This window comes from Bradyrhizobium sp. Ec3.3 (genome assembly GCF_000472925.1).
GTDB lineage: Bacteria > Pseudomonadota > Alphaproteobacteria > Rhizobiales > Xanthobacteraceae > Bradyrhizobium.
In genome coordinates this window covers 1-54,796 of record NZ_AXAS01000051.1, presented here as the reverse complement: position 1 = coordinate 54,796, position 54,796 = coordinate 1, and the positions used below count along the sequence as shown (strand labels likewise).

At 63.9% G+C, this 54,796-nt stretch carries 54 protein-coding genes and 1 tRNA gene; 26 read left to right on the top strand and 29 right to left on the bottom strand.

Features of this window, described 5'->3' with window-relative positions:
* Positions 1-115 precede the first annotated feature (115 nt).
* The 4 genes from YUU_RS0134880 (at position 116) to YUU_RS0134865 (ending at position 3,987) form a co-directional block, all read left to right on the top strand.
* Positions 116-1,372 (top strand): GTP cyclohydrolase II, encoded by a 1,257-nt coding sequence (locus YUU_RS0134880; protein WP_027526514.1) that lies wholly within the window; start codon positions 116-118, stop codon positions 1,370-1,372.
* 8 nt (positions 1,373-1,380) lie between these two features.
* Entirely contained in the window at positions 1,381-2,619 is a 1,239-nt protein-coding gene (locus YUU_RS0134875; protein WP_027526513.1) for a URC4/urg3 family protein, read from the top strand.
* A 128-nt stretch (positions 2,620-2,747) separates the two neighbouring features.
* Positions 2,748-3,377: a uracil phosphoribosyltransferase gene (gene upp / locus YUU_RS0134870; protein WP_027526512.1), complete on the top strand. Its 630-nt coding sequence runs from the start codon at positions 2,748-2,750 to the stop codon at positions 3,375-3,377.
* Positions 3,378-3,504: 127 nt separating this feature from the next.
* Positions 3,505-3,987 (top strand): cytochrome c family protein, encoded by a 483-nt coding sequence (locus YUU_RS0134865; RefSeq protein WP_371260534.1) that lies wholly within the window; start codon positions 3,505-3,507, stop codon positions 3,985-3,987.
* Positions 3,988-4,029: 42 nt separating this feature from the next.
* Here YUU_RS0134865 and YUU_RS0134860 read toward each other — a convergent pair whose 3' ends face one another.
* Positions 4,030-4,869, bottom strand: a complete 840-nt coding sequence (locus YUU_RS0134860) for a DUF1194 domain-containing protein (protein WP_027526510.1) — start codon at positions 4,867-4,869, stop codon at positions 4,030-4,032.
* 234 nt (positions 4,870-5,103) lie between these two features.
* Positions 5,104-5,391 carry a hypothetical protein gene (locus tag YUU_RS0134855; RefSeq protein WP_035664194.1) on the bottom strand — a complete coding sequence of 96 codons (288 nt, stop codon included), beginning with the start codon at positions 5,389-5,391 and terminating at the stop codon, positions 5,104-5,106.
* Positions 5,392-5,778: 387 nt separating this feature from the next.
* On the opposite strand from YUU_RS0134855, the gene YUU_RS0134850 reads away from it, so the two are divergent.
* Positions 5,779-6,777 (top strand): AraC family transcriptional regulator, encoded by a 999-nt coding sequence (locus YUU_RS0134850; protein ID WP_051390037.1) that lies wholly within the window; start codon positions 5,779-5,781, stop codon positions 6,775-6,777.
* Between the two features lie 24 nt (positions 6,778-6,801).
* Here YUU_RS0134850 and YUU_RS52640 read toward each other — a convergent pair whose 3' ends face one another.
* Positions 6,802-8,202 carry an adenylate/guanylate cyclase domain-containing protein gene (locus tag YUU_RS52640; RefSeq protein ID WP_084801677.1) on the bottom strand — a complete coding sequence of 467 codons (1,401 nt, stop codon included), beginning with the start codon at positions 8,200-8,202 and terminating at the stop codon, positions 6,802-6,804.
* 325 nt (positions 8,203-8,527) lie between these two features.
* On the opposite strand from YUU_RS52640, the gene YUU_RS0134840 reads away from it, so the two are divergent.
* The gene (locus YUU_RS0134840) at positions 8,528-9,349 is read left to right on the top strand and encodes an outer membrane protein (protein ID WP_027526507.1); all 822 of its coding nucleotides are present in this window, start codon (positions 8,528-8,530) and stop codon (positions 9,347-9,349) included.
* 121 nt (positions 9,350-9,470) lie between these two features.
* Here YUU_RS0134840 and YUU_RS0134835 read toward each other — a convergent pair whose 3' ends face one another.
* The 7 genes from YUU_RS0134835 to cyoA are packed head-to-tail and all read right to left on the bottom strand — an operon-like array spanning position 9,471 to position 16,380.
* Positions 9,471-10,004 carry a response regulator transcription factor gene (locus YUU_RS0134835; RefSeq protein ID WP_027526506.1) on the bottom strand — a complete coding sequence of 178 codons (534 nt, stop codon included), beginning with the start codon at positions 10,002-10,004 and terminating at the stop codon, positions 9,471-9,473.
* Positions 9,994-11,391 (bottom strand): ATP-binding protein, encoded by a 1,398-nt coding sequence (locus YUU_RS0134830; RefSeq protein ID WP_027526505.1) that lies wholly within the window; start codon positions 11,389-11,391, stop codon positions 9,994-9,996. Before YUU_RS0134830 ends, YUU_RS0134835 begins: the two co-directional genes overlap by 11 nt.
* Positions 11,363-12,196 (bottom strand): SURF1 family protein, encoded by an 834-nt coding sequence (locus YUU_RS0134825; protein ID WP_027526504.1) that lies wholly within the window; start codon positions 12,194-12,196, stop codon positions 11,363-11,365. The genes YUU_RS0134830 and YUU_RS0134825 overlap by 29 nt, the downstream gene beginning before the upstream one ends.
* A gap of 8 nt (positions 12,197-12,204) precedes the next feature.
* Positions 12,205-12,582 carry a cytochrome o ubiquinol oxidase subunit IV gene (cyoD, locus tag YUU_RS0134820; protein ID WP_027526503.1) on the bottom strand — a complete coding sequence of 126 codons (378 nt, stop codon included), beginning with the start codon at positions 12,580-12,582 and terminating at the stop codon, positions 12,205-12,207.
* Entirely contained in the window at positions 12,579-13,208 is a 630-nt protein-coding gene (cyoC, locus tag YUU_RS0134815) for a cytochrome o ubiquinol oxidase subunit III (protein WP_027526502.1), read from the bottom strand. Before cyoC ends, cyoD begins: the two co-directional genes overlap by 4 nt.
* Positions 13,209-15,212: a cytochrome o ubiquinol oxidase subunit I gene (gene cyoB / locus YUU_RS0134810; protein ID WP_027526501.1), complete on the bottom strand. Its 2,004-nt coding sequence runs from the start codon at positions 15,210-15,212 to the stop codon at positions 13,209-13,211.
* 7 nt (positions 15,213-15,219) lie between these two features.
* Positions 15,220-16,380, bottom strand: a complete 1,161-nt coding sequence (gene cyoA / locus YUU_RS0134805; protein ID WP_027526500.1) for a ubiquinol oxidase subunit II — start codon at positions 16,378-16,380, stop codon at positions 15,220-15,222.
* Between the two features lie 179 nt (positions 16,381-16,559).
* Between cyoA and YUU_RS0134800 the strand changes: the two genes are divergently transcribed.
* Positions 16,560-17,888, top strand: coding sequence for an MFS transporter (locus YUU_RS0134800; RefSeq protein WP_027526499.1), 1,329 nt, complete (start codon positions 16,560-16,562; stop codon positions 17,886-17,888).
* Positions 17,889-18,025: 137 nt separating this feature from the next.
* On the opposite strand, the gene YUU_RS0134795 is transcribed toward YUU_RS0134800, so the two are convergent.
* Positions 18,026-19,414 carry a M48 family metalloprotease gene (locus YUU_RS0134795; RefSeq protein WP_027526498.1) on the bottom strand — a complete coding sequence of 463 codons (1,389 nt, stop codon included), beginning with the start codon at positions 19,412-19,414 and terminating at the stop codon, positions 18,026-18,028.
* Positions 19,415-19,570: 156 nt separating this feature from the next.
* Entirely contained in the window at positions 19,571-20,380 is an 810-nt protein-coding gene (locus tag YUU_RS0134790) for a thermonuclease family protein (protein WP_027526497.1), read from the bottom strand.
* A gap of 296 nt (positions 20,381-20,676) precedes the next feature.
* Between YUU_RS0134790 and YUU_RS0134780 the strand changes: the two genes are divergently transcribed.
* From YUU_RS0134780 to YUU_RS0134765, 4 genes are all read left to right on the top strand, one after another.
* Positions 20,677-21,876: an ABC transporter substrate-binding protein gene (locus YUU_RS0134780; RefSeq protein ID WP_027526496.1), complete on the top strand. Its 1,200-nt coding sequence runs from the start codon at positions 20,677-20,679 to the stop codon at positions 21,874-21,876.
* 174 nt (positions 21,877-22,050) lie between these two features.
* Positions 22,051-22,842: an enoyl-CoA hydratase gene (locus YUU_RS0134775; protein WP_027526495.1), complete on the top strand. Its 792-nt coding sequence runs from the start codon at positions 22,051-22,053 to the stop codon at positions 22,840-22,842.
* Positions 22,843-22,844: 2 nt separating this feature from the next.
* Entirely contained in the window at positions 22,845-23,609 is a 765-nt protein-coding gene (locus tag YUU_RS0134770) for a hypothetical protein (protein WP_027526494.1), read from the top strand.
* A 203-nt stretch (positions 23,610-23,812) separates the two neighbouring features.
* On the top strand, positions 23,813-25,927 hold the full coding sequence (locus YUU_RS0134765) for an acetate--CoA ligase family protein (protein WP_027526493.1): 2,115 nt from the start codon (positions 23,813-23,815) through the stop codon (positions 25,925-25,927).
* Between the two features lie 222 nt (positions 25,928-26,149).
* On the opposite strand, the gene YUU_RS0134760 is transcribed toward YUU_RS0134765, so the two are convergent.
* From YUU_RS0134760 to YUU_RS0134750, 3 genes are read right to left on the bottom strand one after another with little or no spacing between them, the layout of a single operon-like run.
* Positions 26,150-26,956, bottom strand: a complete 807-nt coding sequence (locus tag YUU_RS0134760) for an enoyl-CoA hydratase/isomerase family protein (protein ID WP_027526492.1) — start codon at positions 26,954-26,956, stop codon at positions 26,150-26,152.
* Positions 26,957-26,967: 11 nt separating this feature from the next.
* Positions 26,968-28,128, bottom strand: coding sequence for an acyl-CoA dehydrogenase family protein (locus YUU_RS0134755; RefSeq protein WP_027526491.1), 1,161 nt, complete (start codon positions 28,126-28,128; stop codon positions 26,968-26,970).
* An 18-nt stretch (positions 28,129-28,146) separates the two neighbouring features.
* A complete protein-coding gene (locus tag YUU_RS0134750) occupies positions 28,147-29,211 on the bottom strand; it encodes an acyl-CoA dehydrogenase family protein (RefSeq protein ID WP_027526490.1) in 1,065 nt (354 codons plus the stop codon).
* Positions 29,212-29,449: 238 nt separating this feature from the next.
* Between YUU_RS0134750 and YUU_RS0134745 the strand changes: the two genes are divergently transcribed.
* Positions 29,450-30,235, top strand: a complete 786-nt coding sequence (locus YUU_RS0134745) for an SDR family NAD(P)-dependent oxidoreductase (RefSeq protein WP_027526489.1) — start codon at positions 29,450-29,452, stop codon at positions 30,233-30,235.
* Positions 30,236-30,331: 96 nt separating this feature from the next.
* Here the strand turns inward: YUU_RS0134745 and YUU_RS0134740 are convergent, their stop codons facing one another.
* Positions 30,332-30,598: a GlsB/YeaQ/YmgE family stress response membrane protein gene (locus YUU_RS0134740; RefSeq protein ID WP_027526488.1), complete on the bottom strand. Its 267-nt coding sequence runs from the start codon at positions 30,596-30,598 to the stop codon at positions 30,332-30,334.
* 48 nt (positions 30,599-30,646) lie between these two features.
* Positions 30,647-31,249 (bottom strand): YidB family protein, encoded by a 603-nt coding sequence (locus YUU_RS0134735; RefSeq protein ID WP_027526487.1) that lies wholly within the window; start codon positions 31,247-31,249, stop codon positions 30,647-30,649.
* 188 nt (positions 31,250-31,437) lie between these two features.
* Here YUU_RS0134735 and YUU_RS0134730 point away from each other — a divergent pair, with 188 nt between their 5' ends.
* Together YUU_RS0134730 and YUU_RS0134725 are read left to right on the top strand one after the other, a co-directional pair.
* On the top strand, positions 31,438-32,445 hold the full coding sequence (locus YUU_RS0134730) for a 2-dehydropantoate 2-reductase (RefSeq protein ID WP_027526486.1): 1,008 nt from the start codon (positions 31,438-31,440) through the stop codon (positions 32,443-32,445).
* A gap of 26 nt (positions 32,446-32,471) precedes the next feature.
* Positions 32,472-32,684, top strand: a complete 213-nt coding sequence (locus YUU_RS0134725) for a hypothetical protein (RefSeq protein ID WP_027526485.1) — start codon at positions 32,472-32,474, stop codon at positions 32,682-32,684.
* A gap of 221 nt (positions 32,685-32,905) precedes the next feature.
* Here the strand turns inward: YUU_RS0134725 and YUU_RS0134720 are convergent, their stop codons facing one another.
* Positions 32,906-33,502 carry a hypothetical protein gene (locus YUU_RS0134720; RefSeq protein WP_027526484.1) on the bottom strand — a complete coding sequence of 199 codons (597 nt, stop codon included), beginning with the start codon at positions 33,500-33,502 and terminating at the stop codon, positions 32,906-32,908.
* 231 nt (positions 33,503-33,733) lie between these two features.
* On the opposite strand from YUU_RS0134720, the gene YUU_RS0134715 reads away from it, so the two are divergent.
* Positions 33,734-34,762, top strand: coding sequence for a hypothetical protein (locus tag YUU_RS0134715; RefSeq protein ID WP_027526483.1), 1,029 nt, complete (start codon positions 33,734-33,736; stop codon positions 34,760-34,762).
* Between the two features lie 605 nt (positions 34,763-35,367).
* Positions 35,368-35,880, top strand: a complete 513-nt coding sequence (locus YUU_RS0134710; RefSeq protein WP_156944669.1) for a hypothetical protein — start codon at positions 35,368-35,370, stop codon at positions 35,878-35,880.
* 120 nt (positions 35,881-36,000) lie between these two features.
* On the opposite strand, the gene YUU_RS0134705 is transcribed toward YUU_RS0134710, so the two are convergent.
* Positions 36,001-36,294, bottom strand: coding sequence for a GYD domain-containing protein (locus YUU_RS0134705; RefSeq protein WP_027526481.1), 294 nt, complete (start codon positions 36,292-36,294; stop codon positions 36,001-36,003).
* 123 nt (positions 36,295-36,417) lie between these two features.
* A complete protein-coding gene (locus YUU_RS0134700) occupies positions 36,418-36,771 on the bottom strand; it encodes a VOC family protein (RefSeq protein WP_027526480.1) in 354 nt (117 codons plus the stop codon).
* 111 nt (positions 36,772-36,882) lie between these two features.
* On the opposite strand from YUU_RS0134700, the gene YUU_RS0134695 reads away from it, so the two are divergent.
* From YUU_RS0134695 to YUU_RS0134680, 4 genes are all read left to right on the top strand, one after another.
* A complete protein-coding gene (locus YUU_RS0134695) occupies positions 36,883-37,077 on the top strand; it encodes a hypothetical protein (protein WP_156944667.1) in 195 nt (64 codons plus the stop codon).
* Between the two features lie 101 nt (positions 37,078-37,178).
* Positions 37,179-37,255, top strand: a tRNA-Arg gene (locus tag YUU_RS0134690).
* 200 nt (positions 37,256-37,455) lie between these two features.
* Positions 37,456-39,462: an SPFH domain-containing protein gene (locus YUU_RS0134685; protein ID WP_035664186.1), complete on the top strand. Its 2,007-nt coding sequence runs from the start codon at positions 37,456-37,458 to the stop codon at positions 39,460-39,462.
* Positions 39,463-39,597: 135 nt separating this feature from the next.
* Positions 39,598-40,737: an amidohydrolase/deacetylase family metallohydrolase gene (locus YUU_RS0134680; RefSeq protein ID WP_027526477.1), complete on the top strand. Its 1,140-nt coding sequence runs from the start codon at positions 39,598-39,600 to the stop codon at positions 40,735-40,737.
* 235 nt (positions 40,738-40,972) lie between these two features.
* Here the strand turns inward: YUU_RS0134680 and YUU_RS0134675 are convergent, their stop codons facing one another.
* Both YUU_RS0134675 and YUU_RS0134670 read right to left on the bottom strand, forming a co-directional pair.
* Entirely contained in the window at positions 40,973-42,583 is a 1,611-nt protein-coding gene (locus tag YUU_RS0134675; RefSeq protein WP_027526476.1) for an ABC transporter substrate-binding protein, read from the bottom strand.
* Between the two features lie 375 nt (positions 42,584-42,958).
* A complete protein-coding gene (locus YUU_RS0134670) occupies positions 42,959-43,684 on the bottom strand; it encodes an alpha/beta hydrolase (RefSeq protein ID WP_027526475.1) in 726 nt (241 codons plus the stop codon).
* 161 nt (positions 43,685-43,845) lie between these two features.
* On the opposite strand from YUU_RS0134670, the gene YUU_RS0134665 reads away from it, so the two are divergent.
* Positions 43,846-44,826: a helix-turn-helix domain-containing protein gene (locus YUU_RS0134665; RefSeq protein WP_027526474.1), complete on the top strand. Its 981-nt coding sequence runs from the start codon at positions 43,846-43,848 to the stop codon at positions 44,824-44,826.
* 96 nt (positions 44,827-44,922) lie between these two features.
* On the opposite strand, the gene YUU_RS55340 is transcribed toward YUU_RS0134665, so the two are convergent.
* The 4 genes from YUU_RS55340 to YUU_RS0134645 form a co-directional block, all read right to left on the bottom strand.
* Positions 44,923-45,450: a hypothetical protein gene (locus YUU_RS55340; protein WP_051390034.1), complete on the bottom strand. Its 528-nt coding sequence runs from the start codon at positions 45,448-45,450 to the stop codon at positions 44,923-44,925.
* 259 nt (positions 45,451-45,709) lie between these two features.
* On the bottom strand, positions 45,710-46,273 hold the full coding sequence (locus YUU_RS0134655) for a TlpA disulfide reductase family protein (RefSeq protein WP_245288179.1): 564 nt from the start codon (positions 46,271-46,273) through the stop codon (positions 45,710-45,712).
* A 43-nt stretch (positions 46,274-46,316) separates the two neighbouring features.
* Positions 46,317-46,781 (bottom strand): hypothetical protein, encoded by a 465-nt coding sequence (locus YUU_RS0134650; RefSeq protein ID WP_027526471.1) that lies wholly within the window; start codon positions 46,779-46,781, stop codon positions 46,317-46,319.
* Positions 46,782-46,803: 22 nt separating this feature from the next.
* Positions 46,804-47,232, bottom strand: coding sequence for a DoxX family protein (locus tag YUU_RS0134645; RefSeq protein WP_027526470.1), 429 nt, complete (start codon positions 47,230-47,232; stop codon positions 46,804-46,806).
* 101 nt (positions 47,233-47,333) lie between these two features.
* On the opposite strand from YUU_RS0134645, the gene YUU_RS0134640 reads away from it, so the two are divergent.
* Positions 47,334-48,218, top strand: a complete 885-nt coding sequence (locus tag YUU_RS0134640; RefSeq protein WP_027526469.1) for a LysR family transcriptional regulator — start codon at positions 47,334-47,336, stop codon at positions 48,216-48,218.
* 4 nt (positions 48,219-48,222) lie between these two features.
* Here YUU_RS0134640 and YUU_RS0134635 read toward each other — a convergent pair whose 3' ends face one another.
* A complete protein-coding gene (locus YUU_RS0134635) occupies positions 48,223-49,368 on the bottom strand; it encodes an acyl-CoA dehydrogenase family protein (RefSeq protein ID WP_027526468.1) in 1,146 nt (381 codons plus the stop codon).
* 125 nt (positions 49,369-49,493) lie between these two features.
* Here YUU_RS0134635 and YUU_RS0134630 point away from each other — a divergent pair, with 125 nt between their 5' ends.
* Positions 49,494-50,171, top strand: coding sequence for an alpha/beta family hydrolase (locus YUU_RS0134630; protein WP_027526467.1), 678 nt, complete (start codon positions 49,494-49,496; stop codon positions 50,169-50,171).
* A gap of 12 nt (positions 50,172-50,183) precedes the next feature.
* Here the strand turns inward: YUU_RS0134630 and YUU_RS0134625 are convergent, their stop codons facing one another.
* Positions 50,184-51,158 carry a ketopantoate reductase family protein gene (locus YUU_RS0134625; RefSeq protein ID WP_027526466.1) on the bottom strand — a complete coding sequence of 325 codons (975 nt, stop codon included), beginning with the start codon at positions 51,156-51,158 and terminating at the stop codon, positions 50,184-50,186.
* Between the two features lie 171 nt (positions 51,159-51,329).
* On the opposite strand from YUU_RS0134625, the gene YUU_RS0134620 reads away from it, so the two are divergent.
* Complete coding sequence (locus tag YUU_RS0134620; RefSeq protein WP_027526465.1) at positions 51,330-52,130, top strand: enoyl-CoA hydratase-related protein; 801 nt, start codon at positions 51,330-51,332, stop codon at positions 52,128-52,130.
* Between the two features lie 16 nt (positions 52,131-52,146).
* Here YUU_RS0134620 and YUU_RS0134615 read toward each other — a convergent pair whose 3' ends face one another.
* Positions 52,147-52,407 carry a hypothetical protein gene (locus YUU_RS0134615; protein WP_035664182.1) on the bottom strand — a complete coding sequence of 87 codons (261 nt, stop codon included), beginning with the start codon at positions 52,405-52,407 and terminating at the stop codon, positions 52,147-52,149.
* 244 nt (positions 52,408-52,651) lie between these two features.
* Here YUU_RS0134615 and YUU_RS0134610 point away from each other — a divergent pair, with 244 nt between their 5' ends.
* Positions 52,652-54,016: an FAD-dependent oxidoreductase gene (locus tag YUU_RS0134610; protein WP_027526463.1), complete on the top strand. Its 1,365-nt coding sequence runs from the start codon at positions 52,652-52,654 to the stop codon at positions 54,014-54,016.
* A 21-nt stretch (positions 54,017-54,037) separates the two neighbouring features.
* Positions 54,038-54,796, top strand: a 759-nt coding sequence (locus YUU_RS0134605; RefSeq protein WP_027526462.1) for an ABC transporter substrate-binding protein, incomplete at its 3' end; no start/stop codon positions are given.

The window sequence follows — 54,796 nt, the reverse complement described above, 5'->3', positions numbered from 1 at the left end:
CTGGCGATTAAGAGATGAACTGCTATGTTATTGAGATCGGTCATGAATGGCTTTGCCCCGTGACCGCGCTAGGCCCGTCCGACAGGCGGGCCGTTGGCTTTATAGGAGCCTGGTTATGAGCCGCTCAAACCGTACCGAACATATTCGCCTCACCTCCCATCCGGAGCCGGGCGGAAAGGCGGCCTTTCCGATTCAATGGGGCGCCGCGGACGCGCGCGCGCGGGGGCCGATCGTCGGCACGGTGTCGCGCGCCCAGGACCGCAACGTCATCGGCAGCCATGGCGGTTCCTATGCCGTCTATCGTGCGCTCGCGGTCTCCGCCGGCGCGCTCGATCCGATCCGGCGTCCCGATCTCACCAACACGTTTCCGGCCGCGACCATCGGGCCGTTCCCGCAATGGAGCGATCCGGAAAAGATCGTCGCGCTCGACCCCTGGGGGCATCTCGTCGCCGAGAATTTCCGTAAAGAAATCGCCGAAGGCGCCGACATCCGGCCGAGCATCGCGGTGACGCGCGCGCGGCTGGACCTGCCGGAAATCCGCGGCGCGCTGGTCGCCAAGCGGCTGAAGCCGGACGGCGAGGTCGTGCACGCCAATGGCAGCGTGTCGGTGGTGAAGATCGCGATCGATCCGGTCTGGTATCTGCCCGGCCTTGCCAAGCGCTTCGGCGCCAGTGAGACCGAGCTGCGGCGCACCTTGTTCGAGCAGACCGCGGGAATGTTCCCCGAGCTCGTGACGCGGCCCGACATGAAGGTATTCCTGCCACCGATCGGCGGCACCACGGTCTATCTGTTCGGCGACGTGGCGAAGCTGCCCGATCATCGTACCAGGATCACCTGCCGCGTGCACGACGAATGCAACGGCTCGGACGTGTTCGGCTCCGACATCTGCACCTGCCGCCCCTACCTCATTCACGGCATCGAGGAATCCGCGCGCGGCGCGCAGGAGGGTGGGCTTGGGCTCGTCGTCTACAACCGCAAGGAAGGACGGGCGCTCGGCGAGGTCACGAAATTCCTGGTCTACAATGCCCGCAAGCGCCAGGAGGACGGCGACGCAGCCGCCGCCTATTTCGAGCGGACCGAATGCGTTGCCGGCGTGCAAGATGCACGCTTCCAGCAACTGATGCCGGACACGATCCACTGGCTCGGCCTGAAGCGCATCGATCGCTTCCTGTCGATGAGCGACATGAAATATGACGCGCTTACGGGGCAGGGCATCGATATCGTCGAGCGCGTGCCGATCCCGCTGGAGCTCATTCCGGCCGATGCGCATGTCGAGATCGCCGCCAAGAAGGCGGCCGGATACTACGCCGAAGAGATTCCGACAGCGAAGGACTTGACCGACACGGTCGGACGCTCGCTGGAGAAATATTGAGTCACGTGATGGCGGCGGCCACAGAACGAGAGGCCCGATCGCTGCTCTCGGCGGAAGCGGTCCGCGCGCGCGCCGCGCAGATGCTCGACATCGGCCTCGACGGCGGACTGACGCATTTCACGGTTCATCTCGATCGCATGGACGCTGTCGTGGATGCCGTGCTCGCGGTCACGCGGCGGTCCTATCCTGCGCTGGATATTCCCTTTCACGCACGTTGGCGGCACTTCGTCCTCGGCGGCGCCGACCGTTGGTCGCGCCTCGCGGACACCGTGTCCTGGCCGGATCGCGCCGCGCGGGCGCGCGCCGAGTTCGATCTCGCCATCGTCAGCGTGCTGCTGGATGCAGGCGCCGGCGCTGCCTGGCGCTACCGCGATGCCATGACGGGGCAGGACATCGGCCGCTCCGAGGGGCTTGCCCTGGCAAGCCTCGACATGTACGCAAGGGGCGCGTTTTCCGGTGACCCGCGCTCTCCCTTCCGCGTCGATGCGGATGTGATCGCACAACTCCCGCTCGCGCGGCTCGAGTCCGGCTTTCAGGTCACGGACAGCAATCCGCTGCTGGGCCTTGAGGGACGCACGGATTTGTTGCGGCGCCTGGGGCAGCTGGTGGCGTCTCGTCTGCAGGTCTTCGGTACGCATGATCGGCCGCGTCCGGGTGGGTTGTTCGATCACCTCGCGGCAAGAGCCGTGAGCGGCGCGATCGCCGCACCAGTCATTCTCGCCGAAGTGCTGAGCCAGCTCGGACCGATCTGGCCGTCGCGACTCGAGCTTGCCGGCATTGCGCTCGGCGATTGCTGGCGCCACCCCGCGATCAAGACCGATGACGCGACCACAGGCCTCGTGCCCCTGCACAAGCTGTCGCAATGGCTGAGCTATTCGCTGATCGAGCCCTTGCAGCGCGCCGGCTTTGACGTGACCGACATCGACGGCCTCACCGGGCTCGCGGAATACCGCAACGGCGGCTTGTTCGTCGATCTCGATGTGCTTGTTCTGCGCGATGCTCTGGATTCGGAGCGCTCTCACGGAGTGGATTCCCTCCTCGTCGTGGAGTGGCGGGCACTGACGGTCGCCTTGTTGGACCGGCTCGCCGAGCATGTCCGCGCGCGGCTCGGTCGCGATCGCACCTCGTTGCCGCTTGCAAGCATTTTGGAAGGCGGCACCTGGGCTGCGGGCCGCGCCGCTGCCTTTGCGCGGCGCCCCGACGGCGCGCCGCCGATCAAGGTCATCAGCGATGGGACGGTTTTCTAAGCCATGAGATTTGGTTCGACCGATTGCGGACCCGCGTGCACGCTGTGCCCCTCTCCGACAAGGGGAGAAGGAAAAGATCTCGGCTGATCGCGATTCAATCAAAGCTCATTTTTTGGGAGCATCACGTCATGGAAGGCGTCACGATCGTCGATCATCCCCTGGTCCAGCACAAGCTGACGCTGGTGCGGGACAAGTCCATCTCGACAAAATCCTTCCGTGAGCTCGTCAAGGAGATCGGCATGCTCCTGTGCTACGAGGTCACGCGCGATCTTCCGCTCGCCGAGGTCGTCGTCGACACGCCGCTTGCGCGCATGCAGTCGGCCAAGATCGCCGGCAAGAAGCTGGTGTTCGTTCCGGTGCTGCGTGCCGGCACGACGTTCGTCGACGGCATGATGGATCTGGTCCCCACCGCGCGCGTCGCCCATATCGGGCTCTATCGCGAACCGCACAGCTTCGCGGCCGTCGAATATTTCTTCAAGTCGCCGTCCGACCTCGGCGAACGGCTCGCGATCGTGGTGACGCCGGTGCTTGCAACGGCCAACACGGCAGTGGCTGCGGTCGACCGGCTGAAGGAGCGCGGCGCGAAGGATATCCGGCTCGCCTGCCTGATCGCCGCGCCCGAAGGCCTCGAGCGGATCCGCGGCCTGCATCCGGACGTCCCGATCTGGACGGCAGCCATCGATGAAGGGCTCGACGAGCACGGCTACATCCTGCCGGGCCTCGGCGATGCCGGCGACCGCGCGTACGGAACGCGGTAGCGCAGCGCCCTGGCAGACAATTTCATTTGAATTCCAGCGCCGATCCGCCAATTGCAAGATGCTGGTGAGATACGGGACTTCGACACCGCCTTGAGTCGCATAGTCGCTGCGCCAGCGAGGTGATCAAATGAAGCAGCCGCAGTTCCTGGCGCGCCTTGCCTTGCCGAAGTTCGGCCGGTTGCGAGACGCGCATGTGCAGCACATCGGTTGGGTGAGCGCACTCGTGGCCCTCGGCGGGGTGGCGTGCATGCTGTATTCGCCTTCCCATGGACAGCAGCCGGGGCAACAAAGTCTCGATGCCGCCTCAGGACAACGAGCGTTCAACAATGCATGTCGGACCTGCCACACGATCAAGGACGGCGACAATCGCTTGGGCCCGCATCTGTACAGGATCGTCGGAAGGAAGGCCGGCTCGCTGCCGGATTATAACTACTCGAGCGCGATGAAGGGGGCGGACCTCGTCTGGGACGAAGATAAGCTCGAGCGCTTCATCGCCAATCCGGACGAGTTGATACCGGGCAACAGCATGAAACCATACAGCGGACTGGCATCTGCCGACGACAGAGCAAGAATAGTTTCCTTCCTGCGATCGGACGCGTCGAGCCAATAGCTCACCTTTTCACTCGCCCGTTCGCCAGCCGCTTGCCGATGCTCACCACCGGCTTCGTCTCTCCCATATTTCCTCGCCGATGCCACAGGACACCCTCGGCCCGCTTTCGGCCGCCGGGACGATCCGGTACGCCGGTGTTCGGCCGGCGACCTCCAGCGTGAGCTTGGTCTTGATTGCCTCCTTGAACTTCTCGCGCTCCCTGATTGCCAGCATAAACGAGCCCGGGCCTCCGATCACGCAATCCTCGTAGTAAAAATCAAGGTCATCGATATCCATCATCGAAACGGTCGCGCCTTTCACCATGATCGGCAGGCCGTTAATCGTGATGCCCTTCTCCAGCGCCGCATTCCGCGCCTTGGTAACCGGGGGCCCTTCGTTGTTCGCACCATCGCCGGAAATATCGATCACGCGTCGCAGCCCGTGGTACGGGTTTTGGTCGAACAGCGGAATTGCAAAATGGATCGCGCCGGAAATCGACGTGCGGGAGCCCCGGCGAACCGGCGTTTTCATGATCTCGGCGGCCAGCGCATCTGCGGACTCCGGACCGTCGATGAGCCTCCAGGGCACGATGATCCTCTGATCATCCGATGCAGACCATTCGAAATAGGTCACGGCCAGCCTCTTGCTTGGCCCGGCCTTGAGCGCCTGGAGAAATTCATCGGAGATGACGGCCTGCGCGTAGCCTTCGCGCTGGACGACAAGCTCGTCCTCGTCCATCGAATAGGAGACATCGACGGCAATGACGAGTTCGGCATCGACGGAGGGCAGGGCGTCCTTGTCGACCAATTGATGCCCGAAATTGCCGACGGCGGTGCTGGCGAAGTTGCCTCCAGCGATAGTGCCCGCGATCAGCAATCTCAGGAGCCAGACATACTTGCGCATGCAGGTCCTCGTTCGGGTTGTACTCACATGCACGCGCTCAGACGACGTGCGCGTGTCCAACTTGATCGTGCAGACGGAGGTAACCAGTCACTGTGTGGCGAAACGGCGCACCGGACCCGGTTGCCGCCGCCCCGGATAAGGAATGTCCGAGGCGGCTCCTGAAATCATGCTTGCGTCAAAATGGCATCTGCAAAGCTGTTAGCGGGATGCATGGTAATATCACAGGCCGCTCTACTACCGCGAAGAGAACCCGACGGTCGTCAGTTTCGGCGCCTTCTGCTGCGCGATCATGCTCTGACGCGGAGTCAGGACGGCGATCTGGTGGGGAGAAGCAGGCATACCAGCAGCCTCCAGCATCGGGGTGGGCGACTGCTCCTGAACTCCGGATGCCCCCATCACCGCAACCTGGTGCCACGTGATCGGAAAGCCCGTCAGTTCAAAGCTTGGAAGTTCTGCTGCCCCTGCGGAGAAGCCGACTACCATCGCCGGCCCAATTACAACCATCAAGAACATCTTCTTCATGGCAATCTCCTTCCGTCGGATATGCGCGAAAAGTGAACCAGCTCACATCCCGCCACGACAAATTGAAATATGCTATTTTCCTGCGCACCTTAACTTGCCAGACTAGCAAACGAACGGCAGTTCTTCTTGGTCAATTGCGAACGGCAGCACCGAACCTGGGTACGCGAATTGTCAACACGCTCGGATTGTGGTTCGGCTGAATAAGTTGCCGGCAAGATGCTGATCGAAGGAGTCAACCACGTGACTCTGCGAATCGAGTCAAGCAGCAGATGCCCCCATGCTCCACCGGAGTGGTGTACCACCCGGTGCGCGCGACAACAGAGCATCTCACGCCTCGATTCCGCTCCTGCTTAGCGGGGTTTTGAGGCGCGTCTGAGGTCGAAGCTCATGAGTGAAACAGGAAAGCGCCAGACGTCGGAATGCTTGCCTGAACTCGCAACATTTCGACTTTCGACCGACAAGTTTCCCCAGCGAAAGCGCCTGTCCATGTGGCGCGAGGAATTCGGCGACAAGATCCTTCGCGTCGATATCGAGCCGTTGTCGGATATTCCATTCCACGCCAGGTCGACGTTGCGTATCCTGCCGGGGCTGAATGCGTTCTCTTCCACCTCATCGCCGCTTCGATTTCGCCGCACGAGCGATGGGCCCGATGCTGATGGATCAATTGCGCTCATCATCAACATGACGAAGGACTGTGTCGTATCTCAGCGGGGCCGGGAGGTGACGCTCCGCGCGGGCGATGCAGTCGCAGTGCATCACAGGAGCAGGGGGAGCGCGAGCTTTGCAGAAGGAAGCTACTTCGCTCTGGTGATCCCGCGCGCTGAGCTTGCGTCGCGCCTGAGCAATCTCGATGAGCCGACGATGCAGCCTATCCCGCGCGAGCAGACCACCCTGCGGCTCATTAGAAGCTATATGCGTCCGCTATGGGACGAGCTTCGCCTGGCCACGTCCGATCTACGTAGCCTGGTGGCGACGCACGTTCATGATCTTGCGGCAATGATGCTGAGCCGTGAGCATTTGTCAGGTGAGAGCAACGCCAGCGCGGTGGTGGCGACCCGATTGGCCGCCGTATTGGACTATATCGGTGCCCACTTCGACGATCCGGAACTCAATCTGGATACGGTCGCGCATAGCCAAGGCGTTTCTCCTCGCTACCTGCAGCGGCTGCTCGAAACCTCGGGATCATCCTTTACCGCCCAGGTGAACGAGCTGCGCCTGCAACGGGCGTTCGCGCTTCTGACGGAGCCGGCCGCGAGCCCGAGACTGATTTCCGACATTGCATTGGAGGTCGGCTTTTCCGACATCTCCTATTTCAATCGATCGTTTCACTCGCGCTTTGGCGAGTCGCCGAGTGGCATACGAACCCAGTCAAGAAGATCGCATTGACGACGCCGGCGGAGCTGTCCGATTCTACGGCTCTCCAGCGCGCGCCTGCGTCCAGATCGCGATCGGCTGCTCGAGGCCGCGGACGACCTGCGGGGCCTGGGCCATCAGCGGACGAAACGCCGCGTCGGCCTCGCCGAGCTCGATCCTGGCGCGCCTGACGAGATCGTCGCTGGCCACCAGCGCACAGCCGAGCGTGCGCGTCAGGGATTCGAGCCGGCTTGCCGCGTTCACTGTCGAGCCGATCACCGCAAATTCGAGACAGGTCACCCCGATATCGCCGAGCACGACGGGTCCGTAATGCAGGCCAAAGCTGACGCGGATCGGAGACTCGCCGGCCGCTTTGCGCTGCTCGTTCCAGCGATCCGCGGCCGCCATCATCGCCTGGGCACAGCGTAGCGCGTGGATGGCATCAAGCTTGCCGACGAAGGGCGTGCCGAAGGTCGCCATCAACCCGTCGCCGAGATATTTGTCGAGCGTCCCGCTGTGGCGGAACACCTCCTGTTCCATCAGCGCGTGGAATTCGCGCAATGTGCGCACGACGTCTTCCGGTGTTCGCGCGTCGGCAAAGGCCGTGAAGCCGACGATGTCGACGAACAGAACCGCGACGTTTTGCGTGCGTACCTGCTTCAGCGGCTCGTCATGCCGCGACAATTCCTCGACCACGTTCGGCGAGAAGTAGCGCGCGAGATTGCCGCGTTCGCGCTCCACTGCGGCATGGCGGATCAGGAGATCGTTGCTGCGGCGCACCGCCAGGGCGAGCGTCGCCGCGACGATCATGAACACGACGATTTCCTGGATGCGCGTGCCGAGCGCGATCGAACTTGGCGAGATCAACTGAAACAGCCTGTGATCGCTGCCGAGCGCTGCGGCGATGCGGGCGGTCAGTTCAGGGGCGCGATCCGGTTGCCACCACACCCAGGCAACGCCGATGCTCCAAAGAGCCGCAGTCCACGTTCCGACTGCGATGACGGTCCGCCAGGAGTAGGCCAGCGTCGCACCCGACAGCAGCACGAAGAAATAGATGAAGTTGCCGAAATGGAGTTGCATCGCCACGGGCAAGCGCGCGGAAACGAACGGATTCGGCACGACGAGGATCAAAGTCAGCAGTGCGAGGTCGCAGAACAACAGCGCCAGCTCCGGCCTCGACACGCCGACCCGCCCAACCCTGACCTGGGCCCAGCCAATCAGTGCGAACAGACCGAGCAACGCCACATAATAAAGCTGGTCCCATACCGGATTGATGTAGATGAGCAGGCAGGCGATCACCGTGAGCGCGACATAGCGCGCCCGCACCGCCAGCTGCAGGCCCTCCTGCTTGGCCGCTGCGAGCGCGGCCTGTGCAAACTCGACGGTTTCGGTCTCGCGCCGATCGCGCGCACGCGGCAATACGGCGGACAGGTCAAGACGCTCGACAAGCGTGGTCACGGGGCGGTCTCCTCGTGTGGGCTTTTGCAGCACATTGACGAACGTCAGCGTCCGCAACAAACGAATAGTGCGGAGAAGGTTGTCGCGCCAGCCTTGCGATGGCGCCACAGGCGAAGTTCCGGTCGCGCGGCCGACCGGTGTGTCGCGGCCGCGCAACACATGGTGACAGAACCGCTGTCGATTTCGTGCGAGTCCATATGGTAGTCGCCTCCGTCCAAGAGGGCGGGCGCGGTCGTTGCTAGCTTGCCGGTGACACTAAGGTGTGACCATCGAGGTCGGGCACCGCCACGGCGCGAGCCGATCTGACTGACTTGAGGTTCTCTAGATGAAGCGAGTTCTGTTCGCCGCGGCGTTTGCCGCCGTTGCCGGGATGGGCGCCGCCCACGCCGCCGACCTTGCCGCCCGTCCCTATACCAAGGCGCCCGCGGCGGCCGCAGTCGAGAGCTGGACCGGGTTTTATCTCGGCGCAGATGTGGGGGCCCGCTGGTCCGATACGACCTGGACCTCGACAGCCTTGGAGGATCCTGTCTGGGCAGGTGGGTCGTCCCTGCTTCTCCAGGGCAACCCCGCCAGCTTCAACAGCACGTCGTTTCGTGGCGGTGGCTATGCTGGCTACAACTGGCAGGTCGCGCCGTCCTGGGTGATCGGCATCGAGGGCGATGTTGCCTGGGCGGACAACAACAAGACGCTTGCCGGCGTCCCCGGCACCTGGGGGGGTAGCACCCCCGCCTCTCTCATTGCGATCGATAGCACCACCGTAAAGCTCGGTTGGGATGCGAGCATTCGCGGCCGCGTCGGCTGGCTGGTTGCTCCGAGCGTGATGCTGTTCGGCACCGGTGGTATTGCCTGGCAGGACGTCTCGCTGACTGCGAACTGCATGCGCACCGGGCCGTGGTGCATCCTCGATCGCACCGAAACGTTCCACAAGGTGGCAACCGGGTGGACCGTGGGCGGCGGCATCGAAGCCAAGGTTTGGAGCAACTGGCTTGCGCGGGCCGAATATCGCTACGCCGATTTCGGGCACGTCGACCACGAATTCTTCCCGCAGACAGTCGATTCCGTCTTCATGAACCAGAGCTTGAAGACCCATGCCGTGTCGGTCGGTTTGGCGTACCAGTTCGGCGGACCGGTGGTTGCGAAATATTGATCGCGCCGCGCCGAATTAGCCGCGGCGTTCATCGTTCCCGTAACTTAAGCCCGGCTTCAAGCCGGGCTTTTTTTTTGGTGCGGTGCGTAGGGTGACTAGATCACGGCCAGGCAAGGCCCGCTCACTTCACCGGCCGCTTCTCGAGCTTCCGGGCCAGCGTGCGGCGGTGCATGCCGAGGCGACGTGCGGCTTCCGAGATATTGAAATCCGTCTCGATCAGCGTCTGGTGGATGCGTTCCCATTCCAGCGTCTTGATCGAGGTGGGACGCGCGTCTAGCGCCACCTCGGCATTGCCTTCGGCCTTCTGGAACGCGGCTTCGATGTCGTCGGTGTTGGAGGGCTTTGCGAGATAGTGGCAGGCCCCGAGCTTGATTGCCTCCACTGCGGTGGCGATGCTGGCAAAGCCCGTGAGCACCACGATCAGCATGTCGGGATCATGGGTGTGCAGCAGCTCGACACAGGCAAGACCGGAGGCGCCGCCGAGCTTGAGGTCGACGACGGCGTGGCCGAACGATTTGTCCTCGAGCTCCTTGCGGACCTCCTCGATCGAGGCGGCGATCACGACGGAATAGCCGCGGCGCTCGAATGAGCGCTTCAGCGTGCGCGCAAAGCTCGCGTCGTCCTCGACGATGATCAGGGACTGCTCAGGCGTCAAAACCGCCTCCGATGGCAAGCGTGGAGAGAGGCAGCACGAGCCGCACGGTGGCGCCGCGCTTCCTGTGGTTCTCCGCGGTCACCATGCCCCCAAGCTTGCGCACGACGTTGACCACCAGGAACAGGCCGAGCCCGCCGCCGGCGCGGCCCTTGCTCGACTGGTAGGGTTTTCCGAGCTGCGCCAGCATCTCCCGCGCAAAGCCCGGGCCGCGGTCGCTGATCGACAGCACGAGCTTGTCGTCCTCGCGCTCGGCCAACAGCTCGACCCAGTCGCGCGAGACCTCGTAAGCGTTGTCGAGCACGTTGAAGATCACCTGCTTCAGCGCGATGTCGGAGACGATCGCGACGTCCTCGCCAAAAGTGTTGGTGAAGTAGAGCGTGCGCGCCGAGCGCGCGTTGCGCCATTCCTCGACCAGCGCGGTCAGGAAGGCCGCCACGGTCGTCGGCGCCGAGCCCTCGCCGCGGGCTTCGCCAGCGGAGACCAGGATGCCGGTCACGATCGATTTGCAGCGTTGCAGCGAGGTCTCCATCTCGGCGAGATCCTCGGCGAGCTCGTCGCGGCCGCCAAGCTCCGGCATGCGGCGCCAGTCGTTGAGGATGACCGAGAGCGAGGCGAGCGGCGTGCCGAGCTCATGCGCTGCGCCCGAGGCGAGCAGGCCCATGCGGACGATGTGATCCTCCTCGGCGGCATGCTGGCGCAGCGCCGCCAGATGTGCATCGCGCTCGCGAAGGTTCCTGTTGATGCGAGTCACGAACACCACCAGCAGCACGGCGTTGAGCGCGAAGCCGAAGAGCATGCCGACGACGGTTAGGCTGTAGGTGTCGCTCAGGGGGTTATGCGGCAGGTCCAGCGGCCGGTAGGCGAGCGTCAGCCAGACGAAGGCGGCGCAGGTCAGCGCCACCAGCGACCAGGTCGAGCGGGCATCGAGCAGCACTGCCCCCAGCGTCACCTGCAACAGGAACAACGAGGTGAAGGGATTGGTGGCGCCCCCGCTGAGGTAAAGCTGAGCGGTGAGTGCGGCGACGTCGAGCATCAGCGCGACCAGCAGCTCGTTGTTGGTGATCGCGGCACGGTGGCGCACCCAGACCAGGCTCGAAATGTTGAGCAGCACCAGCGCCGAGATCACCGCGCCCATCCGCGCGAGCGGCAGCTCGATGCCGAGCCCGAAATGCGCCGCCCCGATCGTGATGATCTGGCCGACGACCGCGGTCCAGCGCAGCTGGATCAGCAGCGCCATGTTCTTGCGGTTGGTCTCGTCGTCGGTCGGCGAGGGCAGGGATGTCGCGGTCAGCTCGGTGCGGCCGTCCACCTGCGCAGGAAGCGCAGCCGCGTCATGTCCGAGAGAGAGCTTTCCCTTCTCAGGTCGGCTCGACGATCGTTCCAGCATCTGATCCCGTCCCGCGGGCGGCGGTCTTGCCGGCCCTTTCGTGGACAAAGCGCCCGCGGCGGAACAGCCCGCCGCCGAATGTGACGAATAGTTTGCCGGCCAGCATAAAGGCCAGCGCAAACCATGTCAGCGCGTAAATCAGGTGGTTATTGGGAAAGCGGATCACGGTCAATCCGCCGATCGGATAGACGCCGGCGTTGGGGGCTGCGTCGGCATCGATGAAGAAGGGCGCGACCTCATCATTAAGTCCGCGCGCGGCGGCGATCGCTGCGACATCGCGCGAGTACCAGCGATCATGCGCGGGATCGTTGTCGCGCAGGAAGCCGCCCTTCGGCTCGGTCATGCGCAGGAGACCGTTGATCACGATCGTGCCGGATGCGTCACCATCCGGCCGCGTCGCGGGATCGCGCTTGTCGGCCGGCACGAAGCCGCGATTGATCAGGACCATCGTGCCGTCGTCGCGCAGAAGCGGCGTCAGCACCCAGAAGCCGGCGCCTTCCTCCGTCACGGCTTTGACCAGCGTCTCCCGGTCATTCAGCAGGCGGCCGGCGACGCTGACGTGGCGGTATTCGTCGCTCGCGGCCGTGACCGCGGGCCAGGCCGCGGGCGGCGGCAGCGCGGTTGTCGTGGCGTGAACGCGCGCCTCGACGCGATCGATCAGCACGAGCTTCCAGGCGCGCCGCTGGACCTGCCAGACGCCGAGGCCGATCAGGATAGCGATAGCAAGGAGAGAGAGCGTCGTGAGCCACAGGGAAGGGCGCGCAGCCTTGGCGAGGCTGCGCGTTGTCCGTCCGTCGTGTCTCACGGATGCGCTCACTTCATCCCGCTCATCTGGTGGACCGGCATCATGTTGCTGTTGAGGTGATTCATCACCCACAGCGAGCCGGACAGCGCGATCACGACCATGACGATGGTGAAGATCATCGCCATCATGCTCCAGCCGTCCTCGGCCTTGGTGTTCATGTGCAGGAAGTAGATCATGTGCACGACGATCTGGACCACCGCGAAGGCCATGATCACGAGCGCCGTGATGTTCTTGTTTGGAATCGCCCCGCCCATGACGAGCCAGAACGGAATCGCGGTCAGCACCACCGAGAGCACGAAGCCCAACAGATAGGTCGAGAGCGAGCCGTGCGCATGCGCATCGTGATGATGATCGGCCGCGTGGGCGGCGTGAGTGTCGGTGCTCATCGCAGAACTCCCAGGAGATAGACGAAGGTGAAAACGCCGATCCAGACCACGTCGAGGAAGTGCCAGAACATCGACAGGCACATCAGCCGGCGGCGGTTGGCCTCGATCAGGCCGAAGCGCCAGACTTGCGTCATCAGGGTCACCAGCCAGATCAGGCCGCAGCTGACATGCAGGCCGTGGGTGCCGACCAGGGTGAAGAACGACGACAGGAAGGCGCTGCGCTGCGGGGTTGCGCCCTCATGGATCATGTGGGCGAACTCGGAGAGCTCGATGCCGATGAAGGCGAGGCCGAACAGGCCGGTGATCGCGAGCCAGGCCTGCGTCGCGCCGACCCGGTTCTGCTGCATCGTCAGCATCGCAAAACCGTAAGTGATCGACGACAGCAGCAGCATCGAGGTGTTGACCGCGACCAGCGACAGGTCGAACAGATCCTTCGGCGCGGGGCCGGCGGCGTAGTTGCCGCCAAGTACGCCGAAGGCCGCAAACAGGATCGCAAAGATGAGACAGTCGCTCATCAGATAGATCCAAAAGCCGAGCGAGGTGCTGTATCCTTCCGGATGCGGGTGTTCGTCGGCGAGGTAGAACAGCGGCTCGCCAGACTGGTCGGGTTTGACAGCGATCGTCATTTACTTGGCTCCGGCGAGCAGTTGGGTGCGCGCTTCCTCGGTCCGGACGACCTCATCGGCCGGGATGTCGAAATCGCGGTGATAGTTGAAGGTGTGGCCGATCGCGACGACGAGCAGCGCGATGAAGCTGACGGCAGCAAGCCACCAGATGTACCAGATCAGACCGAACGCCATCGCCGTCGACAGACCGGCGAGGATGATGCCGGTGCCGGTGTTGCTCGGCATATGGATCGGCTTGAAGCCGGCGAGCGGACGCTTGTAGCCGCGGCGCTTCATGTCCCACCACGCGTCGTTGTCGTGAACGACGGGGGTGAAGGCGAAGTTGTAGTCCGGCGGCGGCGAGGAGGTCGCCCATTCCAGCGTGCGCGCGTCCCAGGGATCGCCAGTGACGTCCTTCAGCGCTTCGCGCCGGAGGATGCTGACGGCGAACTGCATGAGCATGCAGAGGATGCCGAGGAAGACGAGGCCAGCGCCGATCGCAGCGATGACGAACCAGATCTGCAGCGACGGATCGTCGAACACGCGCAGGCGGCGGGTTACGCCCATCAGGCCGAGCACGTAGAGCGGCATGAAGGCGAGGTAGAAGCCGGTGACCCAGAACCAGAACGACAGCTTGCCCCAGAACGGATCGAGCTTGAAGCCGAACGCCTTCGGGAACCAGTAGCCGATGCCGGCGAACACGCCGAACACCACGCCGCCGATGATCACGTTGTGGAAGTGGGCGATCAGGAACAGGCTGTTGTGCAGCACGAAGTCGGCTGGCGGGACAGCGAGCAGCACGCCGGTCATGCCGCCGATCACGAAGGTCAGCATGAAGGCGATCGTCCACATCATCGGCAGTTCGAAGCGGATGCGGCCGCGATACATCGTGAACAGCCAGTTGAACATCTTCGCGCCCGTCGGGATCGAGATGATCATCGTGGTGATGCCGAAGAAGGAGTTGACGCTGGCGCCCGATCCCATCGTGAAGAAGTGGTGCAGCCAGACCAGGTACGACAGGATGGTGATGACGACAGTGGCGTAAACCATCGAGGTGTAGCCGAACAGCCGCTTGCCCGAGAAGGTCGATGTCACCTCGGAGAAGATACCGAACGCCGGCAGAACCAGGATGTAGACCTCGGGGTGACCCCAGATCCAGATCAGGTTCACATACATCATCGGGCTGCCGCCGAAGTCGCTGGTGAAGAAGTTGGTGCCGACGTAGCGGTCGAGCGAGAGCAGCGCGAGCACGACGGTAAGGACCGGGAAGGAGGCGACGATCAGCACGTTGGTGCAGAGCGAGGTCCAGGTGAAGACGGGCATCTTCATCATGCCCATGCCCGGCGCGCGCAGCTTGACGATGGTGCAGATCAGGTTGATGCCCGATAAGGTCGTGCCGACGCCGGCGACCTGCAGCGCCCAAATGTAATAGTCGACGCCGACGTCAGGACTGTAGCCGATGTTCGACAGCGGCGGGTAAGCGAGCCAGCCGGTGCGGGCGAATTCGCCGATGAACAGCGACATCATCACCAGCACCGCGCCGCCGACCGTCATCCAGAAGCTGAAATTGTTCAGGAACGGGAACGACACGTCGCGGGCGCCGATCTGGAGCGGCACGACGTAGTTCATCAGGCCCGTGACGAACGGCATCGCCACGAAGAAGATCATGATCACGCCGTGGGCGGTGAAGACCTGGTCGTAGTGATGGGCGTTGAGATACCCGTCCGAGCCGCCGAAGGCAATTGCCTGCTGGAGGCGCATCATGAGGGCGTCGGCAAAGCCGCGCAGCAGCATGACGATGCCGAGGATCATGTACATGATGCCGATGCGCTTGTGGTCGACGGTGGTGAACCACTCGCGCCACAGATAGCCCCACAGGCGGAAATAGGTCAGGCCGGCGAGCAGCGTGAGGCCGCCGAGCGCGACCACGCCGAAAGTGCCGACGACGATCGGCTCGTGCAGCGGCAGCGATTCGAGACTGAGCCGCCCGAAGACGAGCTTGATGAGATCAGGATTGGTAGACATGCGTGCCTCAGGAGTCTGATTTCGGACGCTGGCCGAGGAAGAAGGACGTTGACTTGAGCGGCGTGAAGGTCGGCCGCTTCAACCCGGCGCCGAGCAGCGGCGTGGTGTCGGCGGGGGCCTTGACCGCGGCACTCGTCTGTCCCTGCGGTGCGTCAGGCGTGCAGGTGCTGGCCACGAAGCTCGGCTCGGGTCCGAGCGCGGTGCCGCGGCGGGCGTACTTGTCGTAGGTGAGCGGCAGGGTGTTGTTCAGCCCTTCATGGCCGGCGCCGCCCTTGGCGTCGATTGCCATCATCTCGCTCATGCACATCTTGCCGGGCTCGACGCACATGTTGAGGATGAGGCGGTAGAGATCGGCATCGACGCTGGCGTAGCGGCGCACCGGCTCGTTCTGGCTGGGCTTCTCGAGTTGCAGATATTCGCTGCGGCCGAGCGATCCGCCGGTGGCTTTGGCCTTCGCGATCCACTCGCCAAAGCCCTTGTCGTCGAGGCCGTGGAAGGCGAAGTGCATGCCTGAGAAGCCGGCGCCGGAGTAGTTCGCCGAAAAGCCCTTGTAGGTGCCGGGGTGGTTGACCACCGCGTGCAGCTTGGTCTCCATGCCCGGCATCGCATAGATCTGGCCAGCGAGCGCGGGGATGTAGAACGAGTTCATCACCGTCGAAGCGGTGATGCGGAAGTCGATCGGGCGATCGACGGGAGCGGCGAGCTCGTTGACGGTCGCGATCCCGTAGTCGCGATAGATGAAGAGCCACTTCCAGTCGAGGGCGACGACATCGACCTCGAGTGGCACCGTCGCCTCATCGACCCGCTGATTGGCGGCGATGCGGTCGAGCGAGCGGTAGGGATCGAGCAGATGCGTGCCCATCCAGGTCAGCGCGCCCAGGCAGATGATGATCAGCAGCGGCGCCGACCAGATCACGAGCTCGAGCTTGGTCGAGTGGTCCCATTCCGGCTCGTAGCGGGCTGACTTGTTGGACTGGCGGTAGCGCCAGGCGAACAGCACCGTCAGCGCCATCACGGGCACGACGATCAGCAGCATGAGCACGGTGGAGATAATGACGAGGTCGCGCTGTTGCGCTGCGATATCACCGGCCGGCGCAAGCACGATGAAGTTGCAGCCGCTCAGAGCGACCGCCAAAGGTAGTAGCGCCAGGATCCGTAGACGGGACACAGGTAGGCCTTTTGGTTGGAAATTTGGTAGTCCAGCCAAGGCGTAGCTGCGGCGCACCAATTGGGACATTGGACAATTTGTCCAATGTTGCAGTGCGGGAGGTTGCGCCAGAGAGGGGCAGGCTGCCCTGCGACCGCCGGGTGGTCGGCTTTGGTTTTAAGGACGTTAAGAGCGCAGGAATGGCGACCGCACAGACCCCCGTAGTGGCAGGCATCCACCCCGGCGAGCATGGTCACGACCATGCCAATCCCGGCGAGATCGCCATCGGCGTCATCATCGGGCGCACGTCGGAGTTCTTCGACTTCTTCGTCTATGCGATCGCCTCGGTGATCGTATTTCCGCGCCTGGTCTTTCCGTTCGCCACCGAACTGACCGGCACGCTTTACTCCTTCGCCATCTTCGCGCTTGCCTTTATGACGCGGCCGCTCGGCACCGTCATCTTCATGACGATCGACCGCGAATACGGCAAGACCGCAAAGCTGGTCGCCGCGCTGTTCCTACTGGGCACCGCGACCGTGGCGATCGCGTTCCTGCCCGGCTACAGCGACATCGGCGCGGCCGCGATCTGGCTTCTGGCGCTCGCGCGAGCCGCCCAAGGTCTCGCCTGGGGCGGCGCGTGGGACGGGCTTGCCTCGCTGCTCGCGCTCAACGCGCCGCCGAACAAGCGCGGCTGGTACGCGATGGTGCCGCAGCTCGGCGCACCGCTCGGGCTGATCGTGGCGAGCGCGCTATTTGCGTATTTTGCCGGCAATCTCTCGGCCGACGATTTCTTCGACTGGGGCTGGCGCTATCCGTTCTTCGTCGCCTTCGCAATCAACGTCGTGGCGCTGTTCGCGCGCCTGCGCATGGTCGCGACGGAGGAATATGCCGCGCTGTTCGAGACCCGTGACCTGCAGCCCTCGCGCATCTCCGACACCGTCGCGCGCGAAGGCCACAACATCATGCTTGGCGCCTTCGCGCCGCTCGCGAGCTTCGCGCTGTTCCACATGGTCACGGTGTTTCCACTGTCCTGGGTGTTTCTGTTCACCCATGAAAGCCCGGTAAGGTTCCTGATGATCGAGATCGTCGGCGCCGCCTTCGGTGTCGCGGCGATCGTGGCCTCAGGCATTATCGCCGACCGCGTCGGCCGCAAGTCGCTGCTGATGGGCTCGGCGATCGCGATCGCGGTCTATAGCGGCTTTGCCCCGCAGCTGCTCGATGCCGGCACGTTCGGCGAGACCATCTACATGGTGCTCGGTTTCATCCTGCTCGGGCTGTCCTTCGGCCAGTCCTCCGGCGCGATCGCCTCCAACTTCAAGCAGATGTACCGCTACACGGCCTCGGCGCTCACCTCCGACATGGCCTGGCTGTTCGGCGCCGGTTTTGCGCCACTCGCCGCGCTGCTGCTCGCCACCAATCTCGGCGTCATTGCCTCGGGTGCCTATCTGCTCTCGGGCGCATTGTGGACGCTGATGGCGCTCTGGCTGAGCGGCCAGCGCGAACGCGGCGATATGGATGCGGGTAACTAGCTAGGTACGTTGGCGGGCCCGCCAACTCGCGTGCGTAGTGCGTAGGGTGGGCAAAGGCGCTCTTGCGCCGTGCCCACCATCTATCCATGATCTGCGACAGAAGTGGTGGGCACGCTTCGCTTTGCCCACCCTACAACTCAATCCACCACGATTTTCACGCGGTCGCGCACTTTCACCTGCGCGTGGGCGTCGAGGCCGTTGAGCACGCGGAAGCGCTCGGCCGGGTGATCGACGCCGGCCATGCGGTGGGCGAGCGATTCCACGGTGTCGCCGGGCTGCACAGTGATCACCTTGATGCGCAGGGGGCGCGCGGCCTGGATCTCCTCGAGCGTCAGGCGGCGGAATGAGTTCACCGTCTCGCGCGCGTTGCGCTCGCTCTCTGTAGTCTTCTGCCGGCTCGCGAAGATGAAGCGGTAGACGTCGCTGCCGAAGCGCAGCGCGTAGACCTTGAACTGCCACTGATCGCCCTTGGCGGTCACGGCCGACGCCGGGAAGCCATTGATGGTGATGTCCTCGGTCGAGGATTTGTCGACGCCTTCCATCCAGCCGGAATTGAGATAGTCACCGAGCGTCTGTTCGGCCGGCACCCGCACGACGTCGAAGCGCATCGCCTGCGAGCCGCCCTCGCGCACGCCGATCACCGCCTGCGCGGTGTTGTCGAGCGTGAAGTTGTCGGGCGCCTGGAAGGTGAAGCCGAGCTTGGGATGCAGGAAGCGGCGACCGCGGACAAAGCCTTCGCTGGGGTCCTCGCCATAGACGATGTTGTCGATCGCGCCGAGATAGGTCTCGCGGTCGCGCTCGGCGCCCTCCGGCGCTGCATATTGCCGCGCGATCGTCTGCGCGTTCTGCACGCGCTCGGGGGTAGCCGGATGCGAGGAGGTGAAGTCCTGCGCGCGCGGATCGAGCGCGTTCTTGCCGGCCTTCAGCTCGGCATTGCGCTCCATCGCGGAGAGGAAACGTGCGGCGCCATAGGGATCGAAATGCGCCCGCGCGGAGATGCCGACGCCGATGCCGTCGGCCTCGATCTCCTGGTTGCGCGAAAAGCTCGCCATGGTGAGCTTGGTCTTGGCGAGCGCGAGCGCGGTGAGCTCGGGATCGTTGCTCATGTCGGTGACGACGCGGGTGACGATCGCAGCCTGGCGCGCCTGGTCCTCGCGCATCGCGGCGTGCTTGGATAGTACATGCGCCATCTCGTGGCTGAGCACGGATGACAATTCGGAGGTATCGCTGGCGAGCGCGAGCAGGCCGCGCGTGACATAGAGCTGGCCGTTCGGCAGCGCGAAGGCATTCACCGCGCCGGAATTCAGGATCGTGACCTTGTAGCCCTGGTCGGGTCGATCGGAGGCCGCGACCAGCCGCTCGACCGTCTTGGTGACAAGCTGCTCGAGCCGGGGATCGTCATAGGCGCCGCCATAGCTGGTAAGGATGCGCTCGTGTTCCTTCTCCGTGGCCGGCGTCTGCGCGACCGCGGGCTTCGGCTTGGGTGGCGCGACGGCCGGCGGGGCTGCGGTCTGGAACCGACCCATGTCGCCGCAGCCCGAGAGCAGCGTCCCGAGGCCGAAAGATAGACCGAGGCAAAGCGCAACTGGCGCAGCCCGAAGGCGGCGGCTCACCTCTGTTCCGCGTCCCAAAACCCCATCCACGTCGCTTAACCCGTGCCTGGCCTTAAGGCCTTTCCGCGGCTAGTTCGCGCCCAGCAACTCGATCTGTCCCACCCGGAGCGCGTCAATCCGCGGCCCCACATTCCCCTCGACCCAACCCCGGACCCGAATCTTCCGATTCTCCAGGGACTTGAGAGCGATCCCGGCGCTCTCGAAGGCCGGAACCATGCGCCTTGAAATAGTCACAGCGAAGCCGCGTGTCCAGTTCCGGCCGAAGTTGAGGTAAGTCGTTGCCCCAGCTTGCCGGACGGACAGGACTTTACCCTCGACCACTACGAAGCGCCCGATCCCGGCCAAAATATCGTCCGGACTTTCCGCGTTTTTTATGGCCAACGGGTCAGCCCAGCTGCCCTTTTTTCCGCGCCGCGCCTCGGCTTCCGCCGCCATGAGGGCGGCTGCGCACTCCTTGTCCGCGATCTCGGCGGAGACAATTGCATCACCTTGGGACAGCAAGAGGGCCTGCACCGAGGCATCGCTCTCGCTGAGGAAAACCAGCGCGGGCTGGCGGCCGTAGCGGTCCGGCGTGTCGTCAGCGCCGCGCAGGCGAACGTCGCGGCCGCCGAGCATTGCGGCCAGCGCCTGCTTCGTCGTCGCAGTCGGCTCGATGCCGGAGAGGCGCACCTCACGGCCGTCGTCGAGACGCAAGCTCCGCGCATCGACGATTGTCGTGACGCGGCCTTCGCCTTGGGACTCGAACTGGCAACCGGTCGCACTTGCGGCGCCGTGCGACACGACGAGAAGTGAGACGACAGCAAGGAAGATGAGTGATTGGTTCACGCGGCCCGGCGAGGTTGTTGTGCGCTGTACTCTTAACTCAAACGTGGTTCCCATCGAAGGGGCTTTGGCCGGATTAGCGACGGGGCTGCCACATCCTCCGTCATTGCGAGTGCCGCGAAGCAATCCAGAGTCTTTCCGCGGCGGGATTCTGGATTGTTTCGCTGCGTTCGCAATGACGATGTGGAGGCAAATGCGGCTCAGGCGCCATTCCGCTTTGCGGAAAACAATCACGCGATTCTGCACGGCCGAACCGCGCTTGCTGCCCCCTTTCGCATGCGGCATGATCGCGGCAATACCAACAGCAATAAGCAAGCCGCCATCAGAGCACGGCGCGATAAGGGAGGTTTTCCATGAACAGGATATTGTCCGGCATTTTTGTTGCCGCGCTGGTTGCGAGCGCGGCGCAGGCTCAGGACAAGCCGCCGCTCAAGCTCGGCGGTATTCTCGACATGTCGAGCCTCTACGCCGACATCACCGGTCCGGGCAGCGAGACGGCGGCCAAGATGGCGGCGGAGGATTTTGGCGGCGAGGTGCTGGGCCGCAAGATCGAGATCCTCGCGGCCGATCATCTCAACAAGGCGGACCTTGCCGCCAACATCGCCCGCGACATGATCGACAATCAGGGCGTCGAGATGATCTACGACGTCGCGGCCTCCGCGACCGCGCTCGCCGCCGGAGAGATCGCGAAAGCGCGCAACAAGATCGTAATATTCAACGGCCCGGGCTCGATCCGGCTGACCAACGAGGCCTGCGGCCCCTATACCGTACACTACGTCTTCGACACCTTTGCGCAGGCCAACACGACCGGCCTTGCCGCGGTGAAGTCCGGTCTCGACACCTGGTTCTTCCTCACCGCCGACTACGCCTTCGGCCAGGACCTCGAGAAGGACACCAGCAATGTCGTGGTGAAGACCGGCGGCAAGGTCTTGGGCAATGTCCGCCATCCGCTCAACACCTCGGACTTTTCGTCCTTCCTGCTCCAGGCACAGGCCTCCAAGGCCAAAGTGATCGGACTTGCCAACGCCGGCGGCGATACCGTCAACGCCATCAAGCAGTCGGCCGAGTTTGGCATCATGAAGGGCGGCCAGAAGATCTCGCCGCTGCTCGCCTTCGTCACCGACATCGACTCGATCGGTCTGGAGACCGCGCAGGGCCTGTTGCTGGCGGAAGCCTTCTACTGGGACGCGAACGACGAAACGCGCGCCTTCGCAAAGCGCTTCATGGAGCGCGTGAAGCGGCCGCCGACCTCGGCGCAGGCCGGCGTCTATTCTTCCGTCACGCATTATCTGAAAGCCGTGAAGGCGGCCGGCACCACCGATGCCGCCGCCGTCATGAAGGTGATGAAGGAGACGCCGATCAACGACTTCTTCGCGCATAATGGCAATATCCGCGAGGACGGCCGCATGGTGCACGACATGTACCTGTTCGAGGTCAAGAAGCCGTCGGAGTCCAAGGGACGCTGGGACGACTACAAGCTGCTCGCCACCGTGCCCGGCAACGAGGCGTTCCAGTCGCTGGAACAGTCGCGCTGCCCGCTGGTGAAGAAGTGACGGCGTGAACCTTCGTGGCGAAGGGCGAGCCGAACAACAAGTCGTCATCCCGGGGCGCGACGAAGTCGCGAGCCCGGGATCCATAACCACCATCGTGAGTATGGATTCCGGGCTCGCGCCCAGGGGGGCGCGCCCCGGAATGACCAAGTGAGATGCAAAACAAAGGAAACACCCATGAGCAACGACATGGTCCTGCAAAAGCTCGAAGGCGGGCTGCTCACCATCACCATGAACCGCCCCGAGCGCAAGAATGCGCTGAACCCCGACATGGTGCGCGGGCTGGTCGAGGCGGCGCGCCGCGCTGCCGATGATCCCGAGGTCCGCGCGGTGTTGTTCAAGGGCGCCGGTGGCAGCTTCTGCGTCGGCGGCGACGTCAAGTCGATGGCCGAGGGACGCGCGCCGCTGCCGTTCGAGACCAAGCTCGCGAACCTGCGCCGTGGCATGGAGGTGTCGCGCATCCTGCACCAGATGCCCAAACCCGTGGTGGCGCAGCTCGACGGCGCGGCCGCCGGCGCCGGCCTCTCAATGGCGCTGTCCTGCGACCTGCGCATCGCCTCCGAGTCCTGCAAGATCACGACGGCGTTTGCCAAGGTCGGCTTCTCCGGCGATTACGGCGGCACCTATTTCCTCACCCAGCTCATCGGCAGCGCGCGGGCACGCGAGCTTTATCTGATGTCGCCGGTGCTGAGCGCGAAGGAGGCGCAGGCGATCGGAATGGTAACGAAAGTGGTGCCTGATGCCGAGATCGATGCCGCCGCGCACGAGCTTGCGCTGTCGCTGGCGCAGGGGCCGTCGATCGCGCTCGGCTACATCAAGCGCAACATCAACAATGCCGAGCACCTGCCGCTGGAAGATTGTTTTGACGGCGAAGCCATTCATCACACCCGCTGCGGCGACACCGAGGACCACAGGGAAGCCGCAAAGGCTTTTGTCGAGAAGCGGAAACCCACCTTCAAGGGCGCCTGACCATGGCCGGCTATATGCGCTTGCGGCAGATCTGCCTGGTCGCGCCGCAGCTCGAGCCCTTGATCTCCGATATCGCAGGCATCATGGGCCTTTCCGTCTGCTATCGCGACGGCAATGTCGCGAAATATGGGCTGGAGAACGCGCTGTTGCCGGTGGATACGATCCTGCTGGAGGTGGTGGCGCCGCTTAGGGACGGCACCGCGGCGGGTCGCTTCATCGCCAAGACCGGCGGCCGCGGCGGCTACATGGCGATCTTCTGCTGCGACGATCCGGACGCGCGCGCCCGCAATGCGAACGCAATGGGCGTGCGCACCGCGAACACGATTGACCACCCGCCCTACCACGGTGTGCAGCTCCATCCGCGCGACTGCCGCGCCGCCTTTATCGAGTTCAATCACACCAAGGGCAGCGATGACATCTTGGGCACCTATCCGCCGGCGGGGCCGAACTGGCAAGAATTCATCCGCAAGGACGTGACGCAGGTGCTGACGGCGGTCGAGATACAGAGCCCGGATCCGCAAGGCCTGGCCGAGCATTGGGGCAAGCTGATCGGCGTCGCGCCGGACAAGGCGGATAGCGCCGAGACTGAGCTGAAGCTGCCCAACGCCAGCTTCCGCTTCGTCAAGGGCGGAGCTGAGATCATGAGCGCGCTGGAGTTCCGCGTGGCGGATGTAGCGAGCGTGATTCATGCGGCAAGGGAGAAGGGGCTCGCGGTGGCGGGGAATGAGTTTTTGCTGGGCGGCGTGACGTTTCGACTCGCTGCGTGAGCTCTTGCATCCGCTTATTTCAAACTGTCATCCCCGCGCAACGGCGAAGCCGTTGTCGTTGGGGGTGCGAGTCGCGCGGCGCAGCGCGCCGTGCCTCGAAGGATGAACGGCAGGGATGCAGCCGGGCCGTCGCCCTTCGAGGCCTCCGCTACGCTCCGGCGCCTCAGGGTGACGGATTGTTATGAGAACAAGGAACCCGCCACATGCCGCATCCGCTCGACAGCTTCTTCGCGCCGGCAAGCATCGCGCTAATCGGCGCCTCGCGCGATCATGAGAAGATCCCGGGGCGGCTGCTGTCGATGCTGCGTAGGAACGAGTATCCCGGCAAGATCTATCCGGTGAACCCGAACTACACCGGGATCGACGGGCTTCCCTGCCACAAGTCGATCGCGGACATCGGCGCGCCGATCGATCTTGCCGTCATCATCATCCCGGCGCGTGCGGTGCTGCCGGCGCTCGAGCAATGCGCCGCCGCCGGGGTGAAGAATGCCGTCATCATCTCGTCCGGTTTTGCCGAGGAGGGCGGCGACAGCACCGCGATGCAGGAGGCAATCGCCGATCTGGCACGGCGCACGGGCATGCGCATCTCCGGCCCGAATGCCGAAGGCTTTCTCAGCCAGGTGCAGCGCGTAGCGGCGACCTTCAGCCCGGCGGTCGACGTCAAGCCGGGCCAGGCGCCGCTGGTTGCGACCGCGCGGCGGATCGGCATCGTCGCGCAGAGTGGCGGCATCGGCTTTGCCTATTATAACCGTGCGAAGGCGCTCGGGGTTGCCGTGAGCTACGTCGTCTCCACCGGCAACGAGTCCGATCTCGGCGCCGGCGAGTTTCTGGACTACCTGGTGCAGGACGCCTCGACCGACGTGATCCTGCTGTTCATCGAGGGCATCCGGGACGTCGAGAAATTCCTGGTGGCCGCCCAGCGTGCCGCCGAAATCAAGAAGCCAGTCATCGTCACCAAGGTTGGTCGCTCCGGTGCCGGCGAACGCGCGGCCGCTTCGCACACTGCCAGCATGGCCGGCTGGTCAGCAGCTTATGACGCAGTGTTCGCAAAGTACGGCTTCATCGTCTCCAACGATCTCGACGAGGCGCTGACGATCGCCGCGGTGCTCGCCGGCAATCCGCTGCCGAAAGGTGATCGCGTCGCCGTCGTCACCGTGTCCGGCGGCGCGGGCATCTGGGGCACGGATGCGGTGGCGCTCAGGGGCTTGCAGGTCCCGGAGCTCTCCAGGTCCATTCAGGCGGAGATCAGGACATTGATGCCGTCATACGGCACGGCGCGCAACCCGATCGATGTCACCGCCCAGGGCGTAACCTCGGGCGGCCTGCAACGAAGCGTCGATCTGCTCACCGCATCCAACGAGGTCGATGCGATCCTCGTCATGCTGTCGCTGTCGAGCGAGGTGCGGATGCCCTTCAAAGAGGAGGAGCTGAAGCCGGTGCTGGCGGCACAGAAAAAGCCGGTTGTGTTCTATTCCTACACGCTGCCGTCTGATTTTGCGCGGCGAGAGCTCGCCAAGTCGGGCGTCGTGGTGCTGTCGGGCCTCGCCCATGTCGGCGTCGCGCTGCGGCAGCTTGTTGACTTCGCGACGTTTGACCTGCCCAAGCCTGCGGAAGAGTTGCGGCGACCGGCGCACGATCTCTCGGCATTTTTGCAATCGCCGGTCCTGTCCGAGGCCGACAGCAAGGCCTTGCTCCGTGCGGCCGGCATCGCGCTGCCGGAGGAGGTGCTGGTTGCGGAGAAGAGCGGACTTGACGACGCGATCGCGCGTGTCGGCTTTCCGCTGGTGATGAAGATCCAGTCACCCGACATCCCGCACAAGAGCGAGGTCGGCGGCGTGCGGGTGAACGTCACCACCAAGGGCGAGGTGTTCCTGGCGTTCGAGCAGCTCCTGAACAATGCGCGCAGGCATCGGCCGGATGCCGCGGTTCAGGGCGTGTTGCTCGCACCCATGACGAAGAAGGGCGTCGAGATCATCGTTGGCACGATGACGGACAAGACGTTCGGCCCGATGGTGATGGTGGGGCTTGGCGGCATTACGACCGAGTTGTTCCGCGACGTTGTCTACCGCCCGGCGCCGGTGAGCGCGGCGGAGGCCGGCGCGATGCTGGCCGCGTTGAAAGCGGCGCCGCTGCTGAACGGATTCCGCGGTGCAGCCAAGGCGGATGTCGCGGCACTGGCGCAGTTGATCGCTGACATTTCCGTGCTTGCGGCACGGCATGCTGGGGAGATTGCGGAGATCGAGCTCAACCCGGTTCTGGTGCATCCGGAGGGACAGGGCGTGACGATTGTGGACGCGCTGGTGGTGGGGCGAAGGTGAAGCCACTCACTTGCGCAAGAGGGTAAAGCAGGTTGTGGCAAATGCGATGCGAATTGCTGTGCCCTCTCCCCTTGTGGGAGAGGGCAGCTCCGCCGTCCCGCAATGTCAGTCGGGTGAGGGGTTCTTTCCGCGTACAACTCTGTTGCAGCGAATGCGCGGATAGAACCTCTCATCCGGCGCTTCGCGCCACCTTCTCCCACAAGGGGAGAAGGAAGAATGCAATCACCGCCCTTTGAAGTTCGCGACCCTTCGCTCTTCCGTCGCCTTGACACCTTCCTTGAAATCTTCAGTCGCGCGCAGCCTCGACTGTTCGGCGAGCTCGTGGTTGGTTGCGGCCATCACGCGGTCGGCGAGGCCTGCGCGCATCGTGGCGCGGGTGGAGAGCAGGCCGAGCGGCGAGCACTCGGCGATCTCGCTCGCCAGCTTCATCGCAGCCGGCTTGACCTGGTCCTGCGGCACCAGCTCGTTGGCGAGGCCCAATTTGTAGGCCTCTTCACCGGTGACGCGGCGGCTGGTGTAGAACATCAGCTCGGCGTTGTTCTTGCCGATCAGCTCGGGCAGCGTGACCGTCAGGCCAAAGCCCGGATGGAAGCCGAGTTTTGTGAAGTTCGCGGAGAAACGCGCCTCCGGGCAGGTGACGCGGAAATCCGCTGAGACCGCGAGCCCGAGCCCGCCGCCGATGGCAGCGCCCTGCACGGCGGCGACGATCGGCTTCTTGGCGCGGAAGATGCGTACGGCCTGGATGTAGAGATGGTTGATCGGCCCGAGGCTATCGGCCGGATCGCCTTTTGCCGCGCGCGCCTCCTGCTCCTGCCGCGCCGGGTCGTTGAAATTGGCGCCGGCGCAGAACGCCTTCCCCTGTGCGGAGAGCACGGAGGCGCGGATCTCGATGTCGCGATCGAACTCGTCGAGCGCGTCCGCTATCTGGTTGATCAGGGAGATGTCGAAGAAGTTGAGCGGCGGGCGGCGGATCTCGATGGTGCCGACGTGCCCGACCTTCTCGACGCCGATATCCTTGTAGCTGCTCATGATGATCCTCGTTAGCGCAAACCAAGTCCGCGGGCGATGATGCCGCGGAGCACTTCGGTGGTGCCGCCCTGGATGGTGAGTTTCGGCGCGGTCTTGATGGCGAAATCGAGCTGCCGCTCCAGCGTCTCGCGATTGCTGGCGGTCTCCTCGACGAAGGCGGCGAGATCGCGCACGCGATGCGGCAGTTGCTGCTCCCACACCGTACCGATGTCCTTGACGATGGAGGCTTCGACCACGGGCTCCTTGCCGGCCTGCAACATGCCGGCAACGGAGACCGACATGCGCCGCATGGTGTGGAGCTGCGCGACGAGCCGGCCGATGCCTTCGGCGCTGCGTGTATCCGGATCGTTGCCGACCGCGCGTACCAGCTCGGTCAGCACGTAGTAGGTTTCGAGGAAGCGCTCGGGACCCGAGCGCTCGTAAGCGAGCTCGGATGTCGCCTGCTTCCAGGCGCCGTCGACTTCGCCCAGCACGTGATCATCCGGAATGAAGTAATCGGTGAAGACGACCTCGTTGAACTCGTACTGGCCGGTGATCTGGCCGATCGGGTTCACCTTGATGCCGGGCTGCTTCATCTTGACCAGGAACTGCGTCAGGCCGTGGCGGCGGTTTTCCTTGGTCGGCTGCGAGGTGCGGAAGATCGCGATCATGTAGTCGGCGATGTGCGCCGACGAGGTCCAGATCTTGGTGCCGTTGATGAGATAGCCGCCGTCGGTCTTGGTCGCGCGTGTCTTCGCGGCGAACAGGTCGGAGCCCGAATTCGGCTCGCTCATGCCGATGGCAAAGCACAATTCGCCGCGGCAGATGCGCGGCAGGATGTCCATCTTGATGTGCTCCGGCGCGTATTTCAGCAGGATCGGTCCGCTCTGCCGGTCGGCGACGAAGAAGCGACGCGTCGGCGCATTCGCAACGCGCATTTCTTCGGTCACCACGTAGCGCTCGAGGAAGGAGCGCTCATGGCCGCCATATTTCTTCGGCCAGGTGATCCCGATCCAGCCGCGCTCGCCGACGCGGCGGGAGAATTCCGGCACGTCGGTGTCTTCGCGATTGGGCTTGAACGGGTTGAAGGTGCCGCGGGCCATTTCTTCGGCGAGGAAGGCGCGCACTTCCTTGCGCAGCTCCTCGCATTTGGGCGGCAGGCGGATCGGATCGAAACGGAGGGCAGCAGTCATGTGTTTCGTTCCCTGAACTCACCGTGACGCCACCAGCGGCCACAATTCATCGGCGCCTCTGGCAGCAACGAGCTTGCCGAGCTCGACGGCCCAGTAGCTCTCCGAGCCGAAATCGTCGCGCCAGGCCAGCGCCCGCAGCGAATAGCGATGCAATATGTGCTCGATGGTGAACCCGATCGCACCGTGCACCTGATGCGCGATGGCGCCACCCTTCTCGGCGGCTTCCGCGCAGCGGATTTTTGCGGAGGCGGCTTCGAGATAGACCGCGTCGTTGAAGGCGGTCGCGTTCGCAATCGCATCCGCGGCGGAGGTTGCCGCCGCCAGCGCTGCGGCGGATTCGCCAGCGAGCTTTGCGAGGTTGTGCTGCACCGCCTGGAATTTCGAGATCTTCTTTTCGAACGCGACGCGCTCGTTGGAATAGCGCACGGAAATGTCGAGCATGGATTCCAGCGCGCCCGCAATCTGGAGGCTGCGCGCGACGCCTCCCATCAACATCACCGTGGTCTGGTCAAGATGGTTTGGCGCGGGCTTGATTGTGATGGGCGCGATCTTGTCGAGCGTTACGACATCGCTGTCGTCGTAGCCGACATTGAGCCCGGCCTCGACCTTAGCCTTGCCGGCATCGACCAGCGCGATGGATACGCCGCTTGCGTCATGCGTCAGCACAGCAAAATGCCTGGCCGCTTTCGCAAAGGGCACGCCGCGGACGCGGCCGGAGAGCGAGCCGTCGGGATCGAGAGTGATGCGGTCCTTCGGGCTCGCCGGCAGCACCGTCATCTCGCCCTCGGGGGAGGCGATCTTCGCCTGCGCGAGCAGCCAGCCGGCGAGCATGGTTTCGGCGAGGGGAACCGCGATCGCAAAACGACCGGCCGCATTCAGCAGCGCAAATCCATCGGCAAGGCTCGCGCCGGAGCCGCCAAGATCGTCCGGCACCCACGCCAGGGGCAGTCCGGCCTCGCTCAGCGCCTGCCAGAGCGGCGCTTTCCACGCGTCCTTCTTGTCGTTGTTGATGGTTTGCGGATCGGCGAGATCGGCGAAGATCTTCTCCGCAGTCTCGACGACGATGTTGTCACTCTCCGCCACAGCGTTCCCCGTGTTTTGTCCTTGGCGCATCCGTCTTTTTGAGCGGGTGCGCAGCTCTCTTCTTGCGCCGGATGATCGGAAAAAGCCACGGCCCTGACAAGCGTTGATCGCAGGTCCGCCTGCGGCGCGGGCATGGGCCAAAAGACTAATTCCGCTTAGCGGAGTTTGATCGATTTGCAGCCGTCCGCAAACTCGCTAAACAGGACCGCTGGCATTGAAGACAAGAGAGGATAACCGGATGGCAAAGGACGGCTTGTGCGCAATCGTGACGGGGTCCGCATCCGGCCTTGGGGCGGCGACCGCGGAGATTCTCGCGCGAAGCGGAGCGCGGCTCGTCATCAACTATTCCTCGAGCCAGAAAGAAGCCGAGGCCACCGCGGAGGTCTGCCGCAAGGCAGGCGCAGCCGAGGTCGTGATCGCACAGGGCGATGTCTCGCGCGACGAGGATTGCCGCAGGATCGTCGCGGCGGCGGAGGCCTGGGGCCGGCTCGACGCGCTCGTCAACAATGCCGGCACGACCAAGCACGTCGCTCACGCCAATCTCGACGGTTTGTCGGCCGAAGATTTTCAGCGGCTCTATGGCGTCAACACTATCGGTCCGTTCCAGATGGTGCGTGCGGCGCGCAAGCTGCTCGAGGCCGGCGCGAACGCCTCGGGGCGGGCGTCGGCGGTGGTGAACGTCTCCTCGGTTGCCGGCATCAGCGGCGTCGGGTCATCGATCGCCTATGCCGCAAGCAAGGGCGCGCTCAACACCATCACGCTCTCGCTGGCGCGCGCGCTTGCGCCGCTGATCCGCGTCAACACCGTTTGCCCCGGCTATATCGACACGCCCTGGTTCACCAAGGGCCGCGGCGAGGATGCCGCCAAGCAGGTCCGCGACAACGTGGTCGCGAAGGTGCCGCTCAACGTCGCCTCAAGCGCCGACGACATCGCACAGCTCGTCTGCTTCCTGGCGACGCCGGCCTCCAGCAACATGACCGGCGAGATCGTGCGCATGGATGCCGGTCTGCATTTGATTACGTGATTGATGTCATTCCGGGACACGCGAAGCGTGAACCCGGAATCTCGAGATTCCGGGTTCGATGCTGACGCATCGCCCCGGAATGACGGAGTATAGGCGTCAACCCTTGATCACGCCGCTTGCCACCAGGCGGTGCCAGATGAACAGCACCACCACCGCGCCGATCGTGGCGGTGATGAAGCCGGCACCCTGGTCCAGGCTGTAATGGCCGATGGCCTGGCCGATAAACGTCGCCAGAAACGCGCCGACGATGCCGAGGACGGTGGTGAGGATGAAGCCCTGCGGATTTTTCGGTCCCGGCATCAGCCAGCGCGCGATGAGGCCGGCGACGAAACCGACGATGATGACCCAGATAATCCCGCCCATGTTCGCAACTCCCCTTGCAGCAACGATACGACTGACGTCAGAGCTCGGTCAGATTCGGCCAGACAGCTCGTTCTCGGTCGGCAGCCGTCCATCCGGCGTCAGGTGATCGATCACCTTCGGCAGATACTGGCTGAGACCGGACAGAAGCTCGTCACGCGACAGGCCGCTCTGGGCTGACAGGCTCTGGATCTGGTCGGCGCCGAGCGCATTGGCGAGATCGCCCGGTGCGATCGGCTTGTTCTCGCCCTTGCCGACCCAGGAATTCGCGGTTTCGCCATGACCGCCTTGCTGGAGCTGGTTGAGGAGATCGCCGAGCCCGCCACTGAGCACGCTGCCGGCCGCGCCGCCCGCGAGCAGGCCGCCGAGGCCGCCCTTCAGCACATCACTAAGCCCGCCGCCGCCGGGCGCGCCGCCCGGAAGCGCTTGCCCGCCCGCATTCGCCGGCGTGGGCGGCGGCAGTGGCGACGATTGCGGCGCCGCGTCACCCTGGCCTGCCGTCAAATGCTTGAACGCTTTCCACGCCAACAGACCAAGGATTGCCATGCTCATCGGCGACATGCCGCCGGAGGATTCTTGCGAGCTTTGCGAGCTCGGCGTGCTTGACCCGCGCGGGCCGTTCTGCATGCCGTTGAGGACGTCGAGTAGACCCATGGTGCTCTCCTGCCGCTGAACCTGCCCCCCGGGGCGAAAACATATGGGGCTCTCATGACGGTTACAAGGCGGTCGCACCGCAACCGCAGCGGCCGATGGGCAAGCGGCGCGGCCTTTGCTATCGAAGGTCAAATAATGAAGGTCTGGTCAACGCCGCTGTCGAAAGCGGCAAGCGGTTTCAGGAGCACATGGTGACGGATCGACCGATCGCCGTGGCGGGCGCGGGGGCCATCGGCTGCTTCGTCGGCGGCATGCTCGCGGCCGCCGGCCGCCGCGTGGCACTCCTGGTGCGGCCGCGGGTGAAGACCGAGATCGAGCGGTTCGGCCTGCGCCTGACCGATTTCGACGGATCCGAGCGGCGGCTCTCCGCAGGCCAGCTCGCGCTGTCGGAAGATGCCTCGATTTTTCACCGTGTTGGCGTGGTCTTGGTGACGGTGAAGAGCGCCGACACGACTGAGGTCGCCGAGCTGATCGCCCGGAACGCGCCGGACGATGCCGTCATCGTCTCCTTGCAGAACGGCGTCGGCAATGTGGGGATCCTGCGCGACAAGCTGCCGGGGCGGCGTGTGCTCGCGGGCATGGTGCCGTTCAACGTGATCGCGATGGGCGAGGGGCGCTTCCACCGTTCGACCTCGGGCGACATTCATGTCGAGAAGGATCAGGCCGATACCGCTGCGACGCTGTCCGTGCCGGGGCTCGCGATGCGCGCGAGCGCGGACATCACCGGCGTGCAATGGGGCAAGCTGGTCATCAATCTGAACAATGCGCTCAGCGCGTTGTCCGACATGCCGCTTGCCGCGCAGCTTGCGAACCGGGACTGGCGAAGGCTGTTCGCGGACCAGATGGCCGAGGGGCTTGCGGCGATGACGGCGGCTGGCATCAACCCGGTGTCGGCGACGCCGATACCGCCGCGCTGGACGCCGACCCTGCTGCGACTGCCCGACATGATCTTCAACGTGATCCTGGGGCGGACCATGAAGATCGATCCCGAGGCACGCTCCTCGATGTGGCAGGATCTGAAGCAGCGACGCAAGACCGAGATCGACTATCTGCAAGGGGCGATCATCGCGCTGGCGGACCAGCACGGCGTGGACGTGCCGCTGTGCCGCCGCATTGCTGCGCTGATCAGGCAGGCTGAGAGCGCGGGCAACGGCCCGCCGCGCCTGACGCCGCAGCAGATCCGGGGCGGTGGGTGAGAGCCGGTCCGACCGGAGGCATGCCGATGAAACCCGTTCCGATGACGGCGATTGCGGTTGCGATGCTCTGCGGTGCATCCACCCTCGCGCAGGCCCGTCCGCCGACCGTCACACCGTCGCCCGGCTACGACAGGCGGTTGCAGGAGAGCCGATCGGCGCCAAGCGGCACGACGACGGTTGCACCGACCAATCCGCCGGCGACCACGCAGAAGCGGACCAGGAAGAAGCATACGAACTGATGCGCCGCAGGATGTTGTGGCTTATCAAGGCCAGTTGGACGAGGCTCGAGGCTACACGCTCCGCTGTCATTCCCCGAGAAAGCGGGGAATCCAGTACGCGGCGGCCTATCGATTCAATCAAAGTCGTCTCTGGAATACCGGATCGCCTGATCAAGTCGGGCGATGACGGCGGAGGGTAAGGAGAGTGCCCGACCCCGGCTCGCAGGGACGGCGCGAGGGCTTCACCCCTTCTTCGCCTTGCTCGGCGTGGGGCTGAACAGCTTCTTCAGTTCGTTCAAGCTCTCCGACAGCCGCGGCCATTCGCAGGAGAACGAGCCCTTGGTGCATGCCTTCGGCCGCGGCTGTTTGGGCCGCTCGACCGGAACCGGCACGCGCTCGGCCTCGGTGCGGAGTGCAACCTGCTGGACTTGCTGTTGCCGTTGCTCCTGCTGTTGCTGCTGTTTGGCGGCGGCTTCGGCAGCCAGGTTGGCACGGCGCTGATTGGCGAGATAGGCGGCGTAGGATTCGTCGATCTTCTTCTGTTCCTCCGGCGTCGGATTGGGACCGGCGATATCGAAGCTGCGATCCTGGAGGAAGTCGTAGTAGGTGTACCCGCCACCCGCCTTGCGGCGGCCGGCGAATTTGGCGTTGCACTCGGCGAGCGCCGCCGTCTTCTCCTGCCTGGTTGCGTATTTCTCGGCCCGGTCGGCGCATTCCTCGAAATCGCCCGGCGCGCGTTTCCACCATTGCGCATGGGCATGCGCGGGCATCAGCAGGGCGAGCCCTGCAGTCAAGCCAAGCAACAATCTCGCGCTACGCGAAGCGATCACGAACGACATTCAACAGATGCAATCTTTGTGGAACTCAACTGATTCAGTCGAATTTTCGCCTGTTTCCAGCCACTTGTCACCCATGGAACCCGACATTTTCATGGCTGCATTGCTGACATTTTTTGCTTGACGTGGCCGGCCAGTCACAGCGGCATGGCACGCGATGCGCATAGAGTTGCAAGAAGGCTTCAAGTCAAGAGGGCTCCAAGTCAAGCCTTCGCGCGGAGAGGATTTTTGGCAATGAAATGGCGGACATTTGTCGCAACGATCGCGTTGGCGCTGCTGTCGTGTCACGCGAATGCCGCCGATGAGGCCACGCCCAACCTTGCGCCGGTGAAGGCGGTCGCCGATGCGCGCCTTGCGGTCGGCGATCACGCCGTCCTGCCACTTTATCTCTCCAGCGATTGGGCGCTGCCGCTGCCATCGATCACCCGCGCCGTCATCGTGCTGCACGGGCGCCTGCGCAATGCGGATGTCTATTACAAGTCGGCGCGGACGGCGCAAGCGGCGGCCAGCGACGAGGGCCGGGCCACCATCATGATCGTTCCGCAGTTTCTGGCGCAGGTCGATATCGATGCGTACAAGTTGCCTGACGAGACGCTGCGCTGGTCGCTGGAGGGGTGGGAGGGCGGCGAGGCCGCGCTCGCACCGAGCCCGGCCTCCTCGTTCGAGGCGCTCGATGCGATCCTCGCCAGGTTTGGCGACCGGCGCATCTTCCCGAATCTCAAGCAGGTCGTGGTCGCCGGTCATTCCGGCGGCGGCCAGGTCGCGCAGCGCTATGCCATCGCAGGCAGGGGCGAAGCGAAACTGTCGCGCCAACACATCGAGGTGCGCTACGTCGTCGCCAATCCATCGTCCTACGCATATTTCAGCGCGGAGCGGCCGGAGCCGTCGATCGCCGCTTCCTGTCCCGGCTACGACAACTGGAAATACGGTATGAACGATCGCCCGCCTTATCTGAGCGATGCAACGTCCGCCGCGCTCGAGCAGCGCTATGTCGAGCGCGAGGTGATCTATCTGCTCGGCACGCTCGACACCAATCCAGAGCATCCAGCGCTCGACAACAGCTGCATGGCGAAAGCGCAAGGACCCTATCGCTACGCCCGCGGCCACGCCTATGCGGACGCAATGGCCGGACGCGACCACGGCACGCCCAATCACAAGCTGTTCGACGTCGCCGGCATCGGTCACGACGGCGACAAGATGCTGACTTCGAAATGCGGGCTCACGGCGCTGTTCGATCTGCCCGGCTGCACCGCGGACCGCTGAGCTGAGGATGCCTTGAAGGCCCGGCTCGGGCTGTTACACTTCGTCCCGTGAGCGCACGATTACGGTGCCACCAAGAAGACGAGATGGATTGCAAAAACGAAGTCGGCCGTTGCTGCTTTCGAAAGCGATTTCACACCCTTTGTTTCAGCCAAAGCTCTCTCATATTCTTTATGCCGGGGTTACTTCAAGTGATGAGGAATTGCGCGTTCATCCTGCCTTGCGTTCTCCTTCTTGTTTCTGGAAACAACGAGGTTGGTTCATTGGAGATGCGGCGACTTGGTACCGACCGCGTGTCAGCGTCCTTCTACAACGGCCATGAAACTATCAACGATCATCCCATGCAGCCGATAGTCACTGTTGCCTTGGCGGATAGAAACCGGCGAATGACGGAAGAGGGGTACGCAGAAGCAAACAGTCTCTCTGCAGATGAGGTTGGAAGCCGCTTTGCGGCAAGTGGAATCTTACGGTGTCCCGGTGGAGCTAGTAGAGCTCAAGTGACCGGAGCGCGCGACGTGATCACGACGGTAGCTCATGCGTTTCGGGACACTTGCAAGCTTCGGACGTCGCCTGACAAGTGTACATTCGAGTACTATCTGGGAGCGCAGATGCGGACCGTTCCCTTGTCAGCGACCCTATGGATGGGCCCATGCATCGACAGTGCACCGAGACAGGGTAGCGCCGATTGGGCGGTCGCAAAACTCGCATTTCCCGCAGACGTGACGCCATACGAAATCTATGAACAGCCCGAAATTTTGGTGGAGCTGGAGCGTGTCCTGGCGGTTGTCGGTTATGATATCGAAGCCACAGGAAAGACGGACAAGGACGGGCCGTTCAACAAGACGATACAGGAGTGCCAAATACGCGACGTAAGGGATTGGCAGACATTTGAAACGAACTGCGAGTTCGAAGTCGGGGCATCGGGTAGCGCCCTGTTTCGTCTGTGGGGTCGTCGAATGACCCTACTTGGCGTCGTTTTCGGAGACTATCGAGATAAAGAATATTGTCCACGGGGCGGCTGCGAGTTCAGGAGCCGGAAATGGTCGAGCTTGTTTGTTACCTTGAAGGGCGAGTTTAAGGACAGCCTCGTGGCGGCCGTGCGTCTGTCTGTAGCAAAATAGAACGTCGGGCTGCCCCTCGGATCGGTAAGCTGCGGATGCATGCCGACTGACGACAATGAGGCCGCGGCTCCGGGATCGCCATCCCGGTCCGCTGCAGTCGCGCCCACGCGAACTCAAATCTCAGAGCATTTTGCCGACGATCTTCGTCATATCCGCCGCCGAATACGCGCGCAGTGTCTCGGTACGGACATTGCCGAGTGCGCCGAGACTGAGACTGAGTGACATCACGGCCGGCTCATCTGGAGCCTCCAGAAGGGTCACAAAGTCATATCGCCCTTGCGTCCAGACGAGCTCCTTCACGGTCACGCCGAACGTCTTGGCCATTTCCTTGAAAGCGTCGGCCCGCTTCGGCGAGTCCTTGACGTTGCGGATTCCCTGATCAGTGAAGTTTCCCAGCACGACATAGGCCACCATGGTCGTCCTCCCTGGTTAGAGCCTGATACAATTCTCGCATGAGGAAACCGCGACGAACTTGCCACAGCGGCTGAGACGGCGCACCTGCCCATTGGGGAACGTCAGCGGGCGTGACTTATCGGGTCAGGACAACGGCCTTGCAAAACTGAGCTCGTGGCCGTCAGGGTCGGTGAGATGGAAGTAGCGCTCGCCCCATTCGGCATCGCGCGGCGCGGTCGATGGCTGCCATCCTGCCGTGAGCGCGCGCTGATGGATGGCATCGACGTCGGCGACGTAGAAGATGACGCGGCCCCACCAGGACCAGCGCTTGTCCGCCGGCTGGGCGATCAGGTTGAGATAGCCTGGACCGGCGCGGAAGCTCGTGAACGCCTGGGCTTCGCCGCCGTGCAGAATCTCAAAGCCCAGCGAACGGTAAAAGCCGACGGCGCGCGCCATGTCATGGGTGGCAAGCGTGATGGCGCTGATGCTCTCGATCATGGTGGCGCTCCCCGTGGATTGGGAGATATTAGAGCGCTGATGAAACGATTGACGATGGCCAATGTTTCGCATTGCGGGGAGATGCGGACGTCCAACAGGCGGGAGGTCCTGATGCGAGTACCTGCAACACCGGACGGCGCGCTACCAAAACCTGGAACGGCAGAGGCGATCGAGCTCGGCTGCACCTGCCAGGTGTTCTCGCACGACTCCAAGACGGATGAGCTGGAGCCGTCCGGGATGCTGGTCGCGCCTGACGCGAATTGCCCGGTTCACGGCACGGCGGCCCAACTCGAGGAGCATGATTGAGACCGCCGGATTGCCGCCGTTTGGATGCATCGCAGCGCTGGCGATTTGCGAGCTGCTCTGCTATGGAGACCCCAAGTGCCTGCACCCGTTGCAGGTTCCGCGGTCCCGTAGCTCAGCCGGATAGAGCGGCGGTTTCCTAAACCGTAGGTCGGATGTTCGAGTCATCCCGGGATCGCCATTCTCAAATGCGGTTTTTCAGAACCGGCCGCCTTTCTCACTCTGCCCCGCCCGTCAAGTAGCCAATAAAAAAAGTTTGGCACGGCTTTACGCGACATTCGTCTTGCAGACCGGGCTCCGTATTCACATCTCGCCTCCCGCAATTCTGGGGTGTGGCTTTGGTTAACAAAGTCGCCCAGTTGCGAATTGTGGAGATGAACTATGGACTTCAATGGTTTCAATGGCGCCTGGCTGATCCAGCCCGCGCTTTGGGCCGCGGCAGCGGTCGCGTTTTTGATCCTGCTGCGCGTTGCCAATATCTTTCGTTATATCCCGAACAACCAGGTCGGCATCGTCGAGAAGCTGTGGACGACGAAGGGCTCGATCGAAGGCGGCTTCATCGCGCTGAACGGCGAAGCCGGCTACGAGCCGGAAGTGCTGCGCGGCGGCCTGCACGTGTTCTTTCCGTTCATGTACCGGATCCATAAATCGGACCTCGTCACGGTCGGACAGGGCAAGATCGCCTATGTGTTCGCGCGCGACGGCGCGCCGCTCGGCGCTTCGCAAGTGCTCGGCGCCAACGACACCGAGGACAAGTCGGACTTCGAGGACGCGCGTCGATTCCTGCTCGGTGGCGGGCAGAAGGGACCGCAGCGCAAGATCCTGCGCGAAGGCACCTATGCGATCAACACGACGCAGTTCGCGATCATCACCGACGATCGCGTCTACGGTCATGCCCTGAGCGAACAGGAGCGCGGCGTGCTCGACGCGATGCAGCTTACGATCGCCGAGCGATGGGGCTTTGCGCCCGTCGTGCTCGCGGCCGATCACGACCTCGTCGGTATCGTCACCGTGCATGACGGCCCGTCGCTGCCGCCTGGCGAGATCATCGCGCCCGAGGTCGGCGTCGACTTGCGCGACTGGGAGACCTTTCACAACAATTTCCAGGAGCCCGAGCAATTCCTGAGGGCCGGCGGCTATCGCGGCCGGCAGCTCCAGATCATCGTCGAGGGCACCTGGTACATCAACCGCCTGTTCGCGACCGTCGAGGCGGTGCCGAAGACTGTGATCCCGGTCGGCAATGTCGGTGTCGTCATCTTCTACACCGGACCGCAGTCCGACGACGTGTCGGGCGAGCAGTATCGCCATGGCGAGCTCGTCCTCAACGGTGGCCGCGGCGTCTGGCGGGATCCGCTGCTGCCCGGCAAATACGCGTTCAACACCTATGCGGGCAAGATCGAGATCATCCCGACCGTCAACTTCATCCTGAAATGGGTGCGCGGCGAGGTCGGTGCGATGAAGCTCGATGAGAACCTGTCGGAGATCTCGCTGATCACCAAGGACGCGTTCGAGCCGACGCTGCCGCTCTCGGTGGTGATGCATATCGACTACAAGAAGGCGCCGATGATCATCCAGCGCTTCGGCGACGTGAAGAAGCTCGTCGAGCAGACGCTCGATCCGATGGTCAGCGCGTTCTTCAAGAACATCGCGCAGAAGATGACGCTGATCGAGCTGCTCCAGAACCGGGCGTCGGTCCAGGAGGAATCTGCGGCCGAGATGAAGGCGAAGTTCGCAAGCTATTCGCTCGACCTTCAGGAGGTCCTGATCGGTACGCCGCGCGCCGCCAGCGGCGATCACACCATCGAGAACATCCTGATCCAGCTCCGCTCGCGCCAGATCGCACGCGAGCAGATCGAGACTTACCAGGAGCAGGAGAAGGCCGCGGTGCAGGAGCGCGCGCTCAACGAGGCCAAGGCGACGGCGGCCGCGCAGTCGGCGCTGACGCAATCGCTGATCCAGATCAAGGTGAACGAGAACGAGGGCGCCGCCGCACTCGCCCGCGCGCAGAAGGACGCCGAGACCCGAAAGGTGACGGCAGCCGCGGTCGGCGAGCAGTCGCGGCTCGAGGGCCAGGGCGAGGCCGATCGGGTGCTCGCGATCGGCGCCGCCAACGCGCAGGCGACCAAGCTCTCGGTCGAGGCCTATGGCGGTCCGGAGTTCCGGCTGGCCGAGCAGAACTTCACGAAGTTCGCGGAAGCCCTGACCCGGATCAACCAGCCGCTGGTGCCGCAATTCCTGATGTCCGGCGGACCGGGCCAGGAGACCGGCAATGCGGGCCTGATCCCGACCGCGATGCTGAGCTCGATGTTCGGCCGCATGATGCCGGATGCGCTGGAGCGGCTGAAGGACGAGGCGCCGAAGGCGGCCCGCAAGGCCAACGGCCAGTGATCACAGGCCGCCTCCGATTTGCTTAGCCGGCGGGAAGATTGCTAACAGGAATGACGAAACGGCCAGGCTGGAAGTAAACCTTCCGGCCTGGCCGATGCCTGTTCCTTGCAAGCCTTGTGACCCCCGGAGATGACGATGCCTTTTGACTTGATCCTGCGTGGCGGACGGGTCGTTGACCCCTCGCAGAAGCTTGACGCGGTAACGGATGTCGCGTTTGCGGGCGGCAAGGTCGCGGCGATCGGCAGCGGGCTCAAGGCGGATCCGGGGACCGATGTGCGCGACGTTTCTCGCTACATCGTGACGCCTGGCCTGATCGATTTGCACACCCATGTCTATTGGGGCGGCACCTCGCTCGGCATCGATGCAGAAGAATTCTGCCGTCTCTCCGGTGTCACCACGGCGGTGGACACCGGCAGCGCCGGCCCCGGCAATTTCGCCGGCTTCCGCAAGCATGTGATCGAGCCGAGCCAGGTTCGCATCCTCGCCTATTTGCACGTCTCGCATGCCGGCATCTTTGGCTTCTCGCACAAGGTGATGGTCGGCGAGAGCGAGGAGCTGCGGCTGATGAACCCCATCGATGCCGCCAAGGTGGCGGATGCAAACCGCGACCTCATCGTCGGGATCAAGGTGCGCGTCGGCCTGCACGCCTCGGGTACCTCGGGGATCGTGCCGCTCGATATCGCGCTCGAAGTGGCCGAAGAGGTCGGCATGCCCCTGATGGCGCATATCGACCATCCGCCGCCGAGCTATGAAGAGGTGCTCGCGCGGCTACGCCCGGGTGACGTGCTCACCCATGCCTTCCGGCCGTTCCCCAATACGCCTGCGACCGCGCAAGGCACGGTCAAGAAGGTGGTGCTGGAGGCGCGCGAGCGCGGTGTGATCTTCGACATCGGCCACGGCAAGGGCTCGTTCGCCTTCAAGACCGCGCGCGCGATGCTGGCGAACGGTTTCTATCCGGACACGATTTCATCCGACATCCATCTGCTCTGCATCGACGGGCCGGCCTTCGACCAGGTGACGACCATGTCGAAATTCCTGTGCATGGGGATGTCGCTGTACGACGTGATCGCGGCCTCGACCGTGAACGCCGCGATGGCGCTTCGGCGCCCGGAGCTCGGCAGCCTCAAGGTGGGCAGCGTCGGCGACGCCACGCTGATCACGGTTCGCGAAGGGCAGTTCGACTATGTCGACGTCGTCGGCGAGCACCTGACGGGTAGCCAGAAAATCGCCTCCGAAGGCGTCGTCATCGGTGGCCGCTGGTGGCATCCGAAATAAGGAGCGCGACTTCGGCTGTATTTCGCCTCGCCCCGCTTTCGGGGAGAGGCCGACGCGCGGAACGCGCGGCGGGTGAGGGGGACTCTCCGCGCGTCCGACTGTCACCGCATTTGCGGAAGCAGCCCCTCACCAACCCTCACAGAGCGAGCGAAGCTCGTCTCGTCCCCGCAAGAGCGGGGCGAGGGAGCACAGCTCGATCGCGGACGCTGCGTCCTCGTATCAGTTGCGCCGGCGCCTACTCATTCTTGTCCACATTCCAGAACAACGGCGTCGCCGGGCCGTCGATCACGCCGGTGAGCGATTTGCGCCATGCGCTCGGCGCCTGGAACTGGCCGAGCGGGACGTAGATCACCTGCTCGTAGGCTTCCTTCTGCACGTCGAGCGCGATCTTCTTCTGCTCTTCGGGTGAGGTGGCGCGGGCAAAGGCGTCGCGCAGCTGCTCGAGCTTGGGATCCTCGGACCAGCCGAACCAGCCGCCCTCCTTGCCCTTGCCTACCATCGCGCCATTGACGAGCGGATTCATCGAGTCGGCGGCGCCCTGATAGGTGAAGAACATGTTCCAGCCGCCTTCCTTCGGCGGTTTCTGGTTGGCCCTGCGGGTGACCACGGTCTGCCAGTCCATTGCCTGGAGATCGACCTTGAAACCGGCCTCGCGCAGCAGCTGCGCGACCACGATCGGCTGCGCTTTCAGCAGGATCTGGTCGCCCGGCGCCAGGATCACGACGGGCGTGCCGTCATAGCCGGACTCTGCCAAGGCCTTCTTGGCTTCCGCCATGCCGTTGCCCTTGATCAGGGTCTCGCCGCCCTCGTCGCTGGCGAACGGCGTGTCGCAGATGAAGAATGCGCCGCAGAGCTTGTAGTATTTGGGATTGCCGATCTGCGCGTCAAGCACGTCCTTCTGGTTGATCGCGAGCATCGCGGCGCGGCGGATCTTCACATTGTCGAACGGCGGATGCAGGAAGTTCATCCGGCCGAACGATTGGAAGCCGAACTTGTTCAGGATTGCGATGTTGATGTCCGGGTTGGACTCGAGCACAGGCAGCAGGTCGAACGGCGGCGTTTCGACGAAATCGACGTCGCCGGATTGCAGCGCGTTGAGCGCGGTCTGCGCGTCCGGCATCGTCAGCCACTCGACACGGTCGACCTTGACCACCTTGCCGCCCGATGTCCATTCGGCCGGCTCCTTGCGCGGCACGTAGTCGGTGTTCTTTTCGTAAACGGCTTTCACACCGGGCTGGAATTCGGCAGCCACGAACTTGAACGGGCCGGAGCCGATCTGCTCCGGAATCTGCTTGCTGATCGGGGTTTCGGCCAGCCGCTTGGGCATCATGAAGGCGCAGATCGACGATGGCTTGGCGATCGTCTCCAGCACGAGGCCATAGGGCTCCTTCAGCTTGAGGACGATCGTTTTGGCATCGGGGGCTTCGATGCCTGCCGTGAAATCCATCAGCTTGCGCGCCATGCCGTCGACGCTCGTGCCCCAGCGCTTCAGCGAGGCGACGCAATCCTCCGCCGTCACCGGCGGGCCGTCATGCCACTTCAAGCCGTCGCGCAAGGTGAAGGTGTAGGTCAGCTTGTCGTCGGAGACCTTCCAGTCGGCCATCTGCGGCCGCACCTTGAAGCTGGAATCGATGCCCAGCAGCGTATCGTAGACCATGTAGCCATGGTCGCGGGTGATGATGGCGGTCGTGAAGCCGGGATCGGTGACGCGAAGGTCTGATTGCATCACCGCAGTCAGGATCTTCTTTCCGCTCGCGGCAGATGCAACCGACGTCCATGCAACGGGAAGTGCCGATGGCGCAACAGCAGCAAGCTGAAGCAGTTTCCGGCGCGAGACGTGAACCATTCTCTATTCTCCTGACCTGACGCAAACGAAACCAGATGGCGGCTGTCGATGAAGGGCAGCGTATGGCGGGGAGCCGCACGTGACAAGGAGAGCTTGCCTCCGCCGATCTGAATTCGTTTGCGACCAAGCAAGGGCCGTGCCGCCGAAGCCGGCGGCGCAGGAAATCGCGAAGGTCGTCTCGCTTTTGACGGACGCGCGTTAACTTTACTGCGTCACAAGCACACGCCCTCATCCTGAGGAGCCCGCGACGAGCGGCATTTCGAAGGATGGCCGCGGGTGAGAACCGGGCCTTATGGTTCGCTCGGCGATGCGGAGCGTCGTCCGAAGACGGGCGTTCCGCGCTCCTCACCATGATGGTCTTGTGACGCAGCAGGTTTAGTCCCGTCCGGCCTCCATGATCGCGCGTGCCAGCCGGGCGGGATCGGAGAAGCACAATTCGTGGCTCCCAGCTACCTGCACCAGGCGGAACAGCCCGAGCTTCTCCGACAGCCGCGGATGCCAGGGATAGCCGTGCGGCAGCGCGGTATCCTCGGTGCAATTGATGTAGGACTTCGCCAGCTGCATCTCGGCCGGGTTGGTTTTCAACTCGATCTTGTCGCTGAAGGTCTTGAGGGGATGCGGATTGAGGATGTCGTAGGCACGCTGGGCCAGTTCGAGATCGGCATCGTTGATGAACGCCTCGCGCCAGATCGGGAATGGCAGCACCACCGAGCCGTCGCCGCGCTCGGCGGCGATCGCCTCGAACAGGCCGAGATAGTGTGACGGCACCAGGTCGTTGAGCGACTCGCCGTTGTTGGGGACGAAGGCATTCCAGTAGATCAGCCGGTGGATCCGCTCCGGCACGAGGTCGGCGACCCCCGTGATGACCATCCCGCCATAGGAGTGGCCGAGCAGGATCACGTCCTTCAGATTGTTCTCGGCGAGATAATCGGCGATGGACTGGATCGCCTCCTTGAGCCCTGTGGTCTTGGCATCGCCGGGCCGGTTACCCTTGATTGTGGGCGTATGAACGGTGTGGCCCGCGGCCCGAATGGGGGCGGCGACGGGCTCGAGCTCGGCCCCGGTGTGCCAGGCGCCGTGGACGAGGACGTAGGTCGACATATTGTGGCTCCTCCGCAAGGATGGTTAGATCGGCGCGGCAATCACCGGCCGAAACCCTTGCCGACTGAACGTCGGTCGTTGTCTTTGTTGCAGCCATATTGAGCCGGCGGCGATCGGTCCGCTTGGCTGGCGCTGAACCGGATTGGTCTCGGAGCGAACTGATGGAGCAGGTCAATCCAGCAAGCCGGCCGCGGCACTTCGTCTGGAATACGGCCGAGACGCGTCCGGCCGAGCAGTTTTCCTTCTACCGCGAGGCAATTTGCCAGGCGTTCATGAACCTGACGCCGGAATCGGCGACGACGTCATGTTTTCCGGCGAAGGTGGAGACGATCAGGTTTGGCGCCGGTGCGGTCAACCGCGTGGTGTTTCCCGAGCATACGGTGCATCGCTCGCGCAGCGATATCGCGGCCTCGAACGAGAGCTGCTTCTATCTCAACTTCAAGCTCGCCGGCCGCTGCCGCATCGTGCAGGGGAATCGCGACGTCAGCCTGTCGCGCGGCCAGGTCGGCATCTGCGACAGCGACCGCGAGGTAAGGCTGCTGCATGACCGCGGCCCGACGCTGGAGGTCGCTTCGTTCTGGGTGCCCTCGCGCGCGCTGCGCGACCGGCTGCCGCCGGGCTTCGATTTCGAGGCCGAGCGCGTCTCCGATGATCCCCATGTCGGTCATCTCATCATCGAGACGGCGCGCTCGCTCAACGCCGGCGCTTTGCGGATGACGGAGGAGGACAGCGTGCGCCTGTTCGGCGTGCTGCTCGATCTCGTCGCGCTGAGCCTGTCGCGCCGCTCGCGCGCGCAAGTCGCGGAGGCGGCGAGCTTTGCCGATGCCACGGTGCTCGCGCTGCGCCGTGCGATCCACGAACGGCTGCGCGAGCCAGGGCTGACGGTCGCGGCGGTCGCAGGCGCCGTCGGCATCAGCGAGCGCTACGTGCACAAGCTGTTCGAGCGGTCCAGCACGACGTTTTCCGACTACATCATGGAACGCCGCCTCGACGGCGCCGCGGCGGATTTGCGGGATCGGGCCATCGCGGGGCGCGAGATCGGCACGATCGCGTTCGACTGGGGCTTTTCGGACCTCTCCCACTTCACGCGCCGCTTCAAGCAGCGTTTTGGCTGCCGGCCGCGCGATTGGCGCAACCGATAAGGCTATCCGCTAAGGGGTACTTACAAACGTCCGCTTCCCACGGCAAAGACCGTGATCGGCGTTAGGATTGCAGGATCGCAACACAAACCACGTGCTTCACGTCATCGTTCCCGGCATGAAGCAGCGAACGCTCACACCCATCGGGCCGTATAGCGGCCAGACCATCGTCATGTTAGCCCTGTTCGGCTCATCGATGAGAGCCTCGTCGGGCACGTACACCCACTCGGTTTCCACGTTGGTGGCGCCGGCCATCGCGCGCTCGAAGCCCCAAGGCGTTGTCGGCACGCGGACGCGGTAATGGTTGCCATTAGTCGCCCAATCTACTTCGGACAAATGCATCGCTTCGCTACCATCGCAGCACAGATCGCTCTTTCGGTCATGAAGGTTCTCAAACCACTTCGACAGATCGGCCCGGTTGTGATCGTGCGCGAGCACGGCGTCGGGCATACCAGCCGTACTCTCCTCCACTTGGGTCGCGCCCAGCAATGCTGGTTGATGTGGCCGGGAGATCTGGAAGCCCGTAAGTTTTAACGTTGGAAGATGCAACGCGCACGCATTGGCGTGATTGGTAGTCACGAGTCCGATGGCGGCAACGGCTGTCGCAATCAAGAACTGGCTTTTCATGGGGTTCTCCCTCTTCGATTAGAGATATTCCCACCACGAATTCCACACAGCCCCAGCCACAGAGGCAGCATTTGAACTGTTCACTATAAGTCTCCGGAAATCCCGCATGGGTTCAGGTCCGGTGCTGGCTTCTTCCATCTCGAGCTTACTTCAGAGCGTCGCATCGAGTGTAAGTATGGCTGCCCAAAGGCGACCTTCATCAATGTTGGCGTGATAGTCGTCTTTGAAGCAGACCTGACTAAGTTCATGAGTGCATGCCCTAGGCCTGCTCGCGATAGAATTGCAGCAGCTCTGTGCCTGCCGGCGACAGCCAGTCGGCGGCACCGGTGATGTAACCCTCGATGCGATTGCTTCGCCCGACGAGATAGGTGATGGGCATGCCGATCAACCTGAAGGTCGCCTCAGCCGGATCGCTCGCCGCGACGGCGACGCCATGGGCATCGACGTAGAAGAGGAGATTCTGTGTGTTGAGGCCGCCGAGGAAGCGCGTGATCTTCCCGAGATCCCTTGTGTCGGTGCAGATCGCATGGACGTCGAGGCCATTGACCCTTGATCGCGCGAGGCTTGCCATGACCGGCAGGTCGAGGCGGCAGGCCGCGCACCAGGTCGCCCAGAAATTGATGAGGGTCACGCGCCCCGGCTTCGCCGACAGCACGATGTCCTTGCCGCGCAAATCCTGTAACCGAAGTGGTGGCATCGGCGCGCGAGGCCGCACCACGGTGAACTGGCTGCGTCCGGTCTCGAACACCGGCGGCCACGGGCCATTTTCCGCACGAGCAGGATGCAGGCGTGCCAATCCCAGCGCTGGTGCTGCCAAAAGCATCGCGCGCCGCGTCAGTTCGGCTCGGTTCACACGAGGCGGCGCATCACGCATGGACATAGGCCCAGCCCCGGAGCTGGAGATCGACGACGCGTCCGATGCCAAACGGCACGAGCGTCGCGCCCGATATCAGCGGGATCGTGATCTGCTCCTTCGCCTCCGCGATCGCCTTGGAGGATGCGCACATGCTGTAGCTGAGGTTCGGCAGCGATTGCCGTAAGCCGGCCAGCGGCTCGGCGAGCGCTGTCTTGTCCGCGCGAAACACCTCGATGCCCTTGCCGTTGGCGACGACCTCGATCATGAGCTTGGTGCCCCGCTCGGCAAAATGCTTTGCGAGATTGGCCGAGTAGCTGATCGCATGCCCCATGACATAGGGCTCGTTGCTGTCGATGAGGATCACCACGCCGTCGACGAGGCGATCCTCCTTGGCCGCGGCACGTGAGCCGGCCGCGGTCAAGATCGAGGCGCCCGCGATCAGTCCGCGGCGTGACAAGGGATTGGAAAGGACCATCGTTGGCGCCGCAAGGTCCGTGTCAGAACTGACGCGCAGCAATCGGCGCCTTGCGGCCGCGTCCCCACAGCACGAAGAGGGCGAGCGCCAGCAGGATGAAATTGAGCGGGGTGACCGCGGCTTCGCCGCGTGAGATGTGGAAGACGAGCGCGAACACCTGCAACACGGTGCAGCCGAGCGCGGCCAGCACCGTCAGTCGCGGCAGGATGCGCGTCAGCGCCGGCAGGAGAATGCCGATGCCGCCGGCGAGATCGATCAGCCCGATGACGCGAACGAAGCCCTCCGAATATTCGCCGGCCCAGGGCATCATGGCGGCAAGCTGCGGGATCGGCGTGAGCAGCTTGACCAGCCCGGCTGAGGTGAAGGCGAAGCAGATCAGGGCCTGGGCGATCCAGAGGCCGATGCGAAGGGCGCGGCCCGGCGAGGCGGTTTCGAGAGCGGTGGTCGACATGGTGGTTCTCCGATCAGTGGGTTACCACCATTTGATAGTTTCACCATCTTTGATCATTATGCATTCCGGTATGGGTTCCTTTCCCAGATGTTGATGATCTCATGGATTCTCTGGTCAGCATGAGGGTGTTTTGCCTGGTCGCCGAGCTGAAGAGCTTTGCGACTGCGGCCCAGCGCCTGCGCATCTCGCCCGCCATGGCGAGCAAGCACGTAGTGCAGCTCGAGAGGCGGCTGGGCACGCGGCTGCTCAACCGGACCAGTCGGCGCGTGAGTCTGAGCGAGAGCGGCACGCTCTATTTCGAGCAAGCGCGCCAGATGCTCGATTCGCTTGACGAGGTCGAAGCCGCCGTCAGCAAGGCGACCGTCGTCCCGCGCGGCGTGCTGCGGCTGACCGCGCCGGTGTGGATGGCCAATGCGACGTTCGCGGGCGTGCTGGCGGAATACCAGGCCCGCTATCCCGAGGTGCGCCTCGACGTCGATCTCAGCGGGCGGCTGGTCAACCTGGTCGAGGAGGGCTTTGATCTCGCCCTGCGCGCGACGGGCGCGCCCGACGAGGCGCTGATCGCGCGTCCGATCTCCAGTGTCCCGTTCTACATGGTTGCAGCTCCCGCCTTTCTCAAACGCGCTGGTCGCCCAACGAAGCTGACCGATCTCGCCGGCCGCGCCCTGCTGCACTATGCGCTTTATCCGGGCGAGAGCTTCTCGTTCGCGGGCGAGCGCGGCACCGAGACCGTTAAGCTGAATCCAGTCCTTCGCAGCGGCAACGAAACGCTGCTTCACATGGCAGCGCTCGAAGGCATGGGCCTCGCCTTCCTGCCGAAATGGCTGGTCGCTGACGACATCGCGGCCGGACGTCTCGAGCACGTCATGCCCGACCAGATCATCTTCGCGGGAAAACTGTTTGCGGTCTATCCGAGCCGCAAATATCTCTCCGCGAAAGTGAGGACCTTCATCGACTTCGTCGCCGCCGACAAGCGGATGAAGTAGCCGCCTACAGCGACCGCGCGATCAACAGCTTCATGATCTCGTTGGTGCCGCCATAGATCTTCTGGATGCGGGAATCGACGAAGATGCGCGAGATCGGGTATTCCTGCATATAGCCATACCCGCCGAACAGCTGGAGGCATTCGTCGGCGGTCTCGACCTGCTTCTCCGAGCACCAGTATTTCGCCATCGACGCGGTGACGGTGTCGAGATCCCCGGCGACCAGGCGCTCGATGCACCAGTCGACGAAGACGCGGGCGATCATGGCCTCGGTCTTGCGCTCGGCGAGCTTGAACGCGGTGTTCTGGAATTCGAGCAGTGGCTTGCCGAAGGCGGTGCGCTCCTTGGTGTAGTCTGTGGTGAGCTTGACGGCGCGCTCCATCGAGGCGACGGCGCCGACCGCCAGCGCCAGTCGCTCCTGCGGCAGTTGCTGCATCAGCTGCACGAAGCCTTGCCCTTCTTCATTGCCGAGCAGGTTTTCCGGCGGGACCGTGACGTTGTCGAAGAACAATTCCGACGTATCGGAAGCGTGCAGGCCGATCTTGTCGAGGTTGCGCCCGCGGCGGTAGCCGTCAGCGCCCGCGGTCTCGACCACGATCAGCGAGATGCCCTTGGCGCCGACATCGCTGGTGCGCGCAACGACGATGACGAGATCGGCTGCCTGGCCGTTGGTGATGAACGTCTTCTGGCCGTTGATGACGTAGGAGTTGCCCTGCTTCTTCGCCGTGGTCTTGACGCTTTGCAGGTCCGAGCCGGTGCCGGGCTCGGTCATGGCGATGGCGCCGACCATCTCGCCCGACGCCATCTTCGGCAGCCAGCGTGTCTTCTGCTCCTCCGAGCCGTAGTTGAGGATGTAGTGCGCGACGATGGCGCTGTGCACGGAGACGCCGGTCGTCACCTCCGGTACCGTGCTCTCGATATCCTCCAGCACCGCGGCGTCATAGGCGAAGGTTGCGCCGAGGCCGCCATAGGCTTCGGGCACGCTCGGCAGCAGCGCGCCCATCTCGCCAAGCCCGCGCCAGGCGGAGCGGTCGACCATCTTCTGCGCGCGCCACTTTTCCGCGTGCGGCGCCAGATCCTTCGCCAGAAATTTCCGGAACTGGTCGCGGAAGATTTCGAGCTCTTCGGTCATCCAGGAGGAGCGGTAGGACATGAAAACTCCGGTCGGTGGTGCGACTGTCTTGGTACGCCAGTAGAAGTCGGCAATTATTGTGTTTTCAGGCTGCGCCGGGGACGCTACCAAGGCAACCGGATTCGAGCCTTTCAGGATCTGCGATTTTGAACGCCAAAACGACCGAGCTCAAGATCGACATCGCGCGCGTGGGCGCCGTCTCCGCGCTGCTGACGATGCCGGACAAGCCGCGCGCCTGCTACGTCTTTGCCCACGGCGCGGGCGCCGACATGCGGCACGCTTTCATGGACAAGGTCGCGGCTGGACTGGCCGAGCGCGGCATCGCGACGCTGCGCTACAATTTTCTCTACATGGAGAAGAAGCAAGGCCGACCCGACACGCCAATGATCGCGCACGCTGCCGTGCGGGCAGCGGTCGAGGAGGCGGCACGGCTCTGCGCCGGTCTTCCGCTGTTCGCCGGCGGAAAGTCGTTCGGCGGGCGCATGACCTCGCAGGCGCAGTCCAAGGCGCCGCTGCCCGGCGTGCGCGGGCTCGCTTTCCTCGGCTTTCCCCTGCATGCCGATAACAAGCCCTCGATCGAGCGCGCAGCTCATCTCGCCGGGATCGATATCCCGATGCTGTTCCTGCAAGGCACGCGCGACCGGCTCGCCGACCTCCGTTACCTCGAACCCGTGATTGCGGAGCTCGGCCCCAAGGCCAGGCTGCATGAGGTCGCCGGGGGCGATCACTCCTTCCTGGTCTTGCGCAAATCCGGTCGCAGCAATGAAGAGGCGATGGAAGAGGTGCTCGATACGCTCGCGGCGTGGATCAACGAGCTGGTCTGAGCCTTTGCGCAATCATCCCGCATAAAGCCCCTTTTCGCGCGCCTTCTGGATCGCGAGCGCGGCGATCAGGTCGAGCGACGGCGTCGAGAGGCCCGCGGCGTGGGCAAAGGCACTCGGCGCCTTCACCAGCACGTCGATCTCCATGGCGCGGCCGAGTTCGTAGTCCTGGAGCAGCGACGGCTTGTGGTTGGGCGCCGGGCCGCTCCGTGTCACCCGCTTGACCTCGGGGATGTAATGCTGCGCGATCTCGTTGGCCTCGTTGAGCAGGCGCGGAATGACGTCCGTGAAGGCGGCGTCGTTGCGCACCCCGCGCGCGGTGAGGCCGGTAAGCAGGCACAGCACCGAGAGCGACATGTTGGTCAGGAGCTTTGACCAGATCGCCTCGCGAATGTCGGAGATGGGCGGCGAGTCGAGCTTTGCCTCGTTCAGGGCCGCGCGGAGCTGCGCGATGCGCTCGCTGTTGCGGTCGTCGCATTCGCCGACCAGGAGCCGGTTGCGGTCCGGCGAGAGGTTTTCGACGATGCCGGGCTCGACCACCTCGTTGGAGGAAAACACGACGCCGCCGACGATGCGCTCCTTGCCGATCGCCTTCTTCAGCCGTACGCCCGGATCGAGGAAGGAGAGATCAGGCGGAGTGGGATGCCGTGGCGGTAGTCCAATATTGTACCACCAGGGGATACCGTTCTGCGCGAACACGATTGCGGTGTTCCCGCCGAGCAGCGGCGCAATGCCGGTGACGAGGCCCGGCAGGCCGGTTGCCTTCAGCGTAGAGATCACGACGTCCTGCGGCCCGAGCTGGGCCGGATCGCCGGAGGCGCGCACCTTGGCACAAACTTCCGCCTCGCCGACGCGCAGCTTCAGGCCATTGGCGCGCACCGCCTCCAGATGTGGTCCGCGCATCACGCAGGAGACCTCATGGCCGGCGCGTGCGAGCCGCACCGCAAGGTGGCTGCCGACGGCACCAGCGCCGAAAATGCAAATCCGCATGATATGACCGCCCGTCCCGAGGATTGATCTTTGGCTCGCGCCGGCGGCCAGCATGGCACAAGCCGCCATGCGATGGACGCGACCGCCTCCCCGCGGAAAGTGATGGATCAAGGGGCGCGGCCACGGTCATAGTGCGCGGCCTGACAACAAATAATGCCGAGAGGATCGCAGATGCCGGCCAGCCCAGTTTTGTGGACCCTTGACGACCGCGGGGTCGCGACCGTCACGCTCAATCGACCCGAGGTCAACAATGCCTATGACGGTGCGCTGATCTCAGGCGTGCTCGCCGCGATGGATGAGCTGGGCGGGAAACCCGACTTGCGCGTCGTAGTGCTCAAGGGCAACGGCAAGCATTTTCAGGCCGGCGCCGACCTCAAATGGATCAACTCGGTGCGCCCGCAGTCGCCGGAGGCCAACGAGGCGGCTTCGCGGGCGACCTTCGAGGCGGTGCAGCGGCTGAACACGCTGCCGATCCCGACGGTGGCTCTCGTGCAGGGCGGCTGCTTCGGCGGCGGCACCGGCGTGATCGCGGCCTGCGACGTGGTGATCGCGGCCGACAATGCGCTATTCTCGATCACCGAGGTTCGTTGGGGCCTGACCGCCGCAATCATCATCCCGCAGCTCTGCGATGCCATCGGCGTCCGTCAGGTCCGCCGCTACGCGCTGACCGGCGAACGGTTTGGCGCCGATGAGGCGCGCCGCATCGGCCTCGTGCATGATGTTGTGCCGCTCGCCGAGCTGGAGGTCGCCGGCGCGAAGGTCGTCGAACAGTTGCTCGCCAACGGGCCGCAGGCTATGGCCGAGACCAAGCGACTCGCGCTGGAAAGCTCGTTCGGCGGCATGAGCGTCGATGACGCCGCCTATGCGCGCCTCGTTCGTCTGCATTCGCTCAAGCGCCAGAGTGCAGAAGCGGCGGAAGGGCTGGCGTCCTTCGCCGAGAAACGCGCAGCGAAGTGGGGCAGTAAGACTTAAATCGCCTGCTTGCCGCTCAGCAGCCGCGGCAGATGCCGCTCATGCTGCGATAGACCGCGTCGTCGTCCTGCCGCATCTGCTTGAGCGATTCGAGTGTGGTGCTCTCGCGTGGCGGCTCGGGTTTGCGCTTCGCCGCGAGTTCCTCCTCCTGTCGCTTGTAGCAGGCCTCGCGGTCGGCCTTGGCCTGGATGAAGCGGCAGTTCTGCTCCAGCGCCGAAGCGGGAGCGGCGGAGATCGCGAGGCAGATCAGCGATATTAGAGTGCGTTTCAAAGACATCGATCCTAAAGCATGATCCGGAAAAGTGCGAAGCGGTTTTCCGGAAAGATCATGCGCAAACAACAACCTAAAGCGCGATGATGATTCATCCTGATCTCATCGCGCTTTAGGAAGACGCCTGTTCTGTCAGTTCCGCCGTACGGGATCAATCGTCTTGTGGCGCCACAGGGCTTTACATCGTCGATCCCTTTGTCGAGATAGCAAGAAGGGCCCGCCTTGGGCCTCAAACGATTGGGTTATCGTCTTGCAGCAAAAATCCATTCAGGAACCTGCGCGTCAGGTGCCGCTCTACGGTGAATATGAAGTCGTCGTGCTCGGCGGCGGGCCGGCCGGCATCATCGCGGCGGCATCGGCGGCACGGGCGAGGCGGCGAACGCTGCTGATCGAGCGCTACGGTTTCTTGGGCGGCATGGGCACGGCCGCCGGCGTCACCAATTTCTGCGGCCTGCATGGCAATGTCCATGGCAGGCACCACCGGCTGGTGCAGGGCATGGCCTCCGAGCTGCTTGCGCGGATCGCCCGGCTCGACGGCCTCAACGAGCCGCATCTGATCCTCGGAAAGGTTTTTGCGCAGGCCTATGACACCGCGGCCTACAAGATCGCGGCGGATGATCTGCTCGCGAGCCACAAGGTCGATATCCTCTTCCACGCGCTCGGCGCCGGCGTCGTGATGGGTGACGCGCGTCGGATCGATACGCTGATGGTCGAGACCAAGGCGGGACGGCAGGCGGTGCGGGCCGAGATCTTCATCGATTGCTCCGGCGACGGCGATCTCGCGGTCTGGGCCGGTGCGCCCTACGAGGTCGGCGATGAGCACGGCCATCCGCTCTATCCGTCCATGATGTTCCGCCTCAACGGCATCGATCCCGAGAAGGCGGGAGAAGCCTGGCGCACCATCCCGCAATTGATGGAAAAGGCGCTCGCCGCCGGCACGCACAGCTTTCCGCGCAAAAGCGCGATCGTGCGGCCGCAGCGCCACGGCATCGAATGGCGGGTGAATTTCACGCAAATTGCGCGTGAGGACGGCCATGCCGTCAACGGCATCGAGCCTGATGACCTCACCCACGGCGAGATCGAGGGTCGTCGCCAGGCGCTCGCCGCCTTCGAATTCCTGCGCACCGTGCCGGGCTTTGAAAAATCCTACATCGTCGACCTGCCGCCGCAGCTCGGCATCCGCGAGACCCGCCGTATTATTGGCGGCCATCAGCTCAGCGGCGAGGATGTGCTCGCTTGTGCCTCGTTCGAGGATTCCATCGGCGTCAATGGCTGGCCGATCGAGGCACATGTGCCCGGTGACGTCGTCTTCACCTTCCCGCCGATTCCGGAATCGCGCGGCTACAACGAATTGCCGTATCGCATGCTGGTGCCGGAGGGCGTAGACAATCTCCTGGTCGCCGGCCGCTGCGCCTCCATGACCCATGAGGGCCAGTCGGCGGCGCGCGTCTCCGGGGCCTGCTTCGTGATGGGGGAGGCGGCGGGTTCCGCTGCTGCGCTGGCGCTGTCGGGCAACCAGATCCCGCGCGACATCCCGGTTGCAAAATTGCAGGAAACATTGAAACAACAGGGCGCCTTCATCGGGCGGGACCAGACCGTGCCAGAGGGCCTGTAAAGAAACGACGGAGGAAGCCGGATGGGTTGGGTTGCGCGGTTCGCTGTAGCTGGTTTGTTGGCGCTGACGACGATTGCAGCAGCGCAGGCCGAGGAGCCGCTGAAGGCCAGGATTGGTGTGCTCAGGCTGTCGTCCTCCGCGCCGGTCTTCATCGCGCAGGACAAGGGTTATTTCCGCGACGCCGGCCTCGATATCGAGCTGAAGTTCTTCGATGCGGCACAGCCGATCGCGGTCGCCACCACCTCGGGCGACGTCGATTTCGGCATCACCGCCTTCACCGCCGGTCTCTACAATCTCGCCGGCAAGGGTACGCTGAAGGTGATCGGCGGCATGAGCCGCGAGAAGGCCGGCTATCCCCTGATCGGCTATTTTGCCAGCAACAACGCTTACGCGGCGGGGCTGAAGACGCCGAAGGACCTTGCCGGCAAGCGCGTGGCGATGACGCAGGTCGGATCATCCTTTCACTATTCGCTCGGCCTGCTCGCGGACAAATATGGCTTCAAGCTATCAGACGTGAAGATCGTGCCGCTGCAGTCGCTGTCGAATGCGGCGGCTGCGCTGAAGGGCGAGACCGTCGACGCCGCGCTGCTTCCCATCTCCACCGCGCGAAAGCTGATGGACGANGGCGGCGCGAAATTCCTGGGNTGGGTCGGCGACGAGACGCCCTGGCAGCTCGGCGCCGTCTTCGCCTCGCCCAAGACGCTCGCCAACAAGGTGCTGGTGACGAAGCTGCTCGGTGCGTTGGCAAAAGCCGATCGCGAATATCACGACGTCATTTTG

What these genes read in the sequence shown, in the direction of transcription:
- YUU_RS0134680 (WP_027526477.1), top strand. Translation starts at nt 39,598, where the DNA reads ATGCCTTTTGACTTGATCCTGCGTGGCGGACGGGTCGTTGACCCCTCG.
- YUU_RS0134705 (WP_027526481.1), bottom strand. Translation starts at nt 36,294, where the DNA reads ATGGTGGCCTATGTCGTGCTGGGAAACTTCACTGATCAGGGAATCCGC.
- YUU_RS0134755 (WP_027526491.1), bottom strand. Translation starts at nt 28,128, where the DNA reads ATGACTGCTGCCCTCCGTTTCGATCCGATCCGCCTGCCGCCCAAATGC.
- upp (WP_027526512.1), top strand. Translation starts at nt 2,748, where the DNA reads ATGGAAGGCGTCACGATCGTCGATCATCCCCTGGTCCAGCACAAGCTG.
- cyoD (WP_027526503.1), bottom strand. Translation starts at nt 12,582, where the DNA reads ATGAGCACCGACACTCACGCCGCCCACGCGGCCGATCATCATCACGAT.
- YUU_RS0134850 (WP_051390037.1), top strand. Translation starts at nt 5,779, where the DNA reads ATGAGTGAAACAGGAAAGCGCCAGACGTCGGAATGCTTGCCTGAACTC.
- YUU_RS0134685 (WP_035664186.1), top strand. Translation starts at nt 37,456, where the DNA reads ATGGACTTCAATGGTTTCAATGGCGCCTGGCTGATCCAGCCCGCGCTT.
- YUU_RS0134875 (WP_027526513.1), top strand. Translation starts at nt 1,381, where the DNA reads ATGGCGGCGGCCACAGAACGAGAGGCCCGATCGCTGCTCTCGGCGGAA.
- YUU_RS0134635 (WP_027526468.1), bottom strand. Translation starts at nt 49,368, where the DNA reads ATGTCCTACCGCTCCTCCTGGATGACCGAAGAGCTCGAAATCTTCCGC.
- YUU_RS0134715 (WP_027526483.1), top strand. Translation starts at nt 33,734, where the DNA reads ATGAAATGGCGGACATTTGTCGCAACGATCGCGTTGGCGCTGCTGTCG.
- YUU_RS0134855 (WP_035664194.1), bottom strand. Translation starts at nt 5,391, where the DNA reads ATGAAGAAGATGTTCTTGATGGTTGTAATTGGGCCGGCGATGGTAGTC.
- YUU_RS0134740 (WP_027526488.1), bottom strand. Translation starts at nt 30,598, where the DNA reads ATGGGCGGGATTATCTGGGTCATCATCGTCGGTTTCGTCGCCGGCCTC.
- YUU_RS0134830 (WP_027526505.1), bottom strand. Translation starts at nt 11,391, where the DNA reads ATGCTGGAACGATCGTCGAGCCGACCTGAGAAGGGAAAGCTCTCTCTC.
- YUU_RS0134745 (WP_027526489.1), top strand. Translation starts at nt 29,450, where the DNA reads ATGGCAAAGGACGGCTTGTGCGCAATCGTGACGGGGTCCGCATCCGGC.
- YUU_RS0134675 (WP_027526476.1), bottom strand. Translation starts at nt 42,583, where the DNA reads ATGGTTCACGTCTCGCGCCGGAAACTGCTTCAGCTTGCTGCTGTTGCG.
- YUU_RS0134880 (WP_027526514.1), top strand. Translation starts at nt 116, where the DNA reads ATGAGCCGCTCAAACCGTACCGAACATATTCGCCTCACCTCCCATCCG.
- YUU_RS0134720 (WP_027526484.1), bottom strand. Translation starts at nt 33,502, where the DNA reads ATGTCGTTCGTGATCGCTTCGCGTAGCGCGAGATTGTTGCTTGGCTTG.
- YUU_RS0134800 (WP_027526499.1), top strand. Translation starts at nt 16,560, where the DNA reads ATGGCGACCGCACAGACCCCCGTAGTGGCAGGCATCCACCCCGGCGAG.
- YUU_RS0134725 (WP_027526485.1), top strand. Translation starts at nt 32,472, where the DNA reads ATGAAACCCGTTCCGATGACGGCGATTGCGGTTGCGATGCTCTGCGGT.
- YUU_RS0134730 (WP_027526486.1), top strand. Translation starts at nt 31,438, where the DNA reads ATGGTGACGGATCGACCGATCGCCGTGGCGGGCGCGGGGGCCATCGGC.
- cyoC (WP_027526502.1), bottom strand. Translation starts at nt 13,208, where the DNA reads ATGACGATCGCTGTCAAACCCGACCAGTCTGGCGAGCCGCTGTTCTAC.
- YUU_RS0134840 (WP_027526507.1), top strand. Translation starts at nt 8,528, where the DNA reads ATGAAGCGAGTTCTGTTCGCCGCGGCGTTTGCCGCCGTTGCCGGGATG.
- YUU_RS0134700 (WP_027526480.1), bottom strand. Translation starts at nt 36,771, where the DNA reads ATGATCGAGAGCATCAGCGCCATCACGCTTGCCACCCATGACATGGCG.
- cyoB (WP_027526501.1), bottom strand. Translation starts at nt 15,212, where the DNA reads ATGTCTACCAATCCTGATCTCATCAAGCTCGTCTTCGGGCGGCTCAGT.
- YUU_RS0134780 (WP_027526496.1), top strand. Translation starts at nt 20,677, where the DNA reads ATGAACAGGATATTGTCCGGCATTTTTGTTGCCGCGCTGGTTGCGAGC.
- YUU_RS0134665 (WP_027526474.1), top strand. Translation starts at nt 43,846, where the DNA reads ATGGAGCAGGTCAATCCAGCAAGCCGGCCGCGGCACTTCGTCTGGAAT.
- YUU_RS0134775 (WP_027526495.1), top strand. Translation starts at nt 22,051, where the DNA reads ATGAGCAACGACATGGTCCTGCAAAAGCTCGAAGGCGGGCTGCTCACC.
- YUU_RS0134625 (WP_027526466.1), bottom strand. Translation starts at nt 51,158, where the DNA reads ATGCGGATTTGCATTTTCGGCGCTGGTGCCGTCGGCAGCCACCTTGCG.
- YUU_RS0134710 (WP_156944669.1), top strand. Translation starts at nt 35,368, where the DNA reads ATGCGGACCGTTCCCTTGTCAGCGACCCTATGGATGGGCCCATGCATC.
- YUU_RS0134620 (WP_027526465.1), top strand. Translation starts at nt 51,330, where the DNA reads ATGCCGGCCAGCCCAGTTTTGTGGACCCTTGACGACCGCGGGGTCGCG.
- YUU_RS0134615 (WP_035664182.1), bottom strand. Translation starts at nt 52,407, where the DNA reads ATGTCTTTGAAACGCACTCTAATATCGCTGATCTGCCTCGCGATCTCC.
- YUU_RS0134670 (WP_027526475.1), bottom strand. Translation starts at nt 43,684, where the DNA reads ATGTCGACCTACGTCCTCGTCCACGGCGCCTGGCACACCGGGGCCGAG.
- YUU_RS0134765 (WP_027526493.1), top strand. Translation starts at nt 23,813, where the DNA reads ATGCCGCATCCGCTCGACAGCTTCTTCGCGCCGGCAAGCATCGCGCTA.
- YUU_RS0134735 (WP_027526487.1), bottom strand. Translation starts at nt 31,249, where the DNA reads ATGGGTCTACTCGACGTCCTCAACGGCATGCAGAACGGCCCGCGCGGG.
- YUU_RS0134865 (WP_371260534.1), top strand. Translation starts at nt 3,505, where the DNA reads ATGAAGCAGCCGCAGTTCCTGGCGCGCCTTGCCTTGCCGAAGTTCGGC.
- YUU_RS0134760 (WP_027526492.1), bottom strand. Translation starts at nt 26,956, where the DNA reads ATGAGCAGCTACAAGGATATCGGCGTCGAGAAGGTCGGGCACGTCGGC.
- YUU_RS0134695 (WP_156944667.1), top strand. Translation starts at nt 36,883, where the DNA reads ATGCGAGTACCTGCAACACCGGACGGCGCGCTACCAAAACCTGGAACG.
- YUU_RS0134770 (WP_027526494.1), top strand. Translation starts at nt 22,845, where the DNA reads ATGGCCGGCTATATGCGCTTGCGGCAGATCTGCCTGGTCGCGCCGCAG.
- YUU_RS0134790 (WP_027526497.1), bottom strand. Translation starts at nt 20,380, where the DNA reads ATGGGAACCACGTTTGAGTTAAGAGTACAGCGCACAACAACCTCGCCG.
- YUU_RS55340 (WP_051390034.1), bottom strand. Translation starts at nt 45,450, where the DNA reads ATGAAAAGCCAGTTCTTGATTGCGACAGCCGTTGCCGCCATCGGACTC.
- YUU_RS0134795 (WP_027526498.1), bottom strand. Translation starts at nt 19,414, where the DNA reads ATGGGTCGGTTCCAGACCGCAGCCCCGCCGGCCGTCGCGCCACCCAAG.
- YUU_RS0134640 (WP_027526469.1), top strand. Translation starts at nt 47,334, where the DNA reads ATGGATTCTCTGGTCAGCATGAGGGTGTTTTGCCTGGTCGCCGAGCTG.
- YUU_RS0134655 (WP_245288179.1), bottom strand. Translation starts at nt 46,273, where the DNA reads ATGCTTTTGGCAGCACCAGCGCTGGGATTGGCACGCCTGCATCCTGCT.
- YUU_RS0134860 (WP_027526510.1), bottom strand. Translation starts at nt 4,869, where the DNA reads ATGCGCAAGTATGTCTGGCTCCTGAGATTGCTGATCGCGGGCACTATC.
- YUU_RS0134650 (WP_027526471.1), bottom strand. Translation starts at nt 46,781, where the DNA reads ATGGTCCTTTCCAATCCCTTGTCACGCCGCGGACTGATCGCGGGCGCC.
- YUU_RS0134645 (WP_027526470.1), bottom strand. Translation starts at nt 47,232, where the DNA reads ATGTCGACCACCGCTCTCGAAACCGCCTCGCCGGGCCGCGCCCTTCGC.